A 57,671-nucleotide genomic window follows, 5' to 3' on the forward strand; every position below is an offset into this window, starting at 1 on the left:
TTCGATGTGGGTTTCCAGATAGGCCAGCACGCTGCCGGGCGCGCGCGCGGCGTGTTGTAGGTGCGCGATGTCCAGGCCCCAGTCGGCCAGCGCGCTGGCCACGTCGGTGCCGGCCGCGTCGGTGACCGCCAGCGTGGCGGGGTCGAGCGTGCCGGCGACCGCGCGGCTGCAGAACATCGAGGCAGGAAAGCGCGACCCTTCCTCGTCGCCGAAGGCGATCACCTCGATCGCGAACGGCAGGCGCCGCCCTTGGGCGTGCAGCGCGGCGACGCATTCGATGCCGAGCAGGATGCCGAGCGGGCCGTCATAGCGCCCGGCATCGCGCACGCTGTCCAGATGGCTGCCGATCAGCAGCGCCGGTGCGTCGGCATGCGCGCCTTCGTAACGCCCGATCAGGTTGGCCGCTGCGTCCAGACGCACCTGCATGCCGGCCTGGCGCATCCATTCGCCCACCTGTGCGACGGCGGCGCGATGCGCCGGGCTGAGCCAGGCGCGGAACAGCCCGCCGGGCGTGTCGCTGTAGGGCGTAACACCCAGGGCGTCGCAGCGGTCGACCGCGCGTGCGCCCGAGCTGTGGACGGGTGAGCGGCGTTGTGCGCTCAGCATGGGGCGCCGTGCGGGGGTGTTGTTTCAACGCAGCTGCCAGAACCGCGATGCGACAGGGACTGATGCATGGAGCCTCCGCAGGCGGTGTGGAAAGGGGGCGGGTATCGCCAACGTTGGTCGCCTCGCAGCAATGGCATCAGGTGCTTGCGCGGCCGGCGGCGGCCGTCGAATCGACTATACGAACCGGCCCCGTCACCCCAAAGCGGTTTTTTTAGGGTTGGGCGTTGCAAAAAATGCGACGGACAGCTCGTGGCCGGCGTTGTTCCATCTCCCTCCGGGAGAAGCTGCCCGAAGGACGGATGCGGGTGCGGCAGCGTCGAGACAGCTGAGCAGCCGTACCCTCACCCCAACCTCGCTCCCGCAGGAGAGGGGGCTTTGGTCCTCCCTTCTCGCGCTGGGAGAAAGTGCCAGCAGGGCGGATAAGGGTGCGGCAGCATCAAGGTAGCTGAGCAGCCGTACCCTCACCCCATCCCCTCTTCCGCAGGAGAGGGGCTTTGGTCTTCCTTCTCATCCGGCTGCTACAGTCATGTGGATTCCATGAAAGAGATTCACCAATGGCGCGCGACAACTTCAAGGACCTGCTGGCGCTGATCGCCATCGTTCGCGAGGGCAGCTTTACCCGCGCTGCCGCCAAGCTGGGCGTTTCGCAGTCGGCGCTGAGTCACACCATCCGCGGGCTGGAAGCGACGCTGGGTCTGCGCCTGCTGACCCGCACCACGCGCAGCGTGGCGCCCACCGAAGCCGGCGAGCGGCTGATCCAGACGGTGGCGCCGCGCTTTGCCGAAATCGAAGAGGCGCTGTCTGCGCTCGGCGAAATGCGCGACACACCCGCAGGCACCGTGCGCATCACCGCTACCGACTACGCCGCGCGCGCGATCCTGTGGCCCAAGCTGTCCAGGCTGCTGCGCGACTACCCCGAGATCAAGGTCGAGATCGTGGTCGACAACGGCCTGACCGACATCGTTGCCGACCGTTACGACCTGGGTGTACGGCTGGGCGACCAGGTGGAAAAGGACATGATCGCCGCGCGCATTGCACCGGACATGCGCATGGCCATCGTCGCCGCGCCGTCCTATTTCGCGCGTCGGCCCATCCCCAAGACGCCGCAGGATCTCACCGCGCACAGCTGCATCAACCTGCGCATGAAGACCGCCGGTGGCATCTACGCCTGGGAGCTGGAAAAGGACGGCCGCGAAGTCATCGTGCGCGTGGATGGCCAGCTGACCTTCAACGGCACCTACGAGGCGCTGGACGCGGCGGTGGATGGCTTCGGCATCGCGTTCGTGCAGGAGGATCTGGCGCGCCCGCATATCAAGGCCGGACGGCTGCGCTGGGTGATGAAGGACTGGTCGCCGACCTGGCCGGGCTTGCACGCGTTCTATCCCAGCCGCCGCCATTCCTCGTCCGCCTTCAACCTCGTCGTGGATGCGCTGCGCTACAAGGGTTGAGGGTCCGCGCCAGGCAGAGGCGCTCGACGCAGGCAAGTGGTTGATGAGCGGGCTTCATAAGCCCGTGCGCATCCGCCATCTTTATCGCTGTTCACGGCCTGCGTAAGCTGCAGCACATCCAGACACGCACACGCCCGAGCCGCAGCGCCCGTTGCTGCATTGCGCCCGTCGTGCGTCGCTGCGCTGACAAATCGATGCAGTGCATCGCTGCCTGCGGCGCATCCCCTCCGAACACCAGGTTCGCGATCGAGCGCGGCGTCAGCGCGCTTGCGGCGTGGCGTTCGTCTCGCATTCCACTTCGCACAAAGGCCCCACATGCAAGCCAGTTCGCTCGCTACCGATCCATCCTCGCGCGCCACAGCCGTCGCAACCCGCCAGACCTGGAGCGCGGTCGGCTCGATGTCGCTCTGCGTTGCGCTGCTGATCGCCTCCGAATTCATGCCGGTCAGCCTGCTCACGCCGATCGCCGCCGATCTGCACGCCAGTGCCGGCATGGCCGGCCAGGCGATCTCGATCTCCGGCCTGTTCGCGGTGGTCGCCAGCCTGCTGATCGCACCGCTGTCGTCGCGCTTCAACCGGCGCCATGTGTTGATCGCACTGACCGGGGTGATGCTGTTGTCGCTGCTGTTGATCGCCAATGCGCACAGCTTCGGCATGTTGATGGTGGCGCGCGCGTTGCTCGGCATCACCATCGGCGGCTTCTGGGCATTGTCCACCGCCACGGTGATGCGCATCATGCCCGAGCATGCGGTGCCCAAGGCCTTGGGCATCGTGTTTATCGGTAACGCAGTCGCTGCTGCATTCGCCGCGCCATTGGGCAGCTATCTGGGCGCCACCATCGGCTGGCGCGGGGTGTTCTGGGGCATGTTGCCGTTGGTTGCGCTGACCATCGCCTGGCAATGGCGCAGCCTGCCATCGATGCCTGCGCAAGGCGCCACTTCGCTGAGCGGCATCGTCACCTTGTTGAAGCGTCGCTATGTTGCGCGCGCCATGCTCGCGGTGATGCTCGGATTTGCCGGTGCGTTTTCTGCCTTCACCTACTTCCGCCCGTTTCTGGAAACCATTGCGCAGGTCGATGTGTCGCAACTGTCGTTGCTGCTGCTCGGCCTGGGCCTGGCCGGATTCGTCGGTACCTATGCCGCCACCGCGTTGGTGCCGAAGCGCTTGTTCACCCTGCTCAGCGTACTGCCGGTCGCACTGGGTGTGGCGACCATCGGCATGCTGCTGGCAGGTCACCTGGTGTGGGCCGTGGCCGTGGCGATGATTGCCTGGGGCACGCTCAACGCGGCGATGCCGGTGGCCTGGTCCACCTGGTTGAGCCGCTGCGTCAAGGACGCACCGGAAAGCGGTGGCGGCCTGATGGTTGCCGCAATCCAGCTCTCCATCATGCTGGGCGGGGCCGCAGGCGGCGTGCTGCTGGATCATGTGTCGATCGGCGCCACCTTTGTGGGTGCCAGTGTGTTGCTGCTGGCCGCGTCACTGGTTGCAGGGCGTGGCGATCGCTTACAGCCGTGAGCGATGGCGATCGCACGATGCGGCGCGCATTGCGCGGACGTCGGCCCGTGCCACGCAACGACGCCAGAGGCAGTGCTTGGCTCCCTCTCGCGGCGCACACCCAAGGTGTCTGCGTAGGTATCGCCGCATGGCCGGTGCTGCTGCCATCGAGCAGCGCCGGTCCGATGCCGAGAGACAACGGAAGACGTTGGCGAGCGCACCGTTGTCAGCAAGCGCAAGCGCGTGTGGCTGTTGTGCCGTCGTGGCGGACTCCTGGCGTTATCTCCAACAGTCCGATGTGAGATGACGAGCACCTCACACCAACGCGGAACTTGTCAGGCTCAATCGGCCGACAGCGATCCCAGGGTGAAGCCGGACACGGCATTGACCTTGCCGCGCCAGAGCACACCACGGTTGCTGGGCAGGGGCTGGCCGCCGGGCGAGAAGCAACGCGAGTCGATCAGGTGAATGAATTGCGGCGGCCGGCTGCGTTGCTGCGCATCTTCCTCGGTGTCGTAGATGCTGGCATGGCTGGCAAACGCACGACGGATATCCTCTTTTTCCTCGGCATCGCCGGGATAGGCGGCAGAGAATTCCTGCGCAAACGCCTCGAAGTACTGCTTGCCGCTGACCAGCTGGCCGGACACGATGATGCCCTCGACAAACAGCGTGATGCCGAACTGCACGTTCGAGCTGTTGACCGTTGCGACCAGCTTCTGCAGATACCAATCCAGGCTCTGGCCGTCGAACGCCAGCTTGACGTCTTCCAGGCTGGGTTGGTTGTCTTCTTGCTCTGTCATATGGCTCTCCTTGGTGGAAGGGTTGATGCGTCTGTCGAAATAAGCACGGCGACGTAGCTTACCCATCGCCATGCATGCCCAAGAAAGCAGGTGCGTCCTGTCCGGTGAACGGCGTGGTTGAGTCCGCCATCGTCGCCTTGGAGAGCATGCCCAGAGTCTATGACATGTTCACCTTGTCGGCCTGCAACTGGCTGGAGTCTCGGTCCTGCGCGCTAGCCGGTGCTGGGGTGCAAGCACGCTCTGACCCGATCGCTTGATTGGCGGGCAGGGATGTCTGCCCGTCACCACGCAGGCGCAGCAAGCATCATCACGCCCCAACCATCACCACCCAGCCACCGCACCATCGGATCGCGGATCGCTTGCCCCGCTGATCACGCCATCGGCCTCGCGCACCAGCGCGCCTGCGTGTCCCATCACCGAGGTGTAGGCGGGCAACAGATCCACCGCATGCCCGGCATCGCGCAGTGCCTGCACCAGTGCCGGATCGAAGCGGTCTTCCAGCTTGAGTGACGTGCTCTCTTCGCCCCAGGTGCGTCCCAACAGCCAGCGTGGTGCGGTGATGGCCTGTTGCAGCGGCACGCCGAAACGCGCGTAGCGGGAGAAGATCGCCGCCTGGGTTTGTGGCTGGCCTTCGCCACCCATGGTGCCGTAGGCCATGACGCGGCCGTCGTCGAAGGTGGCCAGCGCCGGGTTGAGGGTGTGGAAGGGTTTGCGGCCCGGAGCGAGTGCGTTCCAGCCGTCGGGGGCGAGGCGGAAACTGCAGCCGCGGTTTTGCCAGGTGATGCCGGTGCGCGGCAGCACCAGGCCGGAGCCGAATTCGAAATAGGTGGACTGAATGCAGCTGACCGCGCGGCCGTGCGCGTCGATGGCGCCGAACCAGACGGTGTCGCCGGCCTGCGAGGGCTGCGGCCAGGGGAGCGCGCTGCGCATGTCGATGCGTGCGGCGAGCGCATCGAGTGCGCCACTGTCATCGAGCAGCGCCTGTGCGTCCAGCGTCATCCAGTCGGGGTCGCCGAGGTGTGCGTCGCGGATCAGGAAAGCCTGTTTGCTGGCTTCGATCAGGCCGTGGAGGTGCGCATAGCTGTCGGGCTGTGCGACCTGCAGGCGATCGAACAGGGCAAGGATCAGCAGCGAGGCCAGGCCTTGCGTGGGCGGTGCGTGGTTGTAGAGGCGTGCACCGTGGATGGCGACCGAGAGCGGTACGCTGGCGTCGGCGTGGTGGCTAGCAAGATCGTGCGCGCGCAGCGGGCTGCCGAGCGCCTGCAGGTCGGCGGCGATGTCGTCGGCCAGTGCGCCGCGATAGAAACTGTCCAGGCCCTGGTCGGCCAGCCGTTGCAGGGTGTGTGCGAGCTGCGCCTGATACAGCAGTGCGCCTTCGGGCAGCGGCGTGCCGTGGGGTTCGAAGATGTCCGCGTAGGCACCGGGTTGCATGCGCAGTTCGGCACCCTTGCTGGCGGCGATGTGCGCACCGCCCAGCGTCACCGGCACGCCGGCGCTGGCGTGGTGGATGGCGTCCTGCAACAGGCGCTGCAGCGACAGGCCGCCGCCTGCGTGCTGCAGGGCAAGTGCCCAGCCGGCGACGGTGCCGGCGACGGTATTGGCAGCGCCCGGCCCGCGCCACGGAATGCTGCTGTGGCCGCGATAGAACTCCAGTGTTGCAGCCTGTGCGGCACGGCCGCAGGCGTCGATGGCGTGCACGCGGCCGTCGGGATCGTGGATCAGCCAGAAGCCGTCGCCACCGATACCGGTCATGTGCGGATAGACCACGGCCAGGCAGGCGGCAGTGGCGACGGCGGCTTCAATGGCATTGCCGCCGTCGCGCAGCACATCGCGCCCGGCCTGTGCGGCCAGATGGTGCGGGGCCACGACCATGCCGCGGCGTGCGCGCAAGGTGTGCAGCATCAGCGTGTCTCCGCCGGTGGGCTGAAGGCCAGCAGGCCGTCGCGTTCGAGTTGCGCGGCGAGCGCGAACAGGCGGTCTTCGCGGCCGGGTGCGGCAATCAGCTGCAAGCCCAGCGGCAGGCGACCGGGGCGCGGCAACGGCGCGGCCAGCACCGGGCAGGCGGCCAGGCCGAGCGGCTGGGTGAAGATTCCCAGGTTGGCGCGTGCGGACACCGGCAGGCCGTCGATCTGGATGGTGTCCTGGTCGATGCGCGGCGCCACGCAGGGTGTGGCCGGGGCGATCAACACATCCACCTCGTCCCAGAGGCGCTGCATGGCGGCGCCAAACCACTGCGCGAAGCGGTGCGCATCGGCCACCGCGCTGGCGGGCAGTTGCAGGCCGGCGAGCAGGCGGTCGCGGGTGGCCGGGTCGAACCGCTCGGCCTGCGTGCTCAGGCCGGCGCGATGGCGGTGGCCGCCCTCGGCAGCGGTGAGCACGAAGGCGGCGGCGCGGGCGCGTTCTGCTTCGGGTAATTCGATGAGGGTGCTGCTGTTGCAGGCGGTCAGCAGCGTGCCGAGGCCGGCATCCAGCTCGGGATCGAGGTTGCGCTGGAACCAGCCGCCCAGGCGGGCGATGCGCAGGCTGCCGGCATTGCACGATGCCAATGGGCGACCGAGCATGACTTCATGGACGCGGCGCAGGTCGGCGATGGAGCTGGCGAACGGGCCGACCACATCCAGCGCATCGACGAAGCCGAACACGCCATCCAGCGGCAACGCGCCGTGCGTGGGACGCAGGCCATACACGCCGCACAGCGCGGCCGGGACGCGGATGGAGCCGTTGGTGTCCGAGCCCAGCGCGAACGGCACCAGCCCGGCGGCCACCGCGGCGGCCGAGCCGCCCGACGAGCCACCGGCCAGATGGCGGTGATCGTGCGGGTTGGCGGTGGTGCCGTAGTGCGCGTTGACGGTGGCGAAGCCGTAGGCGAATTCGTCCATGTTGGCGGTGCCGACCAGCACCGCGCCGGCATCGCTCAGCCGTTGCACCACGGCCGCATCGCGGCTGGCGGGCGCGGACTGCGCGCGCATGACGGCGCCAGCGGTGGTGACCTGGCCGGCGACGTCGAACAGATCCTTGACCACGAACGGCACCCCGGCCAAGGCACCGCCGTCGCTGCCTCCGGCCAGCGCGGCCTGCACGCGCGCGGCATCGGCGGCGGCGCGTGCGGGCAGCAGGCGGGTGATCGCGCGCAGGCTGTCGTTGGCCTGGTTGATGCGCGTGAGCGTCTGGGTGGCAAGGCGTGCGGCCAGGGTGGGCTGGCTGCGGGTGGTGCTGACGATGGAAGCGATCAGCCCGCGCGGCGTGGTGGTGTCCGGTGCGGCGGGGCGCGGTGCGCTGAAGCTGGCGAGCAGCTGCGCGTGGCCACGCAGGACCTCGGTATTGCGATCGATGCCGGCCTGCCACTGCGCTGGGAGTTGCATTGGGTCACCTGGTTGGAAGCGGGGATTCGCTCGTTGGGAGTCGGGATTGGGATGCCGCAGCATCATCCGCGCCTCGGGCAGCTTCTCCCGAGGGGACAAGGAGGAGCGGCAGGCCGACTGCTGGTGGTTGCGGCGCGGTGAGATGGTCTACCAGCAGCTGTTCGAACGCTTCGATATCCACCGCATGCACCACGGTCTGCGCCTGCTCGCCCAGGCCCGGCTGGTACCCCGGTGCCCACGACAGGATGTCGCCGTAGCCGGCATCGAAGGCGGTGTTGGTATCGACGTAGAGCGTCTCGGTCCGTGTCGCCAGCTCGGGCCGCAGCCATACCGCAGTGGCCAGTTCGTCCCACATCGGAAAACCCGGTTCGCGGCGGCGCAAGGCATGGCCGATGCTGGTATCGGCCGCGCTCATGCGCGCCAGCAGGTCGGGCGTGAGTTCGGTCGCGGTCGATGGATCCACCGGCACCATGGTGATCCTGCGCCAGGGGGCGCGCATGACGATGCTGGCCGCCTCCGGATCCCAGCGGATATTGAATTCGCGGCGTGGCGAGTTGACGAACTCGCGCGCGAATTGCTGCGCGCTGATGCTGTTGCGTTGCTGGCGTGGGTTGAGGCTGCCGCCCATGTAGACCAGCTCACGTGCCAGCGTGGCGAAGGCCGGATCCAGCGATTGCGCAAGCGCCAGATTGGTCAACGGGCCGGTGGCAATGATACTCACTTCGCCCGGATACTGGCGCACCATGCGCAGCATGAACAACGCGGCCGGCTCGTCGGACGCGCGCACCACGCTGGGATTGCCCAACGGCAGGTCGGGCACCACGTCGTGGGCGTGATAACGCGGCGCGCTTTGCACGGTGTCGCCATCCACCCAGTGCCTGGTCCAGGCACCTTTCCAGACCAGCTTGCCGTAGAGCGCTTCCCAGCGCTCGGTGGCCAGTTCGCTGTTGAGCAACGGATGCACCGGGCCGGGCAGCACCGGGATGTCGGGGTGACCGGCCAATTCCAGCAGGCGGCAGCTATGCGCCAGCACTTCGTCGCGCCAGATGTTGCCGCTGACCGCGCTGATGCCCAGCACCTCGACCTCGGGCGACTGCAACAGCAGCAGCTGCGCGGGTGTGAAGCCGTCGATGTCGTCTTCGAGAATGACGCGGCGTCTGGATGAAGAGGCGTGCGGGTCGGTCATTGCGTTTTTGTCGTGGAAGGTTGAATGCATTGCAGCGGCGATGGATCGAGGGCGTTGGTAGGAGCGTGCCTGCGCGCGACGGGGGGTTACCGGTAAAGCCCGTTCGCGCTCTGGCGCGCTCCTACCTGCAACAACGTGCGCTCGTACTGGGCCAGGTCGGTTTCCAGCTGCCATTGCAGCCGGGCCTTCTCGCTACCCTGGCGGAATGCGCGACAGGCAGCATCGTCGGTTTCGCGCTGCAACGCAGTGGCGCAGGCCTGCGCAGCGTTACCGTCGGCATCCCACAGGCTGGTGCCCGGCAGGAAGCTGTAGGTCAGGCCGTTGCGGGCGAGCTGTTTGAGGGTGGGGTAATCGATGCCTTGTTCCTGCATCGCGCGTTGATATTCGTGGGTCATGTCCGCGCGGGAGACGCCGGCATCGTCGGTGGACAGCACCACCGGCACGCCGGCGCGCAGATACATCGCCAGCGGATGTGCGGGGCCTTTGACGCCGAGGATCACATCGTTGCTGGTGAGGTTGATCTCCACCGCAACCTGCTGGCGGTGCATGCGCTGCAGCAGGCCGTCGGCGTCGTCTTCATAAGGCAGGTCCACGCCATGACCGATGCGGCGCGCACCGGCGTCCACCGCCTGGCGGATATGCGAGCGCAGTTGCGCCGGCGGCACCAGGCCCAGGGCCAGCTCGCCGGCGTGCAGGGACAGCGGCACGTCGGGATAGCGCGCGGCGAAGAAGCGGAACATCGCCATGTGCCGCGCGTAATCGGCCAGCGCCACCGGGTTGTCTTCGGGCGCGACGATGTTCAACGCCACCGCGCGGCTGCCGCCGGTGGCGATCAGCGCATGCGCCAGCGCCATCTGCCCGAACACCATCGGCTGCGGCAACACGCGCAGCACGTAAGGCACGTAGCGGTAGGTGACCTGGCAGCCGGGACGTGCATCGGGCTGGTCGCAGTGCAGCACGCGGCGCACCTGGGCATCGGTGTCGGCAAGCGCGCGTTGTGCGGCCTGCACCAGCGGCGGCAAGGCATCCTGCAAGGCGCGCAGGTTGGCCGCGTCGTCGTCGCCCTTCCAGGGCAAGGACTGCATCTGTCTGGCCGCCTCATCCATCTGCGGTGGGTTGGCGATGATTTCCACATAGGGCACGCGGTCGCGTGCGGCCTGCTCCAGCACCGCGGCCACGGTGTCGGCAACGCGCGCGCGCACCACCGCGTCGAACTTGCCGAAGGTGCCGAAGAACTGGCCGTGTCCGGTGGGTTGCGACGGGCTGGGCAGGAACTTGCGCATCGACAAGGCATCCACCACCCGGCCATACAGCGCGGCATTGCGTGTTGCCAGGCCGCGTGCCGGCTCCTGGCCGTTGCCACACGGCGGCGCGCGCAGGCTCAGGTCGTCCAGCTGCACGCAGGCGCCATCCTCGCTGGCCCACTGCAGGTAGTCCTCGGCATACACCGAACCGGACAGATGGTTATGCAGGTCGCCGCCCTTGGGCATCGCCTGCAGCCAGGCACGCAGCTGCGCAGGCTGATCGGCGGCGGTGCGCAGCAGCTGCGCCACCTGCTGCTCGCGTTGCTGTGCAGGGGTGGCTTGGCTGCGTGCCGGTGCGGCGGTGGGCAACAACAGGCATAGCGCCACAATCAGACTGCGATGAAAGATGGACATGCGATGGAAAGCTCGAAAAGAACGGCAATGGCGCAATCACGCCGGTAGATGCGAAGCATGCCCTGCATGCGTGGTGCACGGCCAGCACTGGAGTGGTTTTTTGCTGGTGCTGAAGCTCGTATTGGTGGGCGGACGCCTGGGTGAGGTTGCAAGGCTCCTTGGTGCTACATGAGGCACCGCGCCACCAGCAATGCCTGCGGATCGACAAGCGCTGCTTCGTCGCTTGCGAATCTCCCGCAGCGTCCTGCACATCGGCATGCCAGGCCTGACGCTGCACATCAGCGCAGCGCAGGCAAGCGCGCTGCAGCGACCAGGCCGTTTCCGGCAGCGGGTACGCGATGTACGGGTGATGTGCTGCGGCTGCGTGCAGGTCATGACGATCGGCGGCACAACGCATCCTCATCTGCAGTGCTCACCAATCGCACCGGCAGGACCATCGGCATGAGGCAATGGCCGCACTCGCGGCAGCGCTGCACAGGCATCCGCCACACCCAGGCCGCCTCAAAGATCCAGCACCAGCCGCGGCGAGCGGCTACGCGAACAGCACAGCGTGATCTGCCGGTTCTGCGCGTGTTCGCTGTCGCTGAGTACACTGTCGCGGTGATCGGGGGTGCCCGCCAGGACGCCGGTCAGGCAGGCGCCGCACATGCCCTGCTCGCAGGACAGCGGCACCTCGATGCCGGCGTCCAGCAGGGCACTGGCGATGCTGCAGCCGGCCGGCACCTGCACCACGCGGCCGCTGGCGGCCAGCTCCACTTCGAAGGCGCTGTCGGCAGCGTGGGCGATGCCGGGCTCGGCGGCGGCGAAGTGTTCGCGGTGCAGTTGCTCCGTCGTCCAGCCATGCGCCCTGGCCAGCAGCGTGAAGCGGTCCATGAAGGCGGCCGGCCCGCACAGGTACAACTGGTCGCGCGCACGCGCCTGGCCCAATTCTTCGGGCACATGCACACGCGGGCTTTCGCCGCCATCGCTCAGATGCACCTGCACCTGGCCATGCGCGAAGCCCTGCTGCAGCCGCTGCCCGAACGCCACGTCGGCGTGCCGGCGCGCGTAGTAGTGCAGCACGAAGGGTTCGCCGCGCGCTTCCAGCGCTTCGGCCATCGACAGCAGCGGGGTGATGCCGATGCCGGCGGCCAGCAGCACGTGGCGCTCGCCCGGATGCAGCGGAAACAGGTTGCGCGGTGTCGAGATGCGCAGGCGGTCGCCGGTGCTCAGCTGCTCGCACAGATGCCGCGAGCCGCCGCGCGAGGCGTCGGCCAGCTTCACGCACAGCAGGTAGTGGTCGCGCACATGCGGTGCGCTGGCGATCGAGTACTGGCGGATCATGCCGTCGGGCAGATGCAGGTCCACATGCGCGCCGGCCTCGAAGGCCGGCAATTCCGCGCCGACCGGCTCCAGCCGGATCGCGCGCTGGCGATGGCCCTGGTCGAAGACCTCGGCAACGCGGACCTCGTGCAACTGCATGGCGTGCTCCTTGGCGGTCAGCGCAGGAAGAAGTCGCTATAGCCCTGGCTGCGCAGGCCACGGCGATAGGCGATGGAACTGCGGTCGGCCGGGATATGCACTTCCAGCAGCGGGTCCAGCGGCAGGTATTCGGGGCGCTGCGCCTCGACCATGGCGCGGTCTTCCTCGAACACGCGCAGGTTGAAGGCGTGCACGTCCTCCACCGGCAGATGGGTGTCGAAGTTGCGTGCGATCGGCACCAGCAGGCGCGTCTTGTGCTTGGACACCGGGCTGGCCGCGTTCATGATCACCAGCCGCTTGCCCGGCACCGGGAAGTGGATGGTGAGCGTGGCAACGAAGGGCAGGTGTACTTCGAAATGGCGCAGCCACTGGAAATCCGGGTCCACGTCCGGCAGCGGCATGTCCACCGAATAATTGGCCACCGAGCTCAGGTAGTCGGCATTGAAACCGGTCGGCGTCTCGGTGGTGGTGTAGGCCGGCACCTCGCGCTTGTCCGGCTGGGCAAAGGTGGCGGTGTGCACGAAGGCGAAATGCGCCACGTCGATGAAGCCCTCCAGCTGGCGCGCGGCGCTGCCGCCGATGTCGAAGGCCGGGCAGACGATCTGCTGGAAGCCGTCCTCGTCCCAGCCGGGCATCGGTGGAATCTGCACCTCGGCCGCGCTGACGCCGGCCGGTTTGGCCAGGCAGACCCAGATCAACCCGTAGCGCTCGGCCACCGCGTAGGTGTGCAGGCGCATCTTGGCCGGGATGTTCTGGCTGGGACTGGCGGGGATGTGGTTGCAGCGCCCGCCCGAGCCGAAGCGCAGCCCGTGGTAGGCGCAGACCACGCCGCCGCCATCGGAGGTGCCCATGCTCAGCGGCACGCCGCGGTGCGGGCAGACATCGCGCGCGGCCACCAATTCCTCGCCCAGCCGGTACAGCACCAGCGGCTCGTCCAGCAGGGTGGCCTTGAACGGCGCCTGCCCGACCTCGCTGCTCAGCGCTACCGCGTGCCAGTGCTGGGCCAGGCGCTGCCAGTCGGCGGCCTCGAAGGTGCAGTGCAGCGGCAGGGCGGGGACGGCGACATCCATGGGTCCAGTCTCTGGCGTAGGGCGGGAGCGGTGCCGGATTGACTCTAGGAAGCCGGGGGTGTGTTATCAAACATCGATTTTCAGCCAAGCCATTGCAAAAAATGCAACGCCAACCGAGCCCCGCCGCATGCTGACCTTTTCCCGCTTCACCCGTTACTTCATCGAAGTGGCCCGCTGCGGCAGCATCCGCAAGGCTTCTGACGTGCTGCACGTGTCGGCCTCGGCGATCGACCGGCAGATCCTCAAGGCCGAGGAAGAGCTGGGTGCGCAGCTGTTCGAGCGCCTGCCCGGGCGGCTGCGGCTGACCGCCGCTGGCGAGCTGCTGCTGGTGGACGTACGCGGCTGGGAGAAGGCCTACGCCCGCACCCTGGAGCGCTTCGACGAGCTCAAGGGGCTGCGCCGCGGGCATGTGGAGATCGCCATGATCGACGCGCTCAGCGAGGGCGTGGTGCCGGAGGCGGTGGCGGCGCTGGTGCAGGAGTACCCCGGCATCACCTTCAACCTGTCCACCGCACGCAACCAGCGGGTGATGGAAATGGTGACCTCGGCCGATGTGGACATCGGCCTGCTGCTGGACCCGGTGAGCAGCGTGGACCTGGAGGTGCGCGCCTTTGCCGACATCCCGCTGGGGATTGCGATGCCGGTCGGCCACCCGCTCAGCACCCGCACCGAGCTGCAGCTGAGCGAAACGCTGGAACACCGCCTGCTGCTGCCGGCCGCCCCGCTGATCGTCGGCGAGCATGCCAAGGTGCTGTACCAACGCCAGCACATCGACGTGAAGCGGCTGACCCACTGCAACGATGTGCGCACCCTGCGCGGGCTGGTGCGCGCCGGTGCCGGCGTGGGCCTGATGTCGTGGCTGGACGCCGCGCCGGATGTGGCCGACGGCCGTCTGGCATTCGTGCCGTTCCGCCGCCACCTGACCAAGCCGATGACGCTGGCGCTGTGCGTGGCCCCGCAGCGGCAGCTGTCGCGCTCGGCGCTGCTGACGATCCAGGCGCTGGCGGCGAAGATCGATGCGATGGTGGTGCCGGTGGTGGGTTGAACCCCTCTCTCTCCTGGAAGAACGGAGCAAAGCCCCTCGCCTGCGGGAGAGGGGTTGGGGTGAGGGGACGGGGCGACGCCACATTGTGTGGTTAGTCATGCGAGGCTTCGCTCGCACCCGCATCCGGCGCTGCGCGCCAGCTTCTCCCGGCGGGAGAAGGGACGCGAAGCGCTAAGCGCACACAACCCCTACTCGTTACACTTGCCCGGCTCTCCCCACACGACACCGCAGCATGCAGTTGATCGATATCGGCGCCAACCTCACCCACGACTCCTTCGACCGCGACCGCGACGCCGTGCTGCAACGCGCACGCGAGGCAGGCGTTGCGCAATTGGTGATCACCGGTGCCAGTCGCGAGCATTCGCCGCTGGCCTTGCAGCTGGCCCAGCAGCATCCCGGATTCCTCTACGCCACTGCCGGTGTGCACCCGCACCACGCAGTGGAGTTCACCGCCGAATGCGAGGCCGAAATGCGCACGCTGCAGGCGCACCCGCAGGTGGTGGCGGTGGGCGAATGCGGGCTGGATTATTTCCGCGATTTCGCCCCGCGTCCGGCCCAGCACAAGGCCTTCGAGCGCCAGCTGCAACTGGCTGCCGACAACGGCAAGCCGCTGTTCCTGCATCAGCGCGAGGCGCACGACGATTTCCTGTCGATCATGCGCAGCTTCGACGGCCGCCTCGGCCCGGCGGTGGTGCATTGCTTCACCGGCAGCCGCGAAGAACTGTTCGACTACCTGGACCGCGATTACTACATCGGCATCACCGGCTGGCTGTGCGACGAGCGCCGCGGCCTGCACCTGCGCGAGCTGGTGCGCAACATCCCGGCCAACCGCTTGATGATCGAAACCGACGCGCCGTATCTGCTGCCGCGCACGCTCAAGCCGATGCCCAAGGACCGCCGCAACGAGCCGATGTTCCTGTCGCATATCGTCGAAGAACTCGCGCGCGATCGTGGCGAGGAGGTGGCGCTGACCGCGGCCAACAGCACCGCGGCGGCGCGGGCGTTCTTCCGTCTGCCCGCGCCTGCAGCGGCGGCATGACCTGCGCGGCGTGGGCGATCACGCCGCCTGCAACTCCCAGCCCTGCGCATCGCGCAAGCGCAGCCCCGGTTGCGGTGCATCCACGCTGACCCGCACGCCGCTGGCCCACGGCAGCTGCCGCTGCTGCGGAAACCAGCGCCGCGCCTGATCGACCACGATCAATAGGCCATCATCGTCGCCCAGCGCGGCGAAACCCTCGAGCGCCGGCGCAAACGGCCGCACGCCGAAGTGATGGGCGACGCTGCTGGTCACCACCGCGACATCGTTGCTGGGTAAGCCGATCTCGCTCACGCACAGCAACTCGTCGCCGTGGAACGCACCGTCGCCGGTGGCCACGTCCTGCACCGCCCGACGCGCGATCAACTCGAGTACCGCGCCATCGGGGCCGGCGAAATACACCGATCGCGACTGCCATACGCCGTCCAGTTGAAACTGCCGGCGGCCATGTGGATCGGCAAGCAGCTTGCTGCGCTCGCCGATCCACTGCGCAGCGGCGTCGAAGCGCGACGGCGCCACGTTGAACGCCAGATGCACGCTGCCCACCGGCTGCTGTGCCTGCACGCATTCCAGGCTGCTCCAGCCGATGCGAATGCTGTTGCCGTGCTGCGGCAGCTGCAGTACCTCGCGATAGAAGCGCAGGCTGAGGTCGGGATCCAGGCAGGGCAGCAACAGATGGCGAAGATGCATGGCGGGCGCAGGTGATGGAAGGTGCAGGCATTGAACGACCTCAATCGCGGTTGAGGTCAAGCGGTGTGCCCGGATGGTGTGCGGATTCGGCAGGGCACGTGCGCGCGCTGGCAACGTGCATGTTGTCTGCAGCGAAGGCCCTGGCCGCGATGATGTCGCCATGCAAGCAGCATTGCGGACATGCGTGCTTCCACAGGATCAATGACTTCGGGTGCGGCTGAGGGTGTGTGGATCAGACCTCGGATCAAGAGAACCAGCGCCACCGCTGGTGGCAGGCAACGCAATCCAGCATCTTTCCGCCTGGGCAGGTGTAGGAGCGCACTTGTGCGCGAGGGCGTTACCGGTAGAGCCACATCGCGCAGAGTGCGCTCCTACAAAAACCGTGGTGTTGTCGGCTCGAGATCAGCCTGGCTCACAGCACCGCCGCCAGGGCCAGCCTGGCCAGCGGCATCTGGCCATCTGTTGGCAGGTGTAGGAGCGCACCTGTGCGCGAGGGCCTTACCGGTAGAGCCACATCGCGCACGGGTGCGCTCCTACAAAAACCGTGGTGCTGTCGGCTCGAGATCAGCCTGGCTCACAGCACTTCCGCCAGCGCCCACAGATGCTGGACCAGTGGCGCGGTGTCCAGGGCGCCCGGCGCGACTGCCAGGGCCAGCCGGGCCAGCGGCATCTGGCCTTCGATATCCAGATAGCGCACGCCGGGCAGCTGCAGCTGCGCAGTGGAGGCGGGCACCACCGACACGCCCAGTTCGGCGGCGACCAGATTGACGATGGACGACATCTGCGGCGCCTCCTGGGTGATGCGCAGGGTCACGCCGGATTGCCGGCAGGCGGCGAGGATCTCGTCGTACAGGCTGGACCCGAAGCTGCGCGGGAACAGGATGAACGGTTCGCCCGCCAGCGCCGCCAGTGGCGCGCTGTTGCGGGCGGCCAGCCGATGCGCGGCGGGCACGGCGATCTTCATCGGTTCGTCGGCAAAGCGCAGCAGTTGCAGGTCGGGCGGCGTGCTCAGGCCGTAGCGCACGAAAGCCGCGTCCAGGCGGCCATCGGCCAGGGCCAGCAGCAGTCCGGCAGTGTTGGTTTCTTCCAGCAACAGCTCGACCTGCGGCCATTGCCGGCGAAAGTCGCGGATCAGGTGCGGCACCACCGGGTTGAACGCGGCCGAGGCGGTGAAGCCCAGCCGCAGCCGGCCGGATTCGCCGCGCGCCACCCGCCGTGCGGTTTCGGCGGCGCGCTCCACATCGGCGAGCACGCGGCGCACCTCGACCAGGAAGGCCTCGCCGGCCGGGGTCAGCTCGGCGCCGCTATGGGTGCGCCGGAACAGCGGCGTGCCCAGATCGCGCTCCAGCGCCTGGATCTGCTGGCTCAACGGCGGCTGGCCGATGCCGACCCGCGCTGCGGCGCGGGTGAAGTTGCCCTCCTCGGCGACAGCCAGGAAGTAGCGCAGGTGGCGAAGTTCCATGCTATCTGTTCTGCATATGGCAACTGCCACGATCATATATTGGACAGGGGGTCAGCGCAGGCGAATACTCGCCGTCCCACGTCTCGATGCTGCGCCTGTGTCCTCTCCTGATCGCCGCACCGGCAGCCTGCCGGGCGCCACCGCTGGCCTTGCCGACAACGCCGCCGCCGGTGCGCCCGCCAGCGGCCGCATCCGCCTGGCCCTGTTCCTGGCCGGCTTTGCCACCTTCTCGCTGCTGTACAGCGTGCAGCCGGTGCTGCCGGAGCTTGCGCGCGCCTTCGGCGTGGATGCGGCCACCGCCTCGCTGCCGTTGTCGCTGGCCACCGGCGCGCTGGCCCTGGCGATCTTCTGTGCCGGCGCAGTGTCGGAGAACCTGGGCCGGCGCGGGTTGATGTTCGTATCGATCGCACTGGCCGCGGTGCTCAACCTGGTCGCCGCCTTCCTGCCGCACTGGGGCGCGCTGGTGCTGGTGCGCACCTTGTCCGGTATCGCGCTGGGCGGGGTGCCGGCGGTGGCGATGGTGTATCTGGGCGAGGAACTGCCGGCCAACAAGATGGGCGCGGCCACCGGTCTGTATGTGGCCGGCAATGCCTTCGGCGGCATGAGCGGGCGCATCGTGATGAGCGTGCTGACCGATCACTACGACTGGCGCACCGCACTGGCGGTGTTGAGCGTGTTCGACCTGCTGTGCGCGCTGGCGTTCTTCTGGTTGCTGCCGCCGTCGCGCAACTTCGTGCGCCGGCACGGCATCAACCTGCGCTTCCATCTGCGCGCCTGGGCCGGGCATCTGCGCGACCGCAACCTGCCGTTCCTGTTCGCGCTGCCGTTCCTGTTGATGGGCGTGTTCGTCTGCCTCTACAACTACGCCGGCTTCCGGCTGGGCGGGCCGGAATTCGGCCTGAGCCAGAGCCAGATCGGCATGATCTTCAGCGCCTATGTGTTCGGCATCGTCAGTTCGTCGGTGGCCGGTGCGGCGTCGGACCGTTTCGGGCGCGGCCCGGTGGTCACCACCGGCATCGTGCTGTGCGTGCTCGGCGTGGCGCTGACCCTGGCGCATGTGCTGGCGCTGGTGGTGGCCGGCATCGTGTTGCTGACGATCGGCTTCTTCATCGCGCATTCGGCGGCCAGCGCGTGGGTGAGCCGGCTCGGCGGTGCGCACCGCAGTCACGCCGCATCGCTGTATCTGCTGGCGTATTACGCCGGCTCCAGCGTGATCGGCGCGCTCGGCGGCTGGTTCTGGCAACACGGTGGCTGGGGCGCGCTGGTCGGCATGTGCCTGACCTTGCTGGCGCTCGCCTTCGCCGCGGCCTACGTACTGCGCCAGCGCGCCGACGACACGCGGCCGTACGGGCGCTTTGCGCCGCATCCTGCACGCGGCGAGTGACGCGGTTCGACCGCCGCGTCCAAGCGCGACTGGCTGCACGACTGCGCGGCGTCTGTCAGCCGCTCTAGCGCGCCCGCTTGCTGCGTCTGGTCTGCGCTGCAGGCGGCAGCGTGGCCGCGGCATCCGCTGAACCCTGCGCCAGGGTTTCCAGCAAACGCGCACGGCGCCGCTCCAGGTCGGCCAGCTGGCGCTCGATCAGCTGCAGGCGTGCCCGATGCGCCTGCGCGGTTTCCGGGCACATCTGCGCGCCTTCCACCAGACGCATGCAATCGGGGAAGCCGAGGATGTCGTCCAGGCTGAAGCCGGTGGCGATCAGCCGCTGGATCTGCCGCACCTGCGCAACGCAGGCAGCGGGAAACACCCGGTAGCCGTTGGCGCTGCGCGAGGAGGTCAGCAGCCCATGCGCGTCGTAGTGGCGAAGCGAGCGCACGCTGGCGCCGGTCTGCAGCGCCAGCGCGCCAATGCTCAGTGAAGGTTCGGACGATGTGGCCATGCGCCCAGCATACGTTGCACGCAATGCTTGACCCTCACATTGGTGTGAGGCTCGAGGATGGTGGCTCCCATTGTCTGGAGCTCACTCCGATGCCTGTTCGCTTTCTCCCCGCCATTGGCATGTTGCCGATGCGCTACCTGCTGGTCTGCCTGCTGCTGTCCTCTTCAACCTTGGCGGCGGCGGGGCCGACCTCACCCCCGGCGTCGCGCAGCTACACCGTCACCGCGCCCGACGGCGTGGCCCTGGCGGTGCAGGAGCATGGCGCCACCGATGGCCGGGCAATCGTGTTCGTGCACGGCCTGCTCGGCAGCCGCATCGATTGGGACGCGCAGCTGGCCGATCCGCGCCTGCAAGGCTATCGCTTGATCACCTACGACCTGCGCGGGCATGGGCTGTCCGGCAAGCCGGCGGCAGCGTCCGCGTATCGGGACGGCATGCGCTGGGCCGACGACCTTGCCGCCGTGGTGAAGGCCGCAAACGCGCGCGATGCGGTGCTGGTGGGTTGGTCGCTGGGCGGTGCGGTGATCAGCAACTACCTCACCCGTTATGGCGACGAAGGGCTTGGCGGCGTGGTGTATGTCGATGGCGTGATCGAACTGCGCGCAGAGCAACTGGGCGCGCATCCGGCGATCTATCGCGATCTGGTCTCCGACGACCTGCGCACGCACCTGCAGGCGGTGCAGGACTTCCTGCGGCTGTGTTTTGCCACCCAGCCTCCGGCGCCAGTGTTTGAAACCTTGCTGGCCAACGCGTCGCTGGCCTCGTGGGACATGCAGCGTGCCGTGCAGGGCATGTCGATCGACGTTGCCGGCCTGCAACGCACGCAGTTGCCGGTGCTGCTGATGTACGGCGCGCGCGATGCGCTAGTGACCACCGGGCCGACGCTGGCACGTGCACGGCAGCTGCAGCCGCGTGCGCAGACGGTGCTGTATCCCGACGCCGGGCATGCCCCGTTTCTGGAAGACAGCCCGCGCTTCAATCAGGATCTGCTGCGCTTTGTCGAACAGGCCGCCAACGCTCACTGACGCGGCGTGACGGCACGCGCGATCTGTAGGGCGCGCTGCGCTGTGCCGCCGCGCAGGTCGGCACGCCGATGGCGGCCCCTCCTGTCGCCATCGGCGGTTACAGCGTGGGCGAGGTGCCTGCAGGTGCAGATCCGGTCGCCGGGTCGTACTGCGGATGGCGTGGGTCCATGCTGGGTGGCGTGGAGGCGCCGGGCCGCAGCGCGCTTTCGCGCCAGGCGCGCACCAGCAGGTCGCGCAGCATCGCCGCGCCGTCGCCGGCGGTGCGATAGACCATCGCGCGGCCGTCGCTGCTGGATGCGTCGTCGAAGGCGCCGGCCTTTTCCAGGCGATAGACCTGCTCGACACGGCCGGTGCCGATGTCGAGAAAGCCCAGGATCTGCTCGAACACATCGCCATCCTGGTGCGCCAGGGCCGGCATGCGGCTCAGCAGGTCCTGCGGGGTCAGCGCAATCTTCTCCACGTAATCGCTCTCGAACTTGCCGTGCACCTTCGGGTCGGTGCTGTAGCCGTGCGGGTTCGGCCCCTGCCAGCCGTCGTGATGGATGCTGTCGTGCTGCGGCTGCGCGCCATCGCCGATGTAGTGCGCAAACCAGCTGACGTAGAACGCGCAGTTGCGTTCGAGCTCTCGGGTGTCCTGGCCCTTGACGCGCAGCGTGCGCAGCTGCCGCATGGTCGCCACGATGCGTTGGTAGCCTTCGGTGGCGGCGTACGGCAAGGTGCCGGCCCAACGCACGTTCATGCGCTGCGCCAGTTGCGGGTCGCTGCCGGCGATGCGCCGTTGTTCGTCGTACAGCGCCAGCACGAAGGCGTAGCGCGAGCGCGGCGGGTGCTGCATGAAGGCGAACTGCTCGCGGAACCAGCCGTGGTTGGGGTCTTCTTCGATCTTGAGGAAGGGTTCGCTTTCGCTGCGCCAGCCGTCCGGCAGCGTGGCGCCGTCGGCGATCACCTGCGCGTACTGTTTGAGAAAGACCGGGCCGTCGTCGGGCAGGGCCTGCACGGCGGCGCTGTCGATGGCGGCATGCGCGCGGTGGCCCCAGGCGGCGGCATCGCCGGAACACGTCGCTGCTGCAACCAGCAGCGCACAGGCAAGACGGGAAGCTGTCATGGCAGTCCTTGTGGCCTGCAGCGCAGCTACGGCGCTGCAGGCGATGGATCGGGAAGTGGAGCGCTGGCATGAGGCTGCGACACCCCGGACGCCGGCGCACTCAGAAGTGGTAGGTCACCACCAGCCGCGAGTTGCGCTCGTAGATCGGCCGGCCGTAGATCGGTGCGCGCGTGCCCTGGCCGGAGATGGTGTCGGTGCGCGGGTTGCCTTCGGTCAGCGCAAAGGTGTTGGTCAGGTTGTCCACCGATAGCTGCACGTCCCACGGCCCGTTGCGCACCAGGATGTTGGCCGCCAGGGTGTCGTAGGCGGCCAGCTCGGTGGTGTTTTCCAGGTCGGCGTAGCGCTTGCCCACATAGGCGTAGCGCAACGAGGTTTCCCAATCGAACGCACCGGTGGTGAACAACAGCGTCGGGCCGGCATTGCCGTACAGCTTCGGCTGGCGGTTGGGCATGTTGCCGTCCACGTCGACCACGGCCACTGCGCCATTGGCCACCACTTCGGTCAGGTCGGACACCTTGGTGTCGTTGTAGGTCAGGTTGGCATCAAGACGTAGCCACTGCGCCGGCGTCCACACCGCCGCCAGTTCGATGCCGGGGTTGGTGACGCTGCCGCGGTAGTCCTTGGATTCGGCCGCGCCGGTCTGCGGATTCACCGCGCTGGTGCCGATGTTGTACGGGTCGTACTTAGTGTAGAAGGCGGTGGCGAACACATCCAGCGTGTCGAAGTTGAGCTTGGTGCCGAGCTCGAACTGGTCGGCGGTGGGGATGTTGACGTTGCCCTCGTTGGCGCCCTCGCTGGGCGCGCGGTGCGCACGCGAGGCGCGGCCGTAGATGCCGACGGTGGGATTGATGTCGTAGTTGAAGCCCGCGGTCCAGTTGGTCACGCCCACGTCCAGCGCGGTGTGCGCGCGGGCCCCGGTGAACAGGCGCGCGGCATCGTCGGCCAGGGTGTCGGCCATGCCCAGGTTGCCGGTGCTGCGCAGCATGCTCCAGGCGCGGTAGCGGTAGCGCTCGTGACGTACGCCGGCTTCCAGGCGCAGCTTGTCGGTCACCTGCCAGGTGTCGGCGATATAGGGCGCCAGCATGCTGGTGTAGGCCTTGCCCTGGGTGCGGTCGGCGCCGTAGATCACCACGCCGTCCTTGGTTACGCCTCCGACCACGTTGCCGGTCGCGTCGTAGCCGAGCAGGTCGATCGTGCGCGGGTTCTGCCGCATCTCCAGCAGATAGCTCTGGTAACGCGAATTGTAGGAACGCGCGTAATAGGCGCCATACACGCCGAGCGTGATGTCGTGGCTGTCGCCGCCCCAGTCGAAGCGGCGATGCAGGCGCAGGTCGTCGGCGAACGAATCGGCGCGCACGTTCATGGCGCGGTACTGGCCCTGGATCACCAGGCCGTCGGTGCTGGCCGGATCGAAGCGGCTGCCGTCGTCGGTGTAGACGTAGCCCAGCGAGCTCAGGCCGGGAAACGTGGCGCTGGCGGCGGCGCGGCGGCTGTTGGCATACGCGGCGGCGTCCTGCGGCGCATTGCTGGAATACAGCGCGTCGAAGGCCATGTCCAGGCGATTGACGATGGCCTTGTTGGACAGGCTCCAGCCGTTGTCGAAGGCCAGGTCCAGGTTGGCGCCCAGATGGTTGAACTTCATGTGGCGGCCATCGGACAGGTCGCGCAACTCGCGCTGCGGCGCGCCGTTGGCATCGCTGGAGACGATGCTGGCGCGCTTCAGCTGCGCGCTGCTCAAGGTGCCGGTGAAACGGTCGATCAACGGGTCCAGCGAACGCGAGGTGTCGCGCGGGTCGTACAGCGGGATCGGCATGTAGAACGCATTCTTGTCGTCCAGATGCTTGGCGGTGAAGGTCAGCTTGCCGTGCTCCAGCGCGTGCGTGAGGTTCATGCGGAACTGCCCACCCTCGTCGGCCGGAAAGCCCACGTCGCGGTAGCCGTCGTTGCGCCGCACGAAGCCGCCGGCAGCCAGGTACCAGCCGTCGGCAAGCTTGCCCGACCAGTAGCCATCGAGCCGATACAGCCCGGTGTCGCCGACGCTGGTGCGCACTGCGCCTTCGGGGGTGTCGCCGCCCTGGCGGGTGACGAAATTGACGATGGCCGCGGCATTGGAAGCGAAGATCGGCGACGGCCCGCCGCGTACGGTTTCCACCGATTCGACCATCAGGTCCGGGCGCACCAGGCCTTCGGTCTTGTAGAAGTAGCCGTTGTTGTCCGGGTAGGGGCTGATGCCGTCTTCCTGGATCACGGCAAACGAGCCTTCGTCGGGAATGCCGCGGATGCGGTAGACGTTCTGCACTTCGCCGCCGGTGGATTCGGCATAGATGCCGGGCATCGAGCCGATCAGGCTGGCCAGGTTGAGCGGGGCCAGCTTGTCGATCTGCTCGGCGGTCAGCGCGGTGATCGCATACGAGGCGTCGAACTGGTTCTGGGCCTGGCCGGCACCGGTGACGATCATCCGATCCAGCGAGAAGATGCCGTCCTCGCCCTTGCGGGTGGCAGGCGTGGCGGGTGCGGCTTCCTGCGCGAGCGCGGGGGTGGCCAGGGTCAGTGCAAGCAGGACGGCGAGCGGACGACGCGACACGGCACGACGCACTCCGGAGCGCGTCCGGATGTGGGTGTAGGGCATGGCAGGAGTGGGGTCAGCGGGGGAGCTGCCCACTGTCGCGGCGCCATGTTTCCGCAGCATTGCGTGTGCGCCCGATCACGCTAAGTTGGCGGACCCGCGTGCCGATCTGTGACGTGGAACGTGTTTTCAAGCGGTTTCAACCGCGTGCAGCAGGTTGCCGGCTGTGCGTCATTCGGTGCGCATCACCAGGCCAATCATTCCGCCCTCGGTGTCATCGCGCCGGTGCCAGCTCGGACATCGCAACCCGCGCTACGCTGGCAGCCGCTTGTTCGACGCTGCCTGGACCGGCGTGGTCGTCGAGATCGGTGGCGGTACGATCGTGATTGACCGCATCGGCGCATTGACCGCAAAGCCTGCGTTACGCAGCGCTTCGCCAGCGACACGGTGAAGCAATCTGGCGCTCGGCGTCGCCGTGCAGCGCCAGGGGTGTGGAGCTGGAGAGGGGCGCTTGCTTGGAATCACCAAGAAGGCCCCCAGACTATGTGCCACCCATCCGTGTGTACAGCCGCCTTCGTGAGCACCTCATTCCCCCTGCCAGCACCGCGCAAGGCCCCGCAGCAAGCGCGCTCGCGCGCCACCGTGGAGGTCATCCGCCAGGCCAGCATCCAGGTGCTGGTAGCCGACGGACTGCAGGGCTGCACCACCACGCGGGTGGCCGAGCGTGCCGGCGTGTCGGTCGGCAGCGTGTACCAGTACTACCCCAATCGGCAGGCGATGTTGATCGCGTTGCTGCAGTGGCATCTGCAGGCGGTGATCGACGCGGTGGAACGGGCCTGTGCGCAACAGCACGGACGCACGCTGGCGCAGCAGTGCGAGGCCTTGGTGCATGCCTTCGTGCAGGCCAAGCTGCAGCATGTGGACGTCTCGCGCGCGCTGTACGCCATTGCCGAACTGCATGGTGGCGCCGCGCTGGGGTCGCAGGCGCGCAAGCGCTCGCAGCAGGCGTTTGCCGCTGCGCTGGCCACCGCCGCGGATGTGCGCTTCGACGATTGCGAGGCGGTGGCCGAGATCGGCATGGCGGCCATCACCGGGCCGGTGAAGAGCCTGCTCGAGGAGGGTGCGCCTGCGGTGCGGATTGCGCCGCTGCAGGCGCAACTGGTGGTGTTGCTGCACAGTTACCTCATGGCCACCGGAGTTGCGCGATGACGGCGGTAGCAGTTCAGGACAGCAACGTGTTGCAGGACTTCATCGAGCGCCATCGGCGCCTGTTCGTGCTCACCGGCGCCGGTTGCAGTACCGATTCGGGCATTCCCGATTACCGCGATCTGCAAGGCGGCTGGAAGCGTCCGCAACCGGTGACGTTCCAGGCCTTCATGGGCGAGCTGTCCACGCGGCAGCGCTATTGGGCGCGCAGCCTGGTCGGCTGGCCGCGCTTCGGGCTGGCGCAACCCAATGCCACCCATCACGCATTGGCCGCACTGGAAGCGCGCGGCCAGCTGGAACTGCTGCTGACGCAAAACGTGGACCGCCTGCATCAGGCCGCCGGCAGTCAGGCGGTGATCGATCTGCATGGCCGGCTCGATGTGGTGCGCTGCATGGGCTGCGAGGGGCGCATGCCCCGTACCGAATTCCAGCTGCTGCTCGAGCACGCCAACCCCGGCTGGGCCGACCTGGACGCGGCGCAGGCACCCGATGGCGATGCGGACCTGGACGATGTGGCCTTCGACAGTTTTGCAGTGCCGCCGTGCCCGGTGTGCGGCGGCGTGCTGAAGCCGGATGTGGTGTTCTTTGGCGAGAACGTGCCGCGCGAGCGTGTGGAGCGCGCATTTGCGCATCTGCAGGCGGCTGATGCGGTGCTGGTGGTGGGCTCGTCGCTGATGGTGTACTCGGGTTTTCGTTTCGTGCAGACCGCGGCCAAGGCCGGCCTGCCGATCGCCGCGCTCAACTTCGGGCGCACCCGTGCGGACGAGCTGCTCAGCCTGAAGGTCGAACAGCCGTGCGCGCAGGCATTGGCCTTCCTGCTGCCGCACCCGGCTGCCTGACCGCTCCGGCCGATCCTGTCGCTGTACTTTCGCGATCCAGCCGGGCGATCGAGTTCAGCAGTGTCCTGCAGCGCGTCAGCATCGGCCGGCCAGGCGCCCCATGCACGCTACGAACCGGAGCGCGCTGCAGTTTCGTCGTAAGTCGTCGTGCCGGAAATCACAACGGGCTTACTGAATGCCTGCGATCGGATTCTTATGCGCCGGCGGACATTTGGCATCAGGTGTCAGACATGTGGCTAAAGCAGAGGCGCCTATATCCGGGTTCTATTCGGCGTGATGCCACTTGCATATGCCATTCAACACAGGGAGGAGCCGGCCATTGCCAGTCGGCTTTACCACCACACCGTCAATCACTTCGCCGTCCCGGTTGATCGTGACGTCCGCCTGCAAGATGTCGTTGGACGAACTGTCGAATCTTTCGTGCTCCGTCCATTGGTAAATCGTTCTCGTGCTTGGGTCGAACTGCGACTGCGGATTTGTGATGTAACTGGTGGCCTCGCCATGGAATAGCGCCATTACGATGTAACGCCCTGGCTTGATTCGGGTGAACATGAACTCGCCATTGGCGTTCGTCTTGCCCGCAAGGCCTGATGCAAAAGCACGGTTATCTATTTCAACCCGCACTTTTTCGCTTTTCTTGCGGTTGGCATCAATCAGGTCGATCGCTTCCTTCAGATAGGGATTGTAAGGAAAAAGCATGATTCCCTGATTCGGCGCCGTCTGAAATTGAGAGCCATTTACCGTTATCACTCGCCCGCATGTGAAGCCTTTGATCGTCGAGTTGCCTTCGGACTGCAGCCTCGTATCCGCGTCTGTGGGGCTGAATATCGCCTTGGGCCTGACAACCTTGCGGCGGTCCGCGATTTTAGGCGCCGCACCGCGGTCGCTATCAGCGCTGACGACCGCTGTTTCTCGGCTAGCGGTCACCGATGCCTTGGCGGCCTCGTCTGCACTCATACCGCCATTCAGCGCGGCCAGCAGTGGTTTGGCGAGTGCGGAATTGCGAGCGGCATTGCGTCGGCTGGCATTTGCAGGCTGTCCATTCAATTTTGCGTCAGCAAAAAACGAACAGACGTTGCCTTTCGCATCGGGCGCAGTCATGCCTTTGGGCAATTCGAAGGAAATGACCGCTGCATCAGTGTCGGGTGCCACTATCATGACAACAGGAAAGCCGCGCGAGGTCGCGGATGCTTGCTGCGCGTAGACCATGGTGATGAGGCCGTCTTCGAGAATGGAGGGGCCTTGGACGAGTTGGAAAGTCTGTTTCTTTGCCATGGCCGCAAGGCTGGATGTCACTGCGGCCTTGTCGGCGCCGTATAGTCCAACGAAGCTCTGGTGGATAACGCCGCCATTGGAGCCGGGAGATGAACTATAGTTTTGCTCGCATTCGCTCGCTGCATAGGCGGCCTGCGAATAAAGCAGCATCCCCAAACAGATTCCATAAACACTGCACTTAATCGCACCAACCATTGCCTTTTCCATGGCGCCTACATCCTCTTTCTGTGAAGGAAATTGTTGTTCTGGGTCGGCCTGATGATAGCAAACGTCACTAATTCGTTTCGTGCAGACCTCGGCAAAGGCCGGCCTGCCGATCGCCGCGCTCAACTTCGGGCGCACCCGTGCGGACGAGCTGCTCAGCCTGAAGGTCGAACAGCCGTGCGCGCAGGCATTGGCGTTCCTGCACACCCCGTTCGATCCGCTGCGTGCACGCAGCGTCAACGATGCCAGCGCGCGTTCGGCATGACGCAGTGATCCATTGCAGCGGTTGTGCCCACGCGCGCGGCGCAGTGCAATGGGCATCCCCGTGTCATCTGTGGATGCCCCCTTGAGCCAGCTGTTCTCCCCCATCCGCTTCGGTCCGCTTGCGCTCGCCAACCGGATCGTCATCGCCCCGATGTGCCAGTACTCCGCACAGGACGGCCGCGCCAGCGACTGGCACCGCATCCATCTGGGCACCTTGTCGCAATCCGGTGCCGGCCTGCTGATCCTGGAAGCGGCCGCGGTGCAGCCGCAGGGGCGCATCTCCTACGCCGACCTCGGCTTGTACGACGATGCCACCGAGCAGGCGCTGGGCGAGGTGCTGGACTCGGTCCGGCGTTGGTCGCCGATGCCCATCGGCATCCAACTGGCGCATGCCGGACGCAAGGCCTCCACCGATCTGCCGTGGAACGGCGGCGAGGCCATCGCGCCGGATCACGCGCATGGCTGGCAGACCGTGTCCGCATCGGCACTGGCGTTCCGTGACGGTCAGCCGTTGCCGCAGGCACTGGACCAGGCCGGCATCGATGCGGTGGTGCAGGCCTTTGTCGATGCGGCACGGCGCGCCGAACGCCTGGGCCTGGCGCTGATCGAGCTGCATGCCGCGCATGGCTATCTGATGCATCAGTTCCTGTCGCCGCTGAGCAATCAGCGCAGCGATGCGTATGGCGGCTCGCTGGAAAACCGCATGCGGCTGACGCTGCGCATCTTCGACGCGGTGCGCGCGGCGGTGTCGGACAAGCTCGCCATCGGCGTGCGCATCTCCGCCACCGATTGGGTGGAGGGCGGTTGGGATCTCGAGCAGAGCATCGCCTTGTCCAAGGCGCTGGATGCGCGCGGTGCGCACTACATCCATGTCTCCAGCGGCGGGCTGGATCCGCGCCAGCAGATTCCGGTGCAGGCGGGCTATCAGATTCCGTTTGCGCAGCAGATCAAGGCGCAGGTCAGCACGCCGGTGATCGGCGTGGGCCTGATCACCGAGCCGGCGCAGGCCGAGGCGATCCTGCAGGACGGCCAGGCCGATGCGATCGCGCTGGCGCGCGGCATCCTGTACGACCCGCGCTGGCCGTGGCATGCCGCGGCCGCACTCGGCGCGTCGGTTACGCCCTCGCCGCAATACCTGCGCTGCGAGCCACGCGATGCGCGTGGCGTGTTCGCCAGCTGATCCATCCGATAGACGTCATAACAACAAGGACAACGCATGCCGATAGGATTTCTGGGCTTGGGGACGATGGGCCTGCCGATGGCGCACAACCTGCTGCGCGGCGGTTTTGAACTGCGTGTGTGGAATCGCTCGCCGGAGCGCGCGCAGTCGCTGCGCGAGGCCGGTGCCACGGTGGTGGATGCACCGCGCGACGCCGCGCACGGCCCGCTGCTGTTTTCGATGCTGGCCGACGACAACGCGGTGCGTGCCACCGTGCTGGAGCAAGGCGTGCTGGACGCGCTGCCGGCCGGCAGCGTGCACGTCAACATGGCCACCATCTCGGTGGCACTGGCGCACGAGCTGACCGCCCTGCATGCCGAACGCGGCGTGGCCTATGTGGCCGCACCGGTGCTCGGCCGGGTCGATGTGGCCGAAGCCGGCAAGCTCAACATTCTGGCCGCCGGCGACGAGGCGGCGCTGGCGCGCGTGCAGCCGATGTTCGATGTGCTCGGTCAACGCACCTGGGAGATCGGCCGCACCCCCGAGCAGGCCAATGCGGTCAAGCTGGCAGCCAACTTCTGCCTGGCCAGCGCGATCGGCGCCATGGCCGAAGCCAGCGCGCTGGCACGCGGCCACGGCGTGGATGCCACCCAGTTCCTGGGCATGCTCACCAGCACCTTGTTCGCCGCGCCCGCGTACCAGGGCTACGGCCGCCTGATCATGCAGCGCGAGTACCTGCCCGCCGGCTTCACCGCCACCCTGGGCCGCAAGGATGTGGATCTGGCGATCCAGGCCGGCGCCGACAAGCAGGTGCCGATGCCACTGGGCGAGTTGCTGCGCGCCGGCCTGGACGAGGCCATCGCGCATGGCGACGGCAACGCCGACTGGGCGGTGCTGGCAGAAGTGTCGGCGCGGCGGGCCGGGCAGGCCTGATCGCAACCCAGGCGCGCGCGTGGGTTCTGCGCAGCGTGCCTGGCCTTGCAGGTGACGCGCGATGCGTCTTGCTCACCTCAACATGCAGCAGACCTTCTAAAATGCCGGCTCGTGACAGCCGCCGCTCCAGGGAGGATGCGATGCGACACCTGCATATCACGCTCGGTTCGACCGAGCGCACACCGCGCGCAACGACCTGCGCCGGTGGGACACGATGACCGCCGTACCGGTCGTCGACCAGGGCCCGGTGGGCCCGGACCATCCCGAGCATCCGGACCACTATCTGTTCGCGCAGATCCGCGAAGCGGTGGCCGCGCTCGATGCCGAGTTGAACAAACCCACCGACGAGGCCAGCGTGCGCATGGCCGCGCGCCTGCTGCCGCTGGCCAAGCAACATGGCTTCGACCAGGTGGATCACGTGGTGCTCAGTCGGCACGTTGGCGAGGTGGGCGAGAACGTGTTTCTGGTGCGTGGCGAGCTCGCCGATCCGGCGCATCTGCGTGCGCACATCACCACCCAGGAAGCGATGGAGACCTCGGTGGAGGCATCGATGGCGCAACTGGACGAGATCAATCGGCGGCTGATGCTGCGCCTGCCGCCGCGCTGAGGCGCAGCGGAAAGTTACGGGCGCAAGCACTGCGCCCGCAGCCGGGCGCATTGGCTATCATTGCGCCGATGCGCTCCGACTACATCCTCACCCTGTCCTGCCCCGACCGCACCGGCATCGTCTATCGCGTGACCGGGCTGCTGTTTGATCTGGCCTGCAACATCCTCGACGCACAGCAGTTTGGCGACGACGAAAGTGGCCGCTTCTTCCTGCGCGTGCACTTCGACAAACCGCCGGGCACCGACATTGCCGGGCTGGAACGCCGCTTTGCGCAGCTGGCCGATGAATTCCAGATGGACTGGCAGCTGCACGATGCGCGCCGTCGCGCGCGGCTGCTGGTGCTGGTGAGCAAGCAGGGGCATTGCCTCAACGATCTGCTGTTCCGCATGCATAGCCGGCAATTGCCGGTGGATATCGCGGCGGTGGTGTCCAACCACGCCGACTTCGCGCCGCTGGCCGCCTCCTATGGCATCGCCTTCCACCATCTGCCGGTGAGCGCCGACACGCGCGCCGCGCAGGAAGCGCAGCTGCTTGCGCTGGTCGAGGCGCTGCAGATCGATCTGGTGGTGCTGGCGCGCTACATGCAGATTCTTTCGCCCGCGTTGTGCCGCGCATTGGCGGGGCGGGCGATCAATATCCATCACAGCTTCCTGCCCAGCTTCAAGGGCGCGCAGCCATATCACCAAGCGCACGCACGCGGGGTCAAGATCATCGGTGCCACCGCGCATTACGTCACCGAAGATCTGGACGAAGGCCCGATCATCGAACAGGACGTGGCGCGCGTGGATCACGCGATGACGCCGCGTGACCTGGTGCGGCTGGGCAGCGATACCGAATCACTGGTGCTTGCGCGTGCGGTGCGTCGCCATGTCGAGCATCGCATCGTGCTCAATGGCCATCGCACGGTGGTGTTTCGCTAGCAGCGTCGCATATCCCCACGGACGGTTGCAGCACGCGCAATGGAGCCGTGGTCAGGTCCGGCCAGCGAGCGCGCCGGCCTGGGCCACCGTCGCACTCTCCTCGCCGCTTCCTTCTGGAATTTTTTGCATGTCGCCTGTCTCCGGTTCCAACGCTCGCGCGCAACAGCACGCCACCCGCGCGGCGTTCTTCATTCCCGGCTTTGCTGCCGCGGTCTGGGCGGTGCTGGTGCCATTCGCCAAGGCCAGGACCGGCGTGGACGATGGCGCGCTTGGCCTGATCCTGCTGTGCCTGGGGGCAGGCTCGTTCCTGGCGATGCCGCTGGCCGGCGCGGTGTCGGCACGCTTCGGTTTCCGTGCGGTCATGGCGGTGACGTCGGCGCTGATCTGCCTCAGCCTGCCGTTGCTGGCGGTGGTCGCCGATCCGTGGTTGCTGGGCGCGGTACTGTTCGTGTTCGGCGCCGGCGTGGGCGCGATGGATTGCGCGATGAACATGCAGGCGGTGGTGGTCGAGCGCGATGCCGGGCGCGCGATGATGTCGGGATTCCATGCGTTTTTCAGCATCGGCGGGTTTGTCGGTGCCGGCGCGATGACCTTGCTGCTGTCGGCGCAGCTCTCCCCGTCGAGCGCGGCGGTTGCCGGGGTAATCGCCATGCTGCTTGTCGGCGCGCTGGCGGTACGCCACTGGCGGACCGAGCGCGTGGCGCAACAGGGGCCGTTGCTGGCGCTGCCCAGGGGCATCGTGTTGTTCATCGGCATCCTGGCGTTTGTGGTGTTCCTGGCCGAAGGCACCATTCTGGACTGGAGCTCGGTGTTCCTGGCCGATGTGCACCAGGTCGCCCCGAGCACCGCCGGCGTGGGCTATGTGGTGTTTGCATTGACCATGACGGTGACGCGCCTGCTGGGCGATGCGGTGGTGGAGCGCCTGGGGCGCATCCGCTCGATCGTGGTGGGCGCGCTGCTAGCCGGCGCGGGCTTCTGCGTGCTTACGCTGGTGAGCCCATGGCAGGCCTCGTTGGCCGGTTACGTATTGGTCGGCCTGGGCTGCGCCAATATCGTGCCGGCCCTGTTCTCGTTGGCCGGCAACCAGACGCGCATGCCGGAGAGCATCGCCATCACTGCGGTCACCACACTCGGCTATGCGGGCATCCTGGCCGGGCCGGCCATGATCGGTTTCGCCGCGCATGGCATCGGCCTGGTCGGCGCCTTGCTCGGTGTTGCGGTGCTGATGGTCGGTGTGGCGATGTCGACGCGTTGGTTGAAGGTGTGAGTGTTGGGAGTCGCGCGCCCGTGGTCGCTGGAGTATCGGGAGTGCGTCGCGCGCAGGCACGCTCCTACGAGGGGATATTGATTACGCTTCGGTGGCTAGATACTCGAAGCGATAGCCCACGCCGTACACCGAGCGCACCCATTCTTCGCCGCCCACCTCGGCCAGCTTGCGGCGCAGGTTCTTGATGTGGCTGTCCACAGTGCGATCGGTGACGATGCGGTGGTCCACATACACGTGGTCCATCAACTGTTCGCGCGAGTAGACACGCCCCGGCGCTGCGCACAACGTGCGCAGCAGGCGGAACTCGACCTGGGTCAGATCCAGGTCGCGCCCGGCCACGCTGGCGCGGCAGGCGGCCTCATCGATCAACAATCCATGCGTGGGCACCGCATTGGGATCGTGCCGGTGGCGGCGCAGCACCGCGCGCACCCGTGCAATCACCTCGCGCGGGCTGAACGGCTTGCAGATGTAGTCGTCGGCACCGATCTCCAGCCCGAGCAGGCGGTCGATCTCTTCGGCGCGCGCGGTCACCATGATCACCGGCACCGCGCCGAGGCTGCGCAGCTCGCGGCAGATGTCCATGCCATCGCGATTGGGCAGCATCAGGTCCAGCAGGACCAGATCCGGCGACTGCGCGCGAAACGCGGCAATCGCCTGCGCACCGTCGGCCACCCAATGATGCGAATAGCCGGCCGCGTGCAGATACTCGCCCAGCACCGCGGCCAGGCGCGGTTCGTCTTCGACAATCAGCACGTGCGCGTGCGGTGCTGCGGTGGTGGTGTCGTCCATCAGGCCTCCAGGGCCGGCAGTCGCAGCGTCACGCGCAGGCCGCCCAAGGGCGAAGCGGTGGCGTGGATCTCGCCGTCGTGCGCGCCGACGATATTGCGGCAGATCGCCAAGCCCAGCCCGCTGCCGCCGCTGGCGCGATTACGCGAGCCTTCCACGCGATAGAAGCGCTCGAACAGGCGATCGAGCTTGTCTGCCGGCACGCCGGGTGCGCTGTCTTCGATCACGATCTCCACCAGGTGCGCGCGCCGTGCGCACTGCACCCGCAACTGGCCGCCGGCATCGGTGTAGCGCAAGGCGTTTTCCAGCAGGTTGGACAGCAGCTGCTGCAGGCGACGCTCGTCGCCGTCGACATGCAACGGCGCAGTGATGCCGTGGGCCTGCAGCGTGAGCCCGGCTGCGGCAATGCGCGTGTGCATGCCGGCCAGTGTGGACTGCAGCACCACGCTCAGATCGATCGGCGCGCGCCGGTAGGCCAGCGCGCCGACATCGGTGAGCGACAGATCGTAGAGATCCTCGATCAGCTTGCCGAGCTGGCCGACCTCCTGGTGCAACGAGGTCAGCGAGTCCCGCGTCATCGGCCGGATGCCGTCCTGCAGCGCTTCCAGCTCGGCGCGCAGCACCGCCAGCGGCGTGCGCAACTCGTGCGAGACATCGGCCATGAAATCGCGACGCGCACGTTCGTTGTTGTCCAGTGCCTGCGCCAGCTGGTTGAAGTCGCGCGCGAGCTGGTCGAGCTCATCGCGCATGCGCGCCTCCAGTCGCGTGCCGTAGTCGCCGGCCGCCAGGCGATGGGTTGCCGCGGTCAGGCTGCGCACGCGCCGCAGCAAGGTGCGCGACAGCAGCCAGCCGAACAGCGCGGCCACCACGATGGACGCCGCGCCGACAGTCCACCACAGACGTTGCTGGGCCTGGTAGAAGCGCGCGTCGTTGGCGGTCAGCACCTTCTCGAAGGGCAGCATGCCCATCCAGCCCACCGTCTGCCCGTGCACCACGACCGGGCGCAGCGTGTCGGTGCGGCTGACATCGGGGTTGCCGATGATTACCCGGTAGTCGCGATCCAGCAGCGCGAAACGAAACACCGCGCCGGTCTGATCGGAGATCGGTGGTGCGCGTGGCGGCAGGTTCTGCGGCAGCTCCGGGCGCATCAGCACGAACCAGGCGTCGGGATTGTCGCGGATGAAGTTCCAGTCGCCGTGCTTGGCGTAGTCGGCCTGCACGCGCGGCAATACTTCCAGCATCCGCTCGATGCCCTGCTCGCTGAGATAGTCGAGAAACTGCTTCCTGAGCAACAGCTGCCCGGCCAGGCCATTGATCAGCAGCACTGCAATGCAGGCGCTGAGGATGGCGAGGAAGAGTTTGGCGGTGATTCCGAGTTTCATCGAGGCTGGGACAACCTTGTTGCGAATGAGGTCAGGCACGGGTGCTTGCTGCAGTCACGCCAGGTTGCAGCAGCGGCGCCTGCCGCTGCCGGTGTAGCGCGTGTCGTGCACAACCGTATTGGGACTTCATTAAACCCCGAAAGCAAGCGCCTGCTGTCTGCCGATGCAAATCTTCAAATTTGCTCCATATTCGCAGCGTAGCGTGCGCATCCTCCGATCACTCCCGAGTGCGCCGTATGCGTTGCGTTGCTTCCTCCCGTTCTGCCGTGGTGCCGCGTCAGTGGCTGCTGGCCGCCATGATCACCATCGCACTGGCGGCGTGTTCGCCTGCGCAAGCGCCGCAGCAGCGGCAAGTGGAAGTGGGCGTGCAACGCGTGGACGTGCAGCGCCTGGCGCTGGACCAGACGCTGCCCGGGCGCACCGTGGCCTATCAAAGCGCGCAGGTGCGCCCGCAAGTGGGCGGCATCCTGCGCAAGCGGCTGTTTACCGAAGGCGAGCAGGTGCAGGCCGGGCAGGTGCTGTACCAGATCGAGCCGGCGCCGTTCCAGGCCGCGTACGCGTCCGCGCAAGGCGAACTGGCGCAGGCCGAAGCGGCGGTGCTGTCGGCCAGGCCCAAGGCGCAGCGGTATCAGACGCTGGTCAAGCTGGATGCGGTCAGCCAGCAGGACGGCGACGACGCCACCGCCACCTTGCGCCAGAACGAAGCCGCAGTCACCGCGGCCAGGGCGGCGTTGCAGACCGCAAAGCTCAATCTGGAATTCACCCGCATCACCGCGCCGATCAGCGGCCGTATCGGCACTTCGAGCTTTACCCCGGGCGCACTGGTCACCGCCGACCAGACCGATGTGCTCACCACCATCAACCAGCTCGACCCGATCTATGTGGATGTCAGCCAGTCCAGCGCGCAGCTACTGCAGCTGCGGCGCAAGCTCGATGCCGGCCAGCTCAAGGCGGTCGATGGCAAGGCCGAGGTCAAGCTGTTGCTGGAAGACGGCACTGCCTACGCGCGCACCGGCACGCTGGAAGTGGTGGATACCGCGGTGGATGCCACCACCGGCACGGTGAAGCTGCGTGCGGTGATTCCGAACCCCGACCATCTGCTGCTGCCCGGCATGTACGTCAAGGCGGTGCTGTCGATGGCGGTCAACGAGCAGGCGATCCTGGTGCCGCAACAGGCCGTCACCCGCAACAGCAAGGGCGAGGCGGTGGCGATGGTGGTCGGCGCCGATGGCAAGGTGGCGCAGCGCGTGCTCAAGACCGGCGATGCGGTGGGCGATCGCTGGGTGGTCAGCGAAGGGCTGTCTGCGGGCGAGAGCGTGATCGTGCAGGGCCTGCAGAAGATCCAGGTCGGCATGCCGGTGAAGACGCGCGAGGTGAGCGCCACTGCGGCCGCGTCTGCAGCGGCGCCAAGTGCAGCCGCTGCAGGCAGACCGAGCGCACCCGCCGCCGCTGCGCGTACGGCCACGCCGACGCCTGCAGCGCCGGCCAGCGCCACGCCCAAGGCCGACTGAGGAACTCCCATGGCTCGTTTCTTCATCGACCGTCCCATCTTCGCGTGGGTCATCGCCATCGTCATCACGCTGGCCGGCGCGATCTCGATCTTCTCGCTGCCGCTGGAGCAATACCCGGACATCGCACCGCCCTCGGTGACGGTCAGTGCGACCTATACCGGCGCCTCCGCAGAGACCGTGCAGAACTCGGTCACCCAGATCCTCGAACAGCAGATGACAGGCCTGGACAATCTGCTCTACATGTCCTCCAGCAGCAGCTCGGCGGGCACCGCGCAACTCACGCTGACCTTCGAGTCCGGCACCGACCCGGACACCGCGCAGGTGCAGGTGCAGAACAAGGTGTCGCAAGGCGAGGCGCTGCTGCCCGACGAGGTCAAGACCAACGGCGTGACCGTGACCAAGTCGGCCAGCGGCAGCATGTTCATGGTGCTGGCCTTCACTTCCGAAGACGGCAGCATGGACAGCACCGACATCGGCGACTACATGGTGTCCTCGTTGCAGGACCCGATCAGCCGCCTCAACGGCATCGGCAGCGTCAACGTGTTCGGTGCCGAGTACGCGATGCGCGTCTGGCTGGATCCGGAGAAACTGCACACCTACGCATTGATGCCCTCGGATGTCAGCAGCGCGATCGCCGCGCAGAACGCCGATGTCTCGTCCGGCGCGCTGGGTGGATTGCCGGCGCTGCAGGGCCAGCAGTTGAATGCCACGGTGACCTCGCGCAGCAAGCTGCGCACACCGGCGCAGTTCGAGAACATCGTGCTCAAGTCCGATGCCGGCGGCGCCACCGTGTACCTGCGCGATGTCGCGCGGGTGGAGCTGGGCTCGGAATCCTACGGCTCCAGTTCCAAGTTCAACGGCAAGGCCGCCTCGGGCATGGGCCTGCAGCTGGCGACCGGTGCCAATGCGCTGGACGCAGCCAAGCTGGTGGAAGCCAAGCTGGATGCGCTCAAGCCGTACTTCCCGGCCGGCCTGAAGTACGAGGTCGCCTACGACACCACACCGTTCGTGCGCATCTCCATCGAGGAAGTGGTCAAGACCCTGATCGAAGCGATCGTGCTGGTGGTCGTGGTGATGTACCTGTTCCTGCAGAACTGGCGTGCCACGCTGGTGCCGGTGATTGCGGTGCCGGTGGTGCTGATGGGCACCTTCGGGGTGTTGTCGCTGCTGGGCTTTTCGATCAACACGCTGACCATGTTCGCGATGGTGCTGGCGATCGGCCTGCTGGTGGACGATGCCATCGTGGTGGTGGAAAACGTCGAGCGCCTGATGGCCGAGCAGGGCATGTCGCCGCGCGAGGCCACGCACACCTCGATGGGCCAGATCACCGGCGCCCTGGTCGGCATCGCGCTGGTGCTCACCGCGGTGTTTCTGCCGATGGCCTTCTTCGGCGGTGCCACCGGCGAGATCTATCGGCAGTTCTCGGTGACCATTGCCGCGGCGATGATCCTGTCGCTGGTGGTCGCGCTGACCCTGAGTCCGGCGCTGTGCGCCACCTTGCTCAAGCCCATCGACAAGGGCGGCCATGTCTCGCGCAAGGGCGCGCTGGGCACCTTCTTCACCTGGTTCAACACCCGCTTCGATCGCGGTACCGAACGCTACGGGCGTGGCGTGGAGCGCGTGGTCGGCCATCGCAAGCTCGGCTCGCTGGTCTACGCGCTGTTGCTGGTGGTGCTTGGTCTGCTGTTCTGGCGGTTGCCCAGCGCGTTCCTGCCCGAGGAAGACCAGGGCATGCTGATGGTGATGTTCAGTGCGCCGGCCGGTGCCACCCAGCAACGCACCCAGCAGTCGATCGACCAGGCCACCGCGTTCATCCTCAAGCAGCCGGAAGTGCAGGGCATCATGACCATCTCCGGCTTCAGCCTGGCCGGCAGCAGCCAGAACTCGGGCATGGGCTTTATCCGCCTGAAGGACTGGGCCGACCGCGAGGGTTCGGCGCAGGAGGTGGCCCAGCGCATCACCGGCGCGATGATGATGACGCTGCCCGACGCGCAGGTGTTTGCATTGACGCCGCCGGCCATCAACGGGCTGGGCACCAGTTCCGGTTTCACCCTGCAGCTGCAGGATGCCGCCGGCAACGGCCACGAGGCGCTGGTGGAAGCACGCAAGCAGTTGCTGCAGCTGGCCAACGGCAATCAGAACCTGACGGCGGTGCGCTTCAACGGCCTGGACGATGCGCCGACCTACCGCGTGCAGATCGACGATGCCAAGGCCGGCGCGCTGGGCGTGGCCGCAGCCGACATCAACACCACGCTCTCCACGGTGATGGGCGGGCGCTACGTCAACGACTTCCTCAACAACAACCGGGTCAAGCGCGTGTACGTGCAGGGCGAAGCGTCCGCACGCATGCTGCCCGGCGATATCGACCGCTGGTACGTGCGCAACAGCGACGCTGCCATGGTGCCGTTCTCGGCGTTCGCCAGCAGCGCCTGGGCGTATGCGCCGCAGGTGTTGACCCGCTTCAACGGCAGCGAATCGATGGAGATCACCGGCAGCGCTGCATCCGGCATCAGCTCGGGCGATGCGATGACCGCGGTCGCCGGCGAAGTGGACGGCATGGGCAAGGGCGTGGGCTACGCCTGGTCGGGCATGTCGTATCAGGAGCAGGCGGCCGGCACCCAGACCTGGATGTTGTATGCGGTGTCGCTGGTGTTCGTGTTCCTGTGCCTGGCCGCGTTGTACGAGAGCTGGTCGATCCCGATCTCGGTGATGCTGGCGGTGCCGGTGGGCATCGTCGGCGCGCTGCTGGCGACCTGGATGCGCGGGCTGTCCAATGACATCTATTTCCAGGTCGGCCTGCTGGCAACGATGGGCCTGGCCGCCAAGAACGGCATCCTGATCGTGGAGTTCGCCAAGGAGCTGGAAGAGAAAGGCCAGCCCTTGATCGAGGCCACCCTGCACGCCGCACGCATGCGCCTGCGCCCGATCCTGATGACCTCGCTGGCCTTCATGCTCGGCGTGCTGCCGATGGTGATCAGCAGCGGCGCCGGCTCCGGCGGACGCCATTCGCTGGGCACCGGCGTGCTCGGCGGCACGCTGGCCTCCACCGTGCTGGGCATCTTCTTCGTACCGTTGTTCTACGTGATGGTGCGCAGCCTGTTTCCCGGCAAGGCTGCCACGTACTCCCCCGTCGTTTCCACCTCCGAGGTGACTCCATGATGCGCACGACATCCCTCAGCCTGGCGGTGGCCTGTGCCATCGCATTGAGCGGCTGCGTCAGCATGGCGCCGCAATATGCGCGCCCGGATGCGCCGGTGCCCGGCATGGTCGGCGACACCGGCAGCCCGCCCCACGGCGACAGCGCCGATGGCCGCACTACCGCTGCGGCTGGGCTGGACTGGCGGCAGGTGCTGGTCGATGCGCGCCTGCAACAGGTGGTCGCACTGGCGCTGGACAACAACCGCGATCTGCGTGTGGCCGTGCTCAATATCGAGCAGGCACGTGCGCAGTACCGCATCCAGCGTGCGGACCTGTTTCCCGCGGTGGACGCCAGCGTCTCGCACACGGCGCAACGTGCCGCGGCCGCGACCAGTTTCACCGGCGCGCCGCAGATCATCCGCAGCGCCACCGGGCAGGTGGGCATCAGCAGCTGGGAGCTGGACCTGTTCGGGCGCATCCGCAGCCTCAAGAACGAAGCGCTGGAGACCTATCTGGCCAGCGAGCAGACCCAGCGCAGCACCCGCCTGAGCCTGGTGGCCGAAGTGGCCAGCGACTGGCTCACCGTGGCCGCCGATCAGCAGCGGCTGGCACTTGCCCAGCAGACCCTGGAGAGCCAGCGCAAGACGCTGCGCCTGACCGAATTGCAGCACGACAACGGCATCGTCTCCGGGCTGGATCTGGCGCAGATCCAGACCAGCGTGGAAAGCGCGCGCGCCGATGTCGCCAGCTTCACCACACAGCTGGCGCAGTCGCGCAATGCGTTGAACCTGGTCGTGGGCACGTCGGTACCGGCGGCGTTGTTGCCGGCTGCCGATGCGATCGAGAGTGGCGTGGCATTGGCACCGTTGCCGGCGCAGCTGGAATCGCGCGTGCTGTTGCAGCGCCCGGACGTATTGTCGGCCGAGCACACGCTCAAGGCCGCCAACGCCGACATCGGCGCGGCGCGTGCGGCGTTCTTCCCCACCATCTCGCTGACCGGCAATGTCGGGCGCGGCAGCGATGCCTTGTCCAGCCTGTTCGATGGCGACCACACCTGGTCGTTCACGCCCAGCGTGAGCCTGCCGATCTTCCGCGCCGGCGCCCTGAAGGCCGAACTGGATGTGGCCAAGCTGCAGAAGGACATCACCATCGCCCAATACGAACTGGCGATCCAGACCGCCTTCAGCGAAGTGGCCGACGCGCTGGCCGAGCGCACCCAGCTGGACGAACGCATGGACGCGCAGCGCGCCCTGGTGGATGCGGCACAACGCGGTTTCACCCTGTCGGATGCGCGCTACCGCAACGGCGTGGACAGCTATCTGGTGGCACTGGACGCGCAGCGCTCGCTCTACAGCGCACAGCAGACCTTGATCAGCCTGCGGCTGACCGAAGCAAGCAACCGGGTGACCTTGTACAAGGTGCTCGGCGGCGGCGCCGATGCGCAATCGCAACCGCCACCGGTAGCGCAACAGTAGTCATGCATCGATGCGCCAGTGCGAGGGCACTTGCCTGCAGTTGCAGCTGTTTCTCACTGCAGCTGCAGGCGGCACTGCGCGCTCGGGTCTGGCACACCTGATGCCGTTACAAAGCGTCTGCAGACATTGCAGGCGCTGCAGCACGCTCGCGCGCGTACTGCGATGGTGGGCTGCCGGTATGGCGGGTGAAGGCAACGCTGAAACTGCTTGCCGAGCCATACCCCACACGCTGCGCGGCTTGCGCTACGCCAAGCCCTTGTTCTGACAGAAGCGTCTTTGCCAGCGCCATGCGCCATGCCAGCAGATATTCCATCGGCGCCATGCCCATTGCCCGGTTGAAGCGCGCAAAGAACGATGATCTCGACAGCGCCGCTTCCTTGGCCAATGCATCGACCGTCCACGCATGCGCCGGTGCACCGTGCAGTGCACGCATTGCCGCCGCCAGCCGCGCGTCGGATAACGCGCGCACCAGTCCTGGCGTCGTGTCGCTCGCTGTCAGCGAGCGTAATGCTTCAATCAACAGCACCTCCAACAGCCGCGCAAGCACCACCTCGCGTGCGGGCCGGGTTGCACGTGCCTCTTCGCCAACCAGAGTCACCAGCGTGGTAAGTCGCGGCTCGCTGCGCAGATGCACCAGCCGGGGCAGCAGCGACACCAGTAGCGCGGCATCGGGCGAGCCGAAGCTGCAATGCCCAATCACGATGCGAAGATCCGCCGGGCCGTCCTGCGCGCCGATACGGAAAGTGCCATCGCCCATGTTGGTCGGCACCGTGTGGGCCTGCCCGGTCGACGCCTGCAGGCTGGAGAGCGTGACGGCCAGCATGGCCGGTGCCAGCACGAAGTCGCCTGCTTCAAGAACACGCGCCTCGCCATCTTCGAGCGTCAGCCGGCACGTCCCTTCGATCACTGCGCAATAAAACGGGCCTGGCGCATCGGAGCGGTGTGCCGACCACGCACCGGCGCCCACGACAAGCTTGGAAAACCGTGCCGCCGGCCTGAGCAGCAGGACAACCTCGGTAAGCGGGTCGGGCAGCATTGGACTCTCGCAAATGAATTAAGCACTTTAGAATATCGCAAGTACGACGTTCGACGCCTAACGTACATCCCTCACAACATCACCGAGGGCGCTTCATGCAAACCGTACTCATCACTGGTTGCTCATCCGGCTTTGGCTTGGCGACCGCCAATTACTTCCTAGAGCGCGACTGGAATGTGGTCGCCACCATGCGCACTCCACGCGAAGACCTGTTTCCTGCGTCGCCACGAATGAGGGTGTTGCAGCTCGATGTCACCGATGCCGCGAGCATCCAGGCCGCGATCGCTGCGGCCGGCACGGTCGACGTTCTCGTCAACAATGCAGGCTCCGGTGCGCCCGCGCCGCTGGAACTGGCAAGCCTGCAGTCGGTGCGTGATCTGTTCGAGACCAATACCTTCGGCACGCTTGCGGTAACCCAGGCGGTCTTGCCGCAGATGCGTGCGCGCCACGCCGGGGTCATCGTCAACGTGTCGTCGAGCGCAACGCTCAAACCCCTCCCACTGATCGGTGCCTACCGCGCAGCCAAGGCCGCGGTGAATGCGCTGAGCGAATCGCTGGCCGCCGAGCTGGAGGACTTCGGTATCCGCGTGCGCATCGTCTCGCCGGGCTCGTGCAGGGAGACGGAATTTCGTGCCAATGCCCGCGCGGGTCTTCGCGGTCTTGATGACGAGGTCTATGGAACGTTTATGCAACAGACGATGGCGCGCATGAGCGCATCCGCCGGCCCCGAAACGCAGTCGATCGATGTCGCGCAGGCCATCTGGCGCGCAGCCACCGATCCGGCCGCGCCGATGTTTATTCCTGCAGGCGCGGATGCAGAACTGTGGGCTTCCGAAGCGGCTTGGAGTGGCTAGTAAAACCTTTCGACCGCTGTACCGAAATCAAAAGCTGAGTCGGTCGAGTGCGCGGTGCCCTCACCGCTTGCGGGACACGCCGTGAACCCATCCCTGGGGGCTCGGTGGCGGCATCCATGCCGCCACACGGTCCCGCAATCGGTGAGGACACCGCACCAGACAGTTAATTGGTTGCCTTGTTTAAAACCATGCACACCGACCATCTCGACTGGCCCTTGCCCGCCCACCGTCGCGGGACCTTACGCGGCATGGATGCCGCGTAAGAGCCTACAAGGACGTACTTGCGGCGTGTCCTGCGATGGTGGGCGGGCAAGGGCCCTGCAGCAAACCCGCAAATCATCCGCTCTAAAAACCGACGCACCCACAGCGTTCAATCACCTTTCAAGGCAACCAAAGCCCCTCTTTCCTCTGTAGAGGTGTTGGGGGAGAGGGTACGGAGCGAAGCCACACAAGAGTGAGAATTGAGAGGCTTTGCCCGTACCCTCATCCGCCCCTGCGGGGCAGCTTCTCCCGGCGGGAGAAGGGGTCAAGCTCCCGTTGGGACCTCGTCACCTTCAAGGGAGGAGGAATCGAATTCTGTGAACGCAGGAGTCGTGCCAGTCGCCGACACGCGACGTGTTCCCACGCACGCTGCGATGGCCGACGCAGACGCCGGCCATCGCATTGCACATTGCTAGAACCGCATCACTTCGCCGCGTTGGCGTTCATCGCCGCATTGCGGCTGGCATCCAGGTACTGTGCCGGGTCGCGCATGCCGGTGGTGTGGCATTGCCCGGTGGTGTGGCCGCGATTGACGCCGCCCGGCAGCTGCGCGTTGACCTGCTCCACGGTGCCATCTTCCGGGTCGTTCAGTACCAGGTCCGAGGCCGCGTTGCAGTAGTCGTTGGTGTACCAGTTGGTCTTGGCGAACGAGGTCGTGTAGTAGTTGACCTTGGCGCGCGCATCGGCCGGAATACCGGCCAGCCAGGCTTTGGCGCCGTCGTAGGTCATGTCGGTGTTGGTGCCGCAACCCACGCCGAACCACGAGCCCACCGCCGCCAGAATGCCGGACAGATTTGTGCCCTGGTACGGCGTGCCGACCGACTGCATCACCCGCCCACCTGTAGCGTTATCCAGCCCGCTCCAGTAGTAGGTATACAGATGCAGCGCGGCCATGCCGCCCTGGCTGTGCGCCACCGTCGCGAACGAGGACCACTGACTGGCGAACTGCGCCAAGCGCTGTGCGAACTGGTCGTTGCTGCGGTTCTGTTTGGCATCAAGGAACGAGGACGCATTGGTGAACTGCGCCTGCGGCCACACGCCGTTGGAGCAATAGCCATGCACCAGCACCAGTTGCGACCCCGTGGCCTGCGGTTGCGCCATCGCAGTGGCACGGGCCAGCGTCGTCGGACGTGGCCCCATGCGCATGCTTTCGTCGATCGCGGCGGCAGAGCGCGCGATGCTGGCGCGGCGCAACGCAGGCAGCTGCAACGGCAGCGTGTCGGCCTGTACCAGCGGGATGTAATGGTCCGGGTCTTCGATGCGCAGCCCGCGCAGCGTAAACGGCGCACGCGCGCCCGCACGCGCGACCCAGCGTTCGTCCAGGCTCAACGGCAGCTGGCCTTGCTGCGGCGTCAGCATGCCGCCGATCCATGCCACCGGCACGTCCTTGCCCTTGGCATCGGTGCCCCAGACCTGGCCAAACACGCGGTAATGCGATGGTGCCTTGCCGCGCGCGACGACCGGCAAGGCAATGCTGAGCCGGGTGCCGTCGGCAGCGCGTGCGCTGAGCGCGTTGCCGAGCAGACGCAGGGAGGTATCCAGCACCGGCAACACATGCTCGCTGGTGCGCACGAACGGCTGCCCGGTCTGGTCGCGACCGCGCACGATCACCTGTGCAATCCAGGTGCCTTCGGCTGTCGGTTGGAACGTGCCGCCATACACGCCATCGCCGGCAGCACCGTCGTCGTGCTGCCCGTCATCGGCCATCGGCAGCGTGCGGATGCCGCCTTGCGGGTCGATCACACGCAGGCTCGCTGTCTCGATCTGCCCCGCCTGCGCGGCCAGCAAGCTCGCGCCGCCTGCATCGTTGCCGCTGAGCAAGGCGTTGAGCGTCAGCGACTGGCCGACCTGCTGCCGACGATGGCGCGGGTACGAGGCCAGCTGCGTGCGCGCATCGCCTTCCATCAGCACATACCCGCGTTGCGCCACCGGCGCCGCCGATTGCAGCGTCAGCGCCCAGTTGCCGTTCTGCGCGGACTCCACCGCGTAACGCATGCCGCTGGTGCCGCTCTCGGCGCTGCCCAACAGTGTGCGTTGTGCCTGCAACTGCGGTGCAACAGCAGCGGCACGTGCACCGGCAACGCGTGGTGCAGTCACCGCCGCCTCCCACGGCTGGTCGCCGGCCAGCACCATGAAACGCAGATGGCCGTTTTCCACCGGCAAGGTGCCTTGCCAGCGTGCGGACTTGCCGGCCGGCGTCAACTCCACCGGCAGCAAGGCGCTCTTGGACAGGATCGCCGACTCGGCCGGATCGGGCGCGCGCATCTGCGCGAATTCCTCCGGTGGGCCAGCCAGTTGTTTGGGTTGCAGCTCGGCCGCGGCAAGCGGCGTGGAGACCAGCGACAGGGTGCACAGCAAGGACAACAGCGACGGCTTCGGCATGGCGACATCTCTCCTTGAACGTTGCAGAAGCGATGCCGCCGCGCACGGCAACGGCATCGGATGCAGCGCCCCCTCGCCGCGATTCACCGATGGTTATACCGCGCGCTTGTGACAGGTCTGCTGTGCGCTGCAACACCTCACGCGCAGCAAACAAAACGCCACAACTAAAAAGTACAGACTGTGACGTGGGTCGTGGACACGTCGATGTCCACGACGCATTGCCGGATGAAAGTCAGAGGTCTGCAGATGCTGCGCGGGCGCCGGATTTGGCGGGTTTCAGTCCGCCCGGCCGCGTGCGGTAAGGGAGCGGTACTGCTCCACCCACGCGACAGTCTGTGCGATGCCACCGAAGGGATAGAAGTGCATGCGGACCTCGCCGTGCGCATCAGTCAGGCCAGTGGCCAGCCGTTCCACAAAACGATCCGGCCCTGCGGTGCCCAACAGCTTGCCGAGCGAGATGCCGTATTTGGACAGCATCGATGCGCATGCGCCGACACCGCAGCTGGCGGCATAGCGTGCGAGCACCGCCACGCCGGCAGGACCGGGTACGCCCACACGCACGGGATGTGCAATGCCGTGCGCGCGCAGCGCCTGCAACCACGTCAGCACGATGTCGGCATCGAACGCGAACTGGGTGACGATCAGCGGCGCCATGCCGCGCTCGGCGATGCTGCGACACTTGCGCTGCAGCACCTCCCATCGATCGGCTGCAGGCATGCTTGGATGCCCTTCCGGATGCCCCGCCACGGCGATGGTCCGGATGCCGGAGCGCTCAAAGATCCCGGTATCGATCAGCGACAAGCTGTCCGGAAACGGCCCGAGCGGAGCAGGCGGATCGCCCGCAATCAGCAGGCAGCGCTCGACGCCGGCGTCATCGACGGCGCGGCTGACAAAGGCATGCAACTGCTCGCGCGAGGCGATACGGCGCGCGGACAGGTGCGGCATCGGTTGAAAGCCGAGTGTGCGCACCATCCGTGCCGCGGCCAGCCGCGCGTCGTCGTCCTGGTTGGGCAGGTAGGGGATGGCAATGGTTGCGCCACGCGTGATCCGGGGCGCCGCTGCAGCCAGCCCGGCAATGTGCTTTGCGCTGACCTCCAGCGAATAGGCATCGGTGATGGTGCCGGCGAGGCTGGGCGTGTCCGGGTCGATCAAGGGTGTTGCCGTCCTGTCGTGGTGATTGGCTGCGCCGCTGCGTCAGCCCCGATCGAGCGGGCAGGGGCCAAGAGCACATCGAGATCCCGGCCGCGCCCCAAGACCCGCCTGCACTCAATCGTCCTGTTCCGCATCGCCGTAGAATTTCACGCCCAATTGAATGCGGTTGCGCCCGCTTTCCACGCGGTGCCGATTGGTGTCCCGCAGCGAATAGACGCAGCCGCAGTATTCCTGCTGGTAGAAGTTCTCGCGCTTGCTGATCTCGACCATGCGCGAGGAACCGCCGCCCTTGCGCCAGTTGTATTCCCAGTACATCAGGCCGGGATACCTGGCCGCAGCGCGCACGCCGCAGTCGTTGATCTGCTGCATGTTCTTCCAGCGCGAGATGCCCAGGGAGCTGGTGATCACCGGAAAGCCGTGCTCGTGCGCATACAGCGCGGTGCGTTCAAAGCGCATGTCGAAGCACATGGTGCAACGCACGCCGCGTTCGGGTTCGTTCTCCATCCCGCGGGCCCGCTCGAACCAGTTGTCCCGATCGTAGTCGGCATCGACGAAGGGCACGCCGCACTGCTCGGCAAAGCGGATGTTCTCGTCCTTGCGCAGCTCGTATTCCTTGCGCGGATGAATGTTGGGGTTGTAGAAGAAGATGGTGTAGTCGACGCCGGACGCCAGCATGGCTTCCATCACCTCGCCAGAGCATGGCGCGCAGCAGGAATGCAGCAACACCTTGTCGTGGCCGGCAGGCAGGGGGAGTGGCGTGCGGGTTGCGGTGGTATCCATCAGTGGGCTCCGGATGTCGTGGCGGTGCCATTGGCAGGCTGGCGGGCCAGTTCGATGAAGGCGCGCAGGTAGTCGACGGCGATATCGGCCTCGCGTGCGCCCAGGAAGATCTGCTTGGGGATGCCGCGCGCGCCCAGCCGCACCGGCACCACGTCCATCCTGGCGGCGTATTCCTCCACCAGCCAGCGTGGCATGGCGGCCACACCGCGGCCACTGGCCACCATCTGCATCATGATGTCGGTGGTTTCGATGGCCTTGTGGCGCCTGGGCGTGACACCGGCCGGCAGCAGGAACTGGCTGTAGATGTCCAGGCGCTCGAGGTCCACCGGATAGCTGATGAGTACCTCGCGTGTGAGCTGCTGGGGCTTGACGTAGGCGGCCGACGCCAGTGTGTGGCTCCGGGCCACGACCAGCACCTGCTCGTAGTCGAACACCGGCTCGAACCGCAGCCCGGGCTTGTACAGCGGGTCGGGCGTGACCAGCAGATCGATCTCGTAGCCGAACAGCGCGCCGATACCGCCGAACTGGAACTTCTGCTTGACGTCCACATCCACATCCGGCCAGGTGGCCAGATAGGGCGCCACCAGCTTGAGCAGCCACTGGTAGCAGGGATGGCATTCCATGCCGATGCGCAGCGCGCCGCGTTCGCCCTGTGCGAACTGGCCCAGGCGCTCCTCGGCCAGGTCCAGTTGCGGCAGCACCCGGTTCGCCACCGCCAGCAGGTACTGGCCGGCCTGGGTCAGGCGCAGGTTGCGTCCCTCGCGCAGCCACACGTCGGTGCCCAGCTGTTGCTCCAGCTTCTTCATGCTGTGGCTCAGCGCCGACTGGGTCAGGTTCAGCACGCCGGCAGCGGCGGTCAGCGAGCCTTGCTGCTCGACCTGCTGGACGATGGTGAGATGGATGCGCTCAAGCATTCAGATGATCCGAATTCATGGATTGTTGAAATAACACCATTTTACTTCATTGAACGCGAGCCCTAGCATCGGGTTTCGTCGTCTCAGGTCAACCCGCATGGCTGTCAACGTGCCACCCCCCCTCCGCGTCGTCGCGGTCTCCGGCGGGCTGCAGCGCCCCTCCAAGGCCGTCGCCCTGGCCGAACACCTGCTGGCGCTGATCGCCGCTGCCGTGCCGTGCGAGCAACATCTGATCGAACTCGGAGCGTTGGCGCCGCAGTTCGCCGGTGCGGTCTGGCGCTCGCAGCTACCGGCAACGGTGGAGCAGGAACTTGCCGCCGTGGAGCAGGCGGACGTGGTGGTGGTGACCACGCCGGTCTATCGCGGCTCCTTCACCGGGCTGTTCAAGCACTTCTTCGACTTCATCCACCAGGATGCCTTGATCGACACCCCGGTGCTGTTGGCGGCAACCGGCGGCAGCGAGCGCCACGCGCTGGTGATCGACCACCAGTTGCGGCCACTTTTCAGCTTCTTCCAAGCGCGCACATTGCCGCTGGGCGTTTACGCCACCGATCGCGACTTCCTGGACTACCGCGTGCACAACGAAGCACTGGCCGAGCGGGCCAGGCTGGCGGTGCAGCGGGCATTGCCGCTGATCGCATTGACGCGGCAGGCAGGTGCCATCGCCGCAGAAAACGTGGCCGCGGCCTGAGGCCACCCGGCCACGGTTGCTTGGCGGGTCAACACTGCGCGCCGGCTACAGGATCGGTTGGCGACTGTCCGCAGATCCAGAGTCCCGGCATCCATCCAGCAGGGATCCACCCCTGCGCCGAGACCTGCGCTCGTAATCAATTTCGGAAACAAGGCGTCAGCTTGCAATGACTCAGGAATTCACCTTCAGCATCAAACGTCAGCGGTTTGACGAGGACTACCGTCCCGCGGCCAACACGCGCAACACAACGAACTTTGCCAACCTGGCCAGGGGGCAGCGTCGGCAGGAAAACCTGCGCAACACGCTTGCGATGATCAACAACCGCTGCAACGACCTGGCGCATTGGGATAACCCCACCCGCGACCGCTACGCGGTGGAGCTGGACATCATCTCTGTCGAGATGAACATCGGCGAGAACGAAAGCGGCGATGCATTTCCGCTGATCGAGATATTGAAGCCCAGCATCCTCGACAAGACGAGCGGCGCGCGCATCGATGGCATTGCAGGGAACAATTTTTCCTCCTACGTGCGCGACTACGATTTCAGCGTGCTGCTGCCGGCGCACAATCAGGACGCGTCCGGCTTCAGTATCCCGAACGATTTCGGTAGCCTGCACGGAAAGCTGTTCAAGCACTTCGTGGACTCGGACGCCTATACGGCGCGTTTCGCCAAGCCGCCGGTCATCTGCATCAGCGTCTCCAGCAGCAGGGTCTATCACCGAACCGGCAACCGGCACCCCGTGCTCGGCATCGAATACCGGCAGGACGAGTTTTCCCTGACCGATCGCTACTTCGAGAAGATGGGCCTGCAGGTGCGCTATTTCATGCCTCCCAACAGTGTCGCCCCGTTGGCTTTTTACTTCTTCGGCGACCTGCTCAACGACTACACCAATCTGGAGCTGATCGGCACCATCAGCACCATGGAGACGTTCCAGAAGATTTACCGCCCGGAAATCTACAACGCCAATTCCGCGGCGGGGGCCATCTACCAGCCGAGCCTGAAGCACCAGGATTATTCCTCTACCCAGATCGTCTACGACCGGGAAGAGCGCAGCCAGCTCGCGGTGACGCAGGGCAAATTCACCGAGGAGCACTTCATCAGGCCCTACGGCAAGATTCTCGCGCAGTGGGTTTCCCACCACGCTGTCTGATCAACAAGAACGCAAGACACCACTCATCATGAAAAAGCTGCTCCCTACCTCCACCGCCGGCAGCCTGCCCAAGCCGTCCTGGCTCGCGCAGCCGGAGAAACTCTGGTCGCCCTGGAAGCTGCAGGACGAGGAACTGATCGAAGGCAAGCAGGATGCATTGCGCCTGTCGCTGCAGGAACAGCAGCACGCCGGCATCGATATCGTCAGCGACGGCGAGCAGACCCGCCAGCATTTCGTCACCACCTTCATCGAACACCTCAGCGGCGTCGATTTCGAAAAGCGCGAAACCGTCAGGATCCGCAATCGCTACGACGCCAGCGTCCCCACCGTCATTGGCGCGGTGAGCCGCCCCAGGCCGGTGTTCGTGGACGATGCCAGGTTCCTGCGCCAGCAGACCCGCCAGCCGATCAAATGGGCGTTGCCCGGCCCCATGACGATGATCGACACCCTCTTCGACGCGCACTACAAAAGCCGAGAAAAGCTGGCGTGGGAATTTGCCGTCATCCTCAACCAGGAAGCCAGGGAGCTTGAAGCGGCCGGCGTGGACATCATCCAGTTCGACGAGCCGGCCTTCAATGTCTTCTTCGACGAGGTCAACGACTGGGGTGTTGCCACCCTCGAGCGTGCGGTCGAAGGACTCAAGTGCGAGACCGCCGTCCACATCTGCTACGGCTACGGCATCAAGGCCAATACCGACTGGAAGCAGACCCTGGGGTCGGAGTGGCGTCAGTACGAAGAGTCGTTTCCCAAGCTGCAGACATCCACGCTCGACATCATCTCGCTGGAGTGCCACAACTCGCACGTGCCGATCGACCTGATCGAACTGGTGCGCGGCAAGAAGGTGATGGTCGGGGCCATCGACGTGGCGAGCAATGCGATCGAAACGCCGGAAGAAGTGGCCGCTACGCTACGCAAGGCGCTGCGCTTCGTCGATGCCGACAAGCTCTACCCTTCCACCAACTGCGGAATGGCGCCTCTGGCCCGTGACGTCGCAAGAGGCAAGCTCAAGGCCCTCAGCGCAGGCGCGGACATCATTCGCGCAGAACTGGCAGCCCGCTAGCGCGCCGGTGCTGGCGCTGGGTCGGCGGCCGAAGCAACAGGGCTGCGGCTAGCGCCATCGTGCCGACGCACGTCGCCACCACGGCTCGCGACGCAACCACCAACAAGCCCCGCATGCGGGGGGCTTGTTGGTCTTCCATCACGGTGCAGGGCTCAGTAATTGACCTGCAACTGCAGCCGCAGCAAGTCGCCTTCCACCACCGGATACGGCGCGGTGGTGACGTCGGTGCGCTTCATCTTCGAATAGGCGAACACCAGTTCCAGCGCATCCATCGGCTGCCACTCGACGCCGGCTTCCACCTCGTCCAGGCGCATGCGCGGTGCATTGGTGTCGAACTTGGAGCCGCCGCGGTAGGTCTGCCACTTCAGGTACGGCAGCAAGGTACCGTAGCTGCCATCGTGCTTGTACATCGCCTGCACGTAGCCGCCGCTCAGCGAGCGGGTGCGGATGCGCCGCTGTGCGACATCCAGCTCCGGGCCGCGGCCCACCGTCCACTCGGCCTGCAGGCCGAACGGCTGCGGGTAGTAGATGATGTGCGCGGCCACGCGTTGGTCGGTGTAGCCGTTCGGGTCGGTGATGGCCGGGGTGAAGCTGCGGCCACCGATGTTGACTGCCGCCGCGGTCGGCACGAAGCGGCCGCTGTAGGCATCGGCACCCACTTCCAGGTACTGGCCGTTGGCGAACTTGAACGGGTAGGTGGCGTGCACCACCGCATGCATGCTGTCGTTGCGCTCGGCGCGGTTGGCGCCCTGGCCGTTGTACACGCCGGCACCGATCACGCCGTAGTCGCCCGAGCCCTTCAAGCCCGACTTGACCAGGTCCTGGAAGCGGCCCTTGGCCACGGTGGGGCTGTAGTAGAACACCGCACCGATATCGCGTTCGTCGCGCAGGCCGGAGTTGAGCGCGTCGGCGCGGTCCAGGGTGAGACGGTTCTGGCTGGACTGCAGGTTCTCCCAGCCGTACGGCATCTTCGACTGGCCCACGCGCACGCGGTACTCGCGCTTCTTGTCGAAGTAGATGTCGGCATACGCATCGCGCAGCTGCGCGAAGTTGGAGGTGGTCGAACCGGTCGGCGTGCTCGCAAAATCCGGCTGGAAGTACAGCGACACGTGCTCGTTGAGATCGCCGCTCAGCACCAGGCGCGCACGCCGGATGCCCAGGCTCTGGTCGTTGCCGATAAATCGGTCGCCGGGTGCGCGTAGATCCTGCGCGTCGCCGCCGATGCCCTGGTTGTAGCGGATCTGCGTGTAGCCGCGCAGGCTCAGCTTGTCGTACCACTTCTTGCCGGCTTCGCCAGCCTTGGCCGGTGCCGCAGCCGGTACGGGTGCAGGTGCGGCCTGGGCGATGCCGGTGTCGGCAGGCGCCGGTGCCGCAGGGGCGGGCGGCAAGGCAGGTGCGGCCGGCATCGCCGACGCCGGCAGCTTGCCGTTCTCGTCCACCTGCACGAACTTGCCCAGTTTGTCGCGCCCCGGTGCCGGCTCGGCGAAGATCTGCTTGGTCTTGCGGTCGACGTACAGCTCCAGCTCGGCGGCCAGCGTGCTGCCGCTGGCGGTCGCGCTGAGGGCGCACAGGACGGTGGCGAGATTGCGTTTTTTCATTGGTCCGGCTCGTGCAAGGGAAACGGGTCGGCGGCAGCGTCAGGCCGGCGCTGCCCGGCGGGCGGCGAACACGGCGCCGGCACGCCCACCAGGCGCCCGGTCGTCCTGACGGTGCGGCAACGCGTGCAGTTATATTTAGATTTGATGTCAGTTTGGTGACATCGGCGGCCCCGCACAGCGCAACGCTGTGTCAGCTGCGTGTCTGGCGCGTGTCAGTTGTGCGACGCACAGAAGGCGGGCCCAGCGGCGCGCGATGTGGGCACGGGGCGCTGATGTGACGCTTTGGTTGCTGCCGCCGGCCATCGGGCCTGCGGTGCCATGGGCAGATGGTGCCGCCAGGAGCAGCTGCCGACGCAAAGGCCGAAGTGCGTGCTGTGCACGGCCATAGCGTGCCGTCGTCGTCGCCAACGAGCGGGCGAGGGACGATGAATCAGAACATGGCAAAGGCGGGTATCGCCCGCCTTTGCCGGATCACGCACCGCGCGGCGTAGCGCCGCGCCGATGCTGCTGCGGGCTGTCGAGCAGCACCATGCCAGGGCTAGGCTCAGCCGGCCGGCGTCGCCTGCAATGCCGCCGCCACCGCATCGCGCAGCGCGGTGGTCGAGCGGCCGATCAGCTGGCTCAGCGTGTGGCTGTCGTCGAACAGGCTGCCGCCGCGCGAGGAGGCCGAGCACTGCGCCAGCACCTGTGCGAATGCAGCCGGCAGGCCGATCTGCACCAACGCCGCCGCGTAGTCGGCTTCGGGCAGGTCGTGATACGCCACCGGCTTGCCCGACTGCTGCGCCACCTCGGCGGCATACTCGGCCATCGTGAAGGCAGTATCGCCGGCCAGTTCGTAGACCTTGCCGGCCTGCGGCGTGTCGGCGGCCAGCACCGCTGCGGCGGCCTCGGCATAGTCGGCGCGCGTGGCCGCGCTGATCCTGCCCTCGCCGGCGCTGCCGATCACCGCGCCATGCGCCACCTCGGCCGCGATCGAGCCGGTGTAGTTCTCGGTGTACCAGCCATTGCGCAGCAGCACGTGCGGCACGCCGCTCTCGCGCAGCAGCGCCTCGGTGGCCACATGCTCGGGTGCCAGCGACAGCGTGCTGGTATCGGCATGCAGCACGCTCGTATAGGCCAGCAACTCCACGCCGGCACGCTTGGCGGCTTCGATCACGTTGCGGTGCTGCGGCACGCGTTCGCCCACCGCATTGGACGACACCAGCAGCACCCGGCCCACGCCTGCGAAGGCCTGATCCAGGCTCTGCGGGTCCGCGTAGTCGGCGCGACGCACGGTGATGTCGCGTTTTGCGAACTGTGCGAGTGACGAAGTATCGCGGGCCGTTGCTACGATCCGAGCGGCCGGGACACGCGCCAGCAGTGCTTCGACCACCAATGCGCCCAGCTGCCCGCTGGCGCCGGTGACGAGGATCAGGGGGGAGGTGTGTGCCATGGTGAACTCCAGTAGGTATTGATAAGAGGTGTGGTCTACTATCTAGACTCTTGGTCCGCGCACCTATTGTCAGGGCCGTTCGAACCTCCGCAAGGAGGCAGTTTTCCACCCCCTGGTTACCGTGAGATATCCCAGTGAACGCGATTGCTCTGTTTCCGCCGCCGCCGTCCCTGCAAGGTATGCCGTTCGACGCCACCAAATGCCCGGTGCGCGACGTGCTCGATCAGATCGGCGACAAATGGACCATGCTGATCCTGCTGACGCTGATCCCCGGTCCCTCCCGCTTCAGCGCCATCCAGCGCGCCGTGCCGGACATCTCCAAGCGCATGCTGACCCAGACCCTGCGCAACCTCGAGCGCAACGGCATGATCACCCGCAAGGTCTACGCGACCAAGCCGCCCAGCGTGGAATATGCCTTGTCCAAGCTCGGCGTGGCGCTGCTCGGCCCGATTTCGCAGCTGCTCAACTGGGCAGGCGAGAACCATGCGGCCATCCGCTCCGCACGCGAACGCTTCGATCATGCCCAGCAGCCGGCGGTTGCGCTGGATGCCGACGAAGCGATGGCGTAAGCGCCGGCCGGCAGCAGTGGCCAGAGAGCTGACGGCGCTGACTGCCAGGTGGGCGCTTCGGCCCGTTGGTGGATCGCCTAGGCGCTTGCACTAGGCGCAGCGGGTGGATGGATTCCACGTCTGCCAGGCGTGATCCGTCGAGGCATCGGTACTCGGGCCCTGGAGCGTAGGCGACTCTAGTGGCGGACTCGCCATGCATCGCTGCTGTCGAGGGCATGCCCTGGCACCTGGACCCGACTTCAGAGTGACGACATCACAGCCACCACGGCCTGCCACGCACGCGGCGGACCCGCCGTCGATCTGTGAACGCGTGCTCACAAAATCCCGCGCCGGATAAACGTCTGCCAGCGCAACCACGCCACGCGTCGCCCGCAAACCCTTGCGGCGTAACGGGCCTGCCGCACGCTATCGCTGCCATCGCTAATTTCAATCGCAAGCCGGCTCAAGCGTACGCACCGGCACCCGATAAGGGGCTCACCTTATCTCGCGAATCCGCTGCGCCATGCCCGTCTTCGGCACCCTGTCCGCCTCAACGCGACGCACCCTGGGCGCTGCCCTGCTCGCGCTGTGGTGCGGCTGGATCGCCGTGGCCTGGACCACGCCCCACGCGCAAGCCACCGACGTCGCCAGTGCATGGGCGCAGGTCCAGGCCAGCCTGCCGGCCGCGCAGCAGGCGCCGATGCTGATCGGCGTCGCAGGTGCCTGCGCCTGCACCGACCCGGCCGCCGATCGCGCCTGGGCCGTGCTCAGCAACGCGGTACGTGCGCGTGGCGGCCAGGTGCGCATGCTCGACACCCCCGCACTGCGTGGCAGCGGCTATGCCGTGTGGCTGCTCGGCGCTGACGGCCAGCCACGCTACGCCGGCCCCGTAGACGGCGGCGCCGTGTGCGGCACCGCCGGCGCTGCGGATTGGTCGCGCTGGTTACCCGATGTCCTGGCGCGCACCCCGGGTGCCGCGCTGGTGTCCCCTTGTCCCTGTGCCGTGGAGTCGCTGTCATGATGGAACTGTCCGCATCGGCACCGCCGACCTCCACCTACGCCACCCGCCTGGCGATCAAGGCCGACCGGCTGTTTCTGTGGCTGGCCGTGCTGCAGAGCGTCGGCTCGCTGGGCCTGGCCTGGTACCAGGGCCAATGGACCACGTTTCTGGCGGTCACGCTGCCCAGCCTGTTACTGATGGCCTGGCAAGTGCAGGCCAACCCCGGCACGCGCCTGACCCGCATCACCAACGCGCTGGTGCTGATGGCCCTGGTCGCGGCCACCATCCAGCAGGCGCATGGCCTGGTGGAAATGCACTTTGGCGTGTTCGTGATCCTGGCGCTGCTGCTGTACTACCGCGACTGGCTGCCGGTGGTGGTCGCCGCAGGCGCCATCGCCGTGCATCACCTGGCGTTCTACTGGCTGCAATCGCGCGGCATGCCGGTGCAGGCGTTCACCGTCGGCAGCGGCTTCGGCATCGTGGTGCTGCATGCCGGCTACGTGATCGTCGAAACCGCCTTCGTCTGCGTGATGGCCATCCAGCTGCGCCGCCAGGTCGATGCCCTCGACCACGAGGCCGAATCGCTGGCCGAACTGGCCGACACCCTGGCCACCGGCGCCACCTTGCCGCCAGCCATCCTGCAGCAGCCCTTCCGCAGCGGCTCGCTGGCGCAGGCGTTGGTGCGCATGAGCGTGCAGGTGGAAGAGCGCATCGCCCAACAGCAGCAACTGCTGCTGGAAAATCGCCGTATCCGCCTGGCGCTGGATGCATCGGCAATGGCGGTGGCCATCGTCGACGGGCAGGGCGCTGCCATCTATCGCAATCAGTCGTTCCAGCAACTGAGCACGCAGGTCGATGCGCACGTGCTGCACACAGCACTGGCCGATGCGGTGCAGCTGGGGCATGACGCAGGCAGCAGCAAAACGCGCGCGCTGGCGGCGTTGCAGCTGCAGGAAAACATCACCCCGGTCCGCGATGACGACGGCGCCTCGCTGGGCGTGGTGGTGGAGTGGCAGGACCGCACCCAGGACCTGGCGCTGGAAGAGCAACTGGCCACGGTCATTGCCCAGGCTGCGCGTGGCGAGCTCGGTGCCCGTCTGCAGGGGAATGCAAGGAGCGGCACGCTCGGCCAGCTGGCCGAGGGCGTCAACCAGTTCCTGGCCATCACCGACGACAGCCTGCAGGACATGCGCCGCATGCTGGCGGCGATGTCGCGTGGCGATCTGACCCAGCGCATCGACCGCCACTGCGAAGGCGTATTCGAGCAGATGAAGCGCGACGCCAATGCCACCGCTGACGAGCTGGCGCGCATCATCACGCAGATCCGCAGCTCCAGCACCGCGATCAATCACGCCGCCGGCCACATCCTGACCCGCAACGATGCCTTGGAGCAGCAGGTGCAGCGGCAGTCGGCCACCCTGGGCCGCACCGCTACCCAGATGCAGGCCGTGCTCGGCACCATGCAGGAGCACACCGCGCAGGCGGCCGACGCCGACAAGCTCACCGCCGCCGCATCCGAGGCCGCACGCAGCGGCGGCGACACCATGCACCAGGCGATGGGCACCATGCAGCAGATGGAACAGGCCTCGCGCCGCATCCAGGACATCGTCTCGGTCATCGACGGCATCGCCTTCCAGACCAATATCCTGGCCCTGAATGCCGCCGTCGAAGCCGCACGCGCCGGCGAAGAAGGCCGCGGCTTTGCCGTGGTCGCCGGTGAAGTGCGCGCGCTGGCATTGCGCTCGTCCACCGCCGCCAGCCAGATCAAGACCCTGATCGGCGAGTCGGTCACGCATATGCAGGCCGGTGTGCAGCAGGTGCGCCACGCCGGCGAAGGCATGCAGCAGATCGTCGCCACCATCGGCCAGGTCAGCAGCACGCTCAGCAGGATCGCCGTCGCCTCGCAACAGGAAGCCGGCAGCATCGCGCAGGTGCATCACACCCTCGCCGGCGTAG

At 66.8% G+C, this 57,671-nt stretch carries 46 protein-coding genes and 1 pseudogene (2 of these 47 only partly in view); 24 read left to right on the top strand and 23 right to left on the bottom strand.

Annotated elements, in window-relative coordinates:
• Nucleotides 1–606, bottom strand: partial view of an allantoate amidohydrolase gene (locus ABQ039_RS01450; RefSeq protein ID WP_349778234.1) — the 5' end (the start) only. The gene continues 666 nt to the left of window position 1, outside the view; the window shows 606 of its 1,272 coding nt (coding positions 1–606); its start codon is at nt 604–606; its stop codon lies beyond the left edge, outside the window.
• Nucleotides 607–1,160: 554 nt separating this feature from the next.
• On the opposite strand from ABQ039_RS01450, the gene ABQ039_RS01455 reads away from it, so the two are divergent.
• The gene (locus tag ABQ039_RS01455; protein ID WP_024939822.1) at nt 1,161–2,054 is read left to right on the top strand and encodes a LysR family transcriptional regulator; all 894 of its coding nucleotides are present in this window, start codon (nt 1,161–1,163) and stop codon (nt 2,052–2,054) included.
• A gap of 315 nt (nt 2,055–2,369) precedes the next feature.
• A complete protein-coding gene (locus tag ABQ039_RS01460) occupies nt 2,370–3,569 on the top strand; it encodes an MFS transporter (RefSeq protein WP_349778233.1) in 1,200 nt (399 codons plus the stop codon).
• A gap of 320 nt (nt 3,570–3,889) precedes the next feature.
• On the opposite strand, the gene gvpU is transcribed toward ABQ039_RS01460, so the two are convergent.
• From gvpU to ABQ039_RS01495, 7 genes are all read right to left on the bottom strand, one after another.
• Nucleotides 3,890–4,348, bottom strand: a complete 459-nt coding sequence (gene gvpU / locus ABQ039_RS01465; RefSeq protein WP_349778232.1) for a gas vesicle accessory protein GvpU — start codon at nt 4,346–4,348, stop codon at nt 3,890–3,892.
• Between the two features lie 321 nt (nt 4,349–4,669).
• Complete coding sequence (locus ABQ039_RS01470; protein WP_349778231.1) at nt 4,670–6,250, bottom strand: gamma-glutamyltransferase family protein; 1,581 nt, start codon at nt 6,248–6,250, stop codon at nt 4,670–4,672.
• On the bottom strand, nt 6,250–7,710 hold the full coding sequence (locus tag ABQ039_RS01475; RefSeq protein ID WP_349778230.1) for an AtzE family amidohydrolase: 1,461 nt from the start codon (nt 7,708–7,710) through the stop codon (nt 6,250–6,252). Before ABQ039_RS01475 ends, ABQ039_RS01470 begins: the two co-directional genes overlap by 1 nt.
• Nucleotides 7,711–7,714: 4 nt before the next feature.
• Nucleotides 7,715–8,896 (bottom strand): nucleoside hydrolase, encoded by a 1,182-nt coding sequence (locus ABQ039_RS01480; protein WP_349778229.1) that lies wholly within the window; start codon nt 8,894–8,896, stop codon nt 7,715–7,717.
• Between the two features lie 86 nt (nt 8,897–8,982).
• Complete coding sequence (locus ABQ039_RS01485) at nt 8,983–10,554, bottom strand: adenosine deaminase (protein WP_349778228.1); 1,572 nt, start codon at nt 10,552–10,554, stop codon at nt 8,983–8,985.
• Nucleotides 10,555–11,055: 501 nt separating this feature from the next.
• Nucleotides 11,056–12,015, bottom strand: coding sequence for a PDR/VanB family oxidoreductase (locus ABQ039_RS01490; protein WP_349778227.1), 960 nt, complete (start codon nt 12,013–12,015; stop codon nt 11,056–11,058).
• Nucleotides 12,016–12,032: 17 nt separating this feature from the next.
• Nucleotides 12,033–13,085: an aromatic ring-hydroxylating dioxygenase subunit alpha gene (locus tag ABQ039_RS01495; protein ID WP_349778226.1), complete on the bottom strand. Its 1,053-nt coding sequence runs from the start codon at nt 13,083–13,085 to the stop codon at nt 12,033–12,035.
• Nucleotides 13,086–13,212: 127 nt separating this feature from the next.
• Here ABQ039_RS01495 and ABQ039_RS01500 point away from each other — a divergent pair, with 127 nt between their 5' ends.
• Together ABQ039_RS01500 and ABQ039_RS01505 are read left to right on the top strand one after the other, a co-directional pair.
• Nucleotides 13,213–14,130: a LysR family transcriptional regulator gene (locus ABQ039_RS01500; RefSeq protein WP_016901444.1), complete on the top strand. Its 918-nt coding sequence runs from the start codon at nt 13,213–13,215 to the stop codon at nt 14,128–14,130.
• A gap of 232 nt (nt 14,131–14,362) precedes the next feature.
• Nucleotides 14,363–15,169, top strand: a complete 807-nt coding sequence (locus ABQ039_RS01505) for a TatD family hydrolase (RefSeq protein ID WP_046344968.1) — start codon at nt 14,363–14,365, stop codon at nt 15,167–15,169.
• A gap of 18 nt (nt 15,170–15,187) precedes the next feature.
• Here the strand turns inward: ABQ039_RS01505 and ABQ039_RS01510 are convergent, their stop codons facing one another.
• Both ABQ039_RS01510 and ABQ039_RS01515 read right to left on the bottom strand, forming a co-directional pair.
• The gene (locus ABQ039_RS01510; protein WP_184609883.1) at nt 15,188–15,856 is read right to left on the bottom strand and encodes a hypothetical protein; all 669 of its coding nucleotides are present in this window, start codon (nt 15,854–15,856) and stop codon (nt 15,188–15,190) included.
• Between the two features lie 574 nt (nt 15,857–16,430).
• Nucleotides 16,431–17,318, bottom strand: a complete 888-nt coding sequence (locus tag ABQ039_RS01515) for a LysR family transcriptional regulator (protein ID WP_024939810.1) — start codon at nt 17,316–17,318, stop codon at nt 16,431–16,433.
• Between the two features lie 97 nt (nt 17,319–17,415).
• Here ABQ039_RS01515 and ABQ039_RS01520 point away from each other — a divergent pair, with 97 nt between their 5' ends.
• Nucleotides 17,416–18,702, top strand: coding sequence for an MFS transporter (locus ABQ039_RS01520; protein ID WP_374057836.1), 1,287 nt, complete (start codon nt 17,416–17,418; stop codon nt 18,700–18,702).
• Nucleotides 18,703–18,766: 64 nt separating this feature from the next.
• On the opposite strand, the gene ABQ039_RS01525 is transcribed toward ABQ039_RS01520, so the two are convergent.
• Nucleotides 18,767–19,195, bottom strand: coding sequence for a MerR family transcriptional regulator (locus ABQ039_RS01525; RefSeq protein WP_102253199.1), 429 nt, complete (start codon nt 19,193–19,195; stop codon nt 18,767–18,769).
• 89 nt (nt 19,196–19,284) lie between these two features.
• On the opposite strand from ABQ039_RS01525, the gene ABQ039_RS01530 reads away from it, so the two are divergent.
• The gene (locus ABQ039_RS01530) at nt 19,285–20,220 is read left to right on the top strand and encodes an alpha/beta fold hydrolase (RefSeq protein WP_184609884.1); all 936 of its coding nucleotides are present in this window, start codon (nt 19,285–19,287) and stop codon (nt 20,218–20,220) included.
• A gap of 97 nt (nt 20,221–20,317) precedes the next feature.
• On the opposite strand, the gene ABQ039_RS01535 is transcribed toward ABQ039_RS01530, so the two are convergent.
• Together ABQ039_RS01535 and ABQ039_RS01540 are read right to left on the bottom strand one after the other, a co-directional pair.
• Nucleotides 20,318–21,325, bottom strand: coding sequence for a nuclease (locus tag ABQ039_RS01535; RefSeq protein WP_260300065.1), 1,008 nt, complete (start codon nt 21,323–21,325; stop codon nt 20,318–20,320).
• Between the two features lie 100 nt (nt 21,326–21,425).
• Nucleotides 21,426–23,909, bottom strand: a complete 2,484-nt coding sequence (locus ABQ039_RS01540; protein ID WP_349778225.1) for a TonB-dependent receptor domain-containing protein — start codon at nt 23,907–23,909, stop codon at nt 21,426–21,428.
• 525 nt (nt 23,910–24,434) lie between these two features.
• Here ABQ039_RS01540 and ABQ039_RS01545 point away from each other — a divergent pair.
• Nucleotides 24,435–25,100, top strand: coding sequence for a TetR/AcrR family transcriptional regulator (locus ABQ039_RS01545; RefSeq protein ID WP_374057837.1), 666 nt, complete (start codon nt 24,435–24,437; stop codon nt 25,098–25,100).
• Nucleotides 25,097–25,936, top strand: coding sequence for an NAD-dependent protein deacetylase (locus ABQ039_RS01550; protein WP_349778224.1), 840 nt, complete (start codon nt 25,097–25,099; stop codon nt 25,934–25,936). Before ABQ039_RS01545 ends, ABQ039_RS01550 begins: the two co-directional genes overlap by 4 nt.
• Nucleotides 25,937–26,200: 264 nt before the next feature.
• On the opposite strand, the gene ABQ039_RS01555 is transcribed toward ABQ039_RS01550, so the two are convergent.
• Nucleotides 26,201–27,418 (bottom strand): hypothetical protein, encoded by a 1,218-nt coding sequence (locus tag ABQ039_RS01555; RefSeq protein ID WP_349778223.1) that lies wholly within the window; start codon nt 27,416–27,418, stop codon nt 26,201–26,203.
• Nucleotides 27,419–27,491: 73 nt separating this feature from the next.
• Here ABQ039_RS01555 and ABQ039_RS01560 point away from each other — a divergent pair.
• From ABQ039_RS01560 to ABQ039_RS01585, 6 genes and pseudogenes are all read left to right on the top strand, one after another.
• A pseudogene (locus tag ABQ039_RS01560) lies at nt 27,492–27,680 on the top strand (NAD-dependent deacetylase); the annotation flags it as partial.
• Nucleotides 27,681–27,740: 60 nt separating this feature from the next.
• Complete coding sequence (locus tag ABQ039_RS01565; protein ID WP_026064095.1) at nt 27,741–28,859, top strand: NADH:flavin oxidoreductase/NADH oxidase; 1,119 nt, start codon at nt 27,741–27,743, stop codon at nt 28,857–28,859.
• 36 nt (nt 28,860–28,895) lie between these two features.
• Complete coding sequence (locus ABQ039_RS01570; RefSeq protein ID WP_102250830.1) at nt 28,896–29,771, top strand: NAD(P)-dependent oxidoreductase; 876 nt, start codon at nt 28,896–28,898, stop codon at nt 29,769–29,771.
• Between the two features lie 214 nt (nt 29,772–29,985).
• Nucleotides 29,986–30,378: an XVIPCD domain-containing protein gene (locus ABQ039_RS01575; protein ID WP_047126299.1), complete on the top strand. Its 393-nt coding sequence runs from the start codon at nt 29,986–29,988 to the stop codon at nt 30,376–30,378.
• A 68-nt stretch (nt 30,379–30,446) separates the two neighbouring features.
• On the top strand, nt 30,447–31,298 hold the full coding sequence (purU, locus tag ABQ039_RS01580) for a formyltetrahydrofolate deformylase (RefSeq protein ID WP_016901474.1): 852 nt from the start codon (nt 30,447–30,449) through the stop codon (nt 31,296–31,298).
• A gap of 127 nt (nt 31,299–31,425) precedes the next feature.
• On the top strand, nt 31,426–32,565 hold the full coding sequence (locus ABQ039_RS01585) for an MFS transporter (RefSeq protein ID WP_349778222.1): 1,140 nt from the start codon (nt 31,426–31,428) through the stop codon (nt 32,563–32,565).
• Between the two features lie 81 nt (nt 32,566–32,646).
• On the opposite strand, the gene ABQ039_RS01590 is transcribed toward ABQ039_RS01585, so the two are convergent.
• Complete coding sequence (locus ABQ039_RS01590; protein ID WP_167708244.1) at nt 32,647–33,354, bottom strand: response regulator; 708 nt, start codon at nt 33,352–33,354, stop codon at nt 32,647–32,649.
• Nucleotides 33,354–34,733: a sensor histidine kinase efflux regulator BaeS gene (gene baeS, locus ABQ039_RS01595; protein ID WP_102583162.1), complete on the bottom strand. Its 1,380-nt coding sequence runs from the start codon at nt 34,731–34,733 to the stop codon at nt 33,354–33,356. The genes ABQ039_RS01590 and baeS overlap by 1 nt, the downstream gene beginning before the upstream one ends.
• Nucleotides 34,734–34,969: 236 nt before the next feature.
• Here baeS and ABQ039_RS01600 point away from each other — a divergent pair, with 236 nt between their 5' ends.
• From ABQ039_RS01600 to ABQ039_RS01610, 3 genes are read left to right on the top strand one after another with little or no spacing between them, the layout of a single operon-like run.
• The gene (locus tag ABQ039_RS01600; protein ID WP_349778221.1) at nt 34,970–36,244 is read left to right on the top strand and encodes an efflux RND transporter periplasmic adaptor subunit; all 1,275 of its coding nucleotides are present in this window, start codon (nt 34,970–34,972) and stop codon (nt 36,242–36,244) included.
• Nucleotides 36,245–36,253: 9 nt separating this feature from the next.
• Complete coding sequence (locus tag ABQ039_RS01605; RefSeq protein ID WP_184609894.1) at nt 36,254–39,403, top strand: efflux RND transporter permease subunit; 3,150 nt, start codon at nt 36,254–36,256, stop codon at nt 39,401–39,403.
• On the top strand, nt 39,403–40,857 hold the full coding sequence (locus ABQ039_RS01610; protein WP_184551313.1) for an efflux transporter outer membrane subunit: 1,455 nt from the start codon (nt 39,403–39,405) through the stop codon (nt 40,855–40,857). The genes ABQ039_RS01605 and ABQ039_RS01610 overlap by 1 nt, the downstream gene beginning before the upstream one ends.
• A gap of 106 nt (nt 40,858–40,963) precedes the next feature.
• Here ABQ039_RS01610 and ABQ039_RS01615 read toward each other — a convergent pair whose 3' ends face one another.
• Nucleotides 40,964–41,890, bottom strand: a complete 927-nt coding sequence (locus ABQ039_RS01615) for an AraC family transcriptional regulator (protein ID WP_349778323.1) — start codon at nt 41,888–41,890, stop codon at nt 40,964–40,966.
• 98 nt (nt 41,891–41,988) lie between these two features.
• On the opposite strand from ABQ039_RS01615, the gene ABQ039_RS01620 reads away from it, so the two are divergent.
• Nucleotides 41,989–42,747, top strand: coding sequence for an SDR family oxidoreductase (locus ABQ039_RS01620; RefSeq protein ID WP_349778220.1), 759 nt, complete (start codon nt 41,989–41,991; stop codon nt 42,745–42,747).
• A 684-nt stretch (nt 42,748–43,431) separates the two neighbouring features.
• Here ABQ039_RS01620 and ABQ039_RS01625 read toward each other — a convergent pair.
• The 4 genes from ABQ039_RS01625 to ABQ039_RS01640 all read right to left on the bottom strand — a co-directional run bounded on the left by ABQ039_RS01625 (nt 43,432) and on the right by ABQ039_RS01640 (nt 48,236).
• Entirely contained in the window at nt 43,432–45,390 is a 1,959-nt protein-coding gene (locus tag ABQ039_RS01625; protein ID WP_184609901.1) for a choice-of-anchor X domain-containing protein, read from the bottom strand.
• Nucleotides 45,391–45,666: 276 nt separating this feature from the next.
• Nucleotides 45,667–46,542 carry a methylenetetrahydrofolate reductase gene (locus ABQ039_RS01630; RefSeq protein WP_221232368.1) on the bottom strand — a complete coding sequence of 292 codons (876 nt, stop codon included), beginning with the start codon at nt 46,540–46,542 and terminating at the stop codon, nt 45,667–45,669.
• A gap of 114 nt (nt 46,543–46,656) precedes the next feature.
• A complete protein-coding gene (locus ABQ039_RS01635; protein WP_039517469.1) occupies nt 46,657–47,322 on the bottom strand; it encodes an epoxyqueuosine reductase QueH in 666 nt (221 codons plus the stop codon).
• Nucleotides 47,322–48,236, bottom strand: a complete 915-nt coding sequence (locus tag ABQ039_RS01640; protein ID WP_104576500.1) for a LysR family transcriptional regulator — start codon at nt 48,234–48,236, stop codon at nt 47,322–47,324. Before ABQ039_RS01640 ends, ABQ039_RS01635 begins: the two co-directional genes overlap by 1 nt.
• Nucleotides 48,237–48,333: 97 nt before the next feature.
• Between ABQ039_RS01640 and msuE the strand changes: the two genes are divergently transcribed.
• From msuE to ABQ039_RS01655, 3 genes are all read left to right on the top strand, one after another.
• Entirely contained in the window at nt 48,334–48,927 is a 594-nt protein-coding gene (gene msuE / locus ABQ039_RS01645) for an FMN reductase (RefSeq protein ID WP_184609905.1), read from the top strand.
• A 166-nt stretch (nt 48,928–49,093) separates the two neighbouring features.
• Nucleotides 49,094–50,077 carry a DUF1852 domain-containing protein gene (locus ABQ039_RS01650; protein ID WP_016904546.1) on the top strand — a complete coding sequence of 328 codons (984 nt, stop codon included), beginning with the start codon at nt 49,094–49,096 and terminating at the stop codon, nt 50,075–50,077.
• A gap of 28 nt (nt 50,078–50,105) precedes the next feature.
• Nucleotides 50,106–51,137, top strand: a complete 1,032-nt coding sequence (locus ABQ039_RS01655) for a methionine synthase (protein ID WP_184609907.1) — start codon at nt 50,106–50,108, stop codon at nt 51,135–51,137.
• A gap of 152 nt (nt 51,138–51,289) precedes the next feature.
• Here the strand turns inward: ABQ039_RS01655 and ABQ039_RS01660 are convergent, their stop codons facing one another.
• On the bottom strand, nt 51,290–52,735 hold the full coding sequence (locus tag ABQ039_RS01660) for an OprO/OprP family phosphate-selective porin (protein WP_054592308.1): 1,446 nt from the start codon (nt 52,733–52,735) through the stop codon (nt 51,290–51,292).
• Between the two features lie 544 nt (nt 52,736–53,279).
• A complete protein-coding gene (locus tag ABQ039_RS01665; protein WP_184609909.1) occupies nt 53,280–54,167 on the bottom strand; it encodes an SDR family oxidoreductase in 888 nt (295 codons plus the stop codon).
• 134 nt (nt 54,168–54,301) lie between these two features.
• Here ABQ039_RS01665 and ABQ039_RS01670 point away from each other — a divergent pair, with 134 nt between their 5' ends.
• The 3 genes from ABQ039_RS01670 to ABQ039_RS01680 all read left to right on the top strand — a co-directional run.
• Nucleotides 54,302–54,736 (top strand): helix-turn-helix domain-containing protein, encoded by a 435-nt coding sequence (locus ABQ039_RS01670; protein WP_039513244.1) that lies wholly within the window; start codon nt 54,302–54,304, stop codon nt 54,734–54,736.
• Between the two features lie 502 nt (nt 54,737–55,238).
• Complete coding sequence (locus tag ABQ039_RS01675) at nt 55,239–55,736, top strand: hypothetical protein (RefSeq protein WP_184609911.1); 498 nt, start codon at nt 55,239–55,241, stop codon at nt 55,734–55,736.
• Nucleotides 55,733–57,671: the 5' portion of a methyl-accepting chemotaxis protein gene (locus ABQ039_RS01680; RefSeq protein ID WP_260297427.1), read on the top strand. It continues 158 nt past the right edge of the window; the window shows 1,939 of its 2,097 coding nt (coding positions 1–1,939); it begins with the start codon at nt 55,733–55,735; the stop codon falls past the right edge of the window. The genes ABQ039_RS01675 and ABQ039_RS01680 overlap by 4 nt, the downstream gene beginning before the upstream one ends.

This window comes from Xanthomonas sp. WHRI 6108, from assembly GCF_040202385.2.
Lineage (GTDB): Bacteria > Pseudomonadota > Gammaproteobacteria > Xanthomonadales > Xanthomonadaceae > Xanthomonas > Xanthomonas arboricola.

What these genes read in the sequence shown, in the direction of transcription:
- ABQ039_RS01455 (WP_024939822.1), top strand. Translation starts at nt 1,161, where the DNA reads ATGGCGCGCGACAACTTCAAGGACCTGCTGGCGCTGATCGCCATCGTT.
- ABQ039_RS01460 (WP_349778233.1), top strand. Translation starts at nt 2,370, where the DNA reads ATGCAAGCCAGTTCGCTCGCTACCGATCCATCCTCGCGCGCCACAGCC.
- gvpU (WP_349778232.1), bottom strand. Translation starts at nt 4,348, where the DNA reads ATGACAGAGCAAGAAGACAACCAACCCAGCCTGGAAGACGTCAAGCTG.
- ABQ039_RS01470 (WP_349778231.1), bottom strand. Translation starts at nt 6,250, where the DNA reads ATGCTGCACACCTTGCGCGCACGCCGCGGCATGGTCGTGGCCCCGCAC.
- ABQ039_RS01475 (WP_349778230.1), bottom strand. Translation starts at nt 7,710, where the DNA reads ATGCAACTCCCAGCGCAGTGGCAGGCCGGCATCGATCGCAATACCGAG.
- ABQ039_RS01480 (WP_349778229.1), bottom strand. Translation starts at nt 8,896, where the DNA reads ATGACCGACCCGCACGCCTCTTCATCCAGACGCCGCGTCATTCTCGAA.
- ABQ039_RS01485 (WP_349778228.1), bottom strand. Translation starts at nt 10,554, where the DNA reads ATGTCCATCTTTCATCGCAGTCTGATTGTGGCGCTATGCCTGTTGTTG.
- ABQ039_RS01490 (WP_349778227.1), bottom strand. Translation starts at nt 12,015, where the DNA reads ATGCAGTTGCACGAGGTCCGCGTTGCCGAGGTCTTCGACCAGGGCCAT.
- ABQ039_RS01495 (WP_349778226.1), bottom strand. Translation starts at nt 13,085, where the DNA reads ATGGATGTCGCCGTCCCCGCCCTGCCGCTGCACTGCACCTTCGAGGCC.
- ABQ039_RS01500 (WP_016901444.1), top strand. Translation starts at nt 13,213, where the DNA reads ATGCTGACCTTTTCCCGCTTCACCCGTTACTTCATCGAAGTGGCCCGC.
- ABQ039_RS01505 (WP_046344968.1), top strand. Translation starts at nt 14,363, where the DNA reads ATGCAGTTGATCGATATCGGCGCCAACCTCACCCACGACTCCTTCGAC.
- ABQ039_RS01510 (WP_184609883.1), bottom strand. Translation starts at nt 15,856, where the DNA reads ATGCATCTTCGCCATCTGTTGCTGCCCTGCCTGGATCCCGACCTCAGC.
- ABQ039_RS01515 (WP_024939810.1), bottom strand. Translation starts at nt 17,318, where the DNA reads ATGGAACTTCGCCACCTGCGCTACTTCCTGGCTGTCGCCGAGGAGGGC.
- ABQ039_RS01525 (WP_102253199.1), bottom strand. Translation starts at nt 19,195, where the DNA reads ATGGCCACATCGTCCGAACCTTCACTGAGCATTGGCGCGCTGGCGCTG.
- ABQ039_RS01530 (WP_184609884.1), top strand. Translation starts at nt 19,285, where the DNA reads ATGCCTGTTCGCTTTCTCCCCGCCATTGGCATGTTGCCGATGCGCTAC.
- ABQ039_RS01535 (WP_260300065.1), bottom strand. Translation starts at nt 21,325, where the DNA reads ATGACAGCTTCCCGTCTTGCCTGTGCGCTGCTGGTTGCAGCAGCGACG.
- ABQ039_RS01545 (WP_374057837.1), top strand. Translation starts at nt 24,435, where the DNA reads ATGTGCCACCCATCCGTGTGTACAGCCGCCTTCGTGAGCACCTCATTC.
- ABQ039_RS01550 (WP_349778224.1), top strand. Translation starts at nt 25,097, where the DNA reads ATGACGGCGGTAGCAGTTCAGGACAGCAACGTGTTGCAGGACTTCATC.
- ABQ039_RS01555 (WP_349778223.1), bottom strand. Translation starts at nt 27,418, where the DNA reads ATGGAAAAGGCAATGGTTGGTGCGATTAAGTGCAGTGTTTATGGAATC.
- ABQ039_RS01570 (WP_102250830.1), top strand. Translation starts at nt 28,896, where the DNA reads ATGCCGATAGGATTTCTGGGCTTGGGGACGATGGGCCTGCCGATGGCG.
- ABQ039_RS01575 (WP_047126299.1), top strand. Translation starts at nt 29,986, where the DNA reads ATGACCGCCGTACCGGTCGTCGACCAGGGCCCGGTGGGCCCGGACCAT.
- purU (WP_016901474.1), top strand. Translation starts at nt 30,447, where the DNA reads ATGCGCTCCGACTACATCCTCACCCTGTCCTGCCCCGACCGCACCGGC.
- ABQ039_RS01585 (WP_349778222.1), top strand. Translation starts at nt 31,426, where the DNA reads ATGTCGCCTGTCTCCGGTTCCAACGCTCGCGCGCAACAGCACGCCACC.
- ABQ039_RS01590 (WP_167708244.1), bottom strand. Translation starts at nt 33,354, where the DNA reads ATGGACGACACCACCACCGCAGCACCGCACGCGCACGTGCTGATTGTC.
- baeS (WP_102583162.1), bottom strand. Translation starts at nt 34,733, where the DNA reads ATGAAACTCGGAATCACCGCCAAACTCTTCCTCGCCATCCTCAGCGCC.
- ABQ039_RS01600 (WP_349778221.1), top strand. Translation starts at nt 34,970, where the DNA reads ATGCGTTGCGTTGCTTCCTCCCGTTCTGCCGTGGTGCCGCGTCAGTGG.
- ABQ039_RS01605 (WP_184609894.1), top strand. Translation starts at nt 36,254, where the DNA reads ATGGCTCGTTTCTTCATCGACCGTCCCATCTTCGCGTGGGTCATCGCC.
- ABQ039_RS01610 (WP_184551313.1), top strand. Translation starts at nt 39,403, where the DNA reads ATGCGCACGACATCCCTCAGCCTGGCGGTGGCCTGTGCCATCGCATTG.
- ABQ039_RS01620 (WP_349778220.1), top strand. Translation starts at nt 41,989, where the DNA reads ATGCAAACCGTACTCATCACTGGTTGCTCATCCGGCTTTGGCTTGGCG.
- ABQ039_RS01625 (WP_184609901.1), bottom strand. Translation starts at nt 45,390, where the DNA reads ATGCCGAAGCCGTCGCTGTTGTCCTTGCTGTGCACCCTGTCGCTGGTC.
- ABQ039_RS01635 (WP_039517469.1), bottom strand. Translation starts at nt 47,322, where the DNA reads ATGGATACCACCGCAACCCGCACGCCACTCCCCCTGCCTGCCGGCCAC.
- ABQ039_RS01640 (WP_104576500.1), bottom strand. Translation starts at nt 48,236, where the DNA reads ATGCTTGAGCGCATCCATCTCACCATCGTCCAGCAGGTCGAGCAGCAA.
- msuE (WP_184609905.1), top strand. Translation starts at nt 48,334, where the DNA reads ATGGCTGTCAACGTGCCACCCCCCCTCCGCGTCGTCGCGGTCTCCGGC.
- ABQ039_RS01650 (WP_016904546.1), top strand. Translation starts at nt 49,094, where the DNA reads ATGACTCAGGAATTCACCTTCAGCATCAAACGTCAGCGGTTTGACGAG.
- ABQ039_RS01655 (WP_184609907.1), top strand. Translation starts at nt 50,106, where the DNA reads ATGAAAAAGCTGCTCCCTACCTCCACCGCCGGCAGCCTGCCCAAGCCG.
- ABQ039_RS01660 (WP_054592308.1), bottom strand. Translation starts at nt 52,735, where the DNA reads ATGAAAAAACGCAATCTCGCCACCGTCCTGTGCGCCCTCAGCGCGACC.
- ABQ039_RS01665 (WP_184609909.1), bottom strand. Translation starts at nt 54,167, where the DNA reads ATGGCACACACCTCCCCCCTGATCCTCGTCACCGGCGCCAGCGGGCAG.
- ABQ039_RS01675 (WP_184609911.1), top strand. Translation starts at nt 55,239, where the DNA reads ATGCCCGTCTTCGGCACCCTGTCCGCCTCAACGCGACGCACCCTGGGC.